At 46.7% G+C, this 42,900-nt stretch carries 28 protein-coding genes, 1 tRNA gene and 1 pseudogene; 13 read left to right on the top strand and 17 right to left on the bottom strand.

Annotated features, from left to right (window positions below):
* Nucleotides 1-23 precede the first annotated feature (23 nt).
* The 3 genes from LZG72_RS25925 to LZG72_RS25935 all read right to left on the bottom strand — a co-directional run bounded on the left by LZG72_RS25925 (nucleotide 24) and on the right by LZG72_RS25935 (nucleotide 3,159).
* Nucleotides 24-1,583 carry a phosphatase PAP2 family protein gene (locus LZG72_RS25925; protein WP_233878057.1) on the bottom strand — a complete coding sequence of 520 codons (1,560 nt, stop codon included), beginning with the start codon at nucleotides 1,581-1,583 and terminating at the stop codon, nucleotides 24-26.
* 17 nt (nucleotides 1,584-1,600) lie between these two features.
* The gene (locus LZG72_RS25930) at nucleotides 1,601-2,527 is read right to left on the bottom strand and encodes a hypothetical protein (protein ID WP_233878058.1); all 927 of its coding nucleotides are present in this window, start codon (nucleotides 2,525-2,527) and stop codon (nucleotides 1,601-1,603) included.
* An 83-nt stretch (nucleotides 2,528-2,610) separates the two neighbouring features.
* On the bottom strand, nucleotides 2,611-3,159 hold the full coding sequence (locus tag LZG72_RS25935) for a hypothetical protein (protein ID WP_233878059.1): 549 nt from the start codon (nucleotides 3,157-3,159) through the stop codon (nucleotides 2,611-2,613).
* Nucleotides 3,160-3,470: 311 nt separating this feature from the next.
* Here LZG72_RS25935 and LZG72_RS25940 point away from each other — a divergent pair, with 311 nt between their 5' ends.
* The gene (locus tag LZG72_RS25940; protein ID WP_233878060.1) at nucleotides 3,471-3,989 is read left to right on the top strand and encodes a DinB family protein; all 519 of its coding nucleotides are present in this window, start codon (nucleotides 3,471-3,473) and stop codon (nucleotides 3,987-3,989) included.
* Here the strand turns inward: LZG72_RS25940 and LZG72_RS25945 are convergent.
* The gene (locus LZG72_RS25945) at nucleotides 3,986-6,001 is read right to left on the bottom strand and encodes a thioredoxin domain-containing protein (RefSeq protein WP_233878061.1); all 2,016 of its coding nucleotides are present in this window, start codon (nucleotides 5,999-6,001) and stop codon (nucleotides 3,986-3,988) included. The genes LZG72_RS25940 and LZG72_RS25945 overlap by 4 nt on opposite strands.
* A 16-nt stretch (nucleotides 6,002-6,017) precedes the next feature.
* Nucleotides 6,018-7,649, bottom strand: coding sequence for a T9SS type A sorting domain-containing protein (locus LZG72_RS25950; protein WP_233878062.1), 1,632 nt, complete (start codon nucleotides 7,647-7,649; stop codon nucleotides 6,018-6,020).
* 125 nt (nucleotides 7,650-7,774) lie between these two features.
* Between LZG72_RS25950 and LZG72_RS25955 the strand changes: the two genes are divergently transcribed.
* The 3 genes from LZG72_RS25955 to LZG72_RS25965 all read left to right on the top strand — a co-directional run bounded on the left by LZG72_RS25955 (nucleotide 7,775) and on the right by LZG72_RS25965 (nucleotide 9,747).
* A complete protein-coding gene (locus LZG72_RS25955; protein ID WP_233878063.1) occupies nucleotides 7,775-8,233 on the top strand; it encodes a hypothetical protein in 459 nt (152 codons plus the stop codon).
* A gap of 81 nt (nucleotides 8,234-8,314) precedes the next feature.
* Entirely contained in the window at nucleotides 8,315-9,628 is a 1,314-nt protein-coding gene (locus LZG72_RS25960; RefSeq protein WP_233878064.1) for an MFS transporter, read from the top strand.
* 44 nt (nucleotides 9,629-9,672) lie between these two features.
* A tRNA-Val gene (locus tag LZG72_RS25965) sits at nucleotides 9,673-9,747 on the top strand.
* 205 nt (nucleotides 9,748-9,952) lie between these two features.
* Here the strand turns inward: LZG72_RS25965 and infB are convergent.
* From infB to rimP, 3 genes are all read right to left on the bottom strand, one after another.
* A complete protein-coding gene (gene infB, locus LZG72_RS25970; RefSeq protein ID WP_233878065.1) occupies nucleotides 9,953-13,012 on the bottom strand; it encodes a translation initiation factor IF-2 in 3,060 nt (1,019 codons plus the stop codon).
* Nucleotides 13,013-13,083: 71 nt separating this feature from the next.
* The gene (gene nusA, locus LZG72_RS25975) at nucleotides 13,084-14,325 is read right to left on the bottom strand and encodes a transcription termination factor NusA (protein ID WP_233878066.1); all 1,242 of its coding nucleotides are present in this window, start codon (nucleotides 14,323-14,325) and stop codon (nucleotides 13,084-13,086) included.
* Nucleotides 14,326-14,412: 87 nt separating this feature from the next.
* Nucleotides 14,413-14,895: a ribosome maturation factor RimP gene (gene rimP, locus LZG72_RS25980; protein WP_233878067.1), complete on the bottom strand. Its 483-nt coding sequence runs from the start codon at nucleotides 14,893-14,895 to the stop codon at nucleotides 14,413-14,415.
* 169 nt (nucleotides 14,896-15,064) lie between these two features.
* On the opposite strand from rimP, the gene LZG72_RS25985 reads away from it, so the two are divergent.
* Nucleotides 15,065-16,150 carry an endonuclease/exonuclease/phosphatase family protein gene (locus LZG72_RS25985; protein ID WP_233878068.1) on the top strand — a complete coding sequence of 362 codons (1,086 nt, stop codon included), beginning with the start codon at nucleotides 15,065-15,067 and terminating at the stop codon, nucleotides 16,148-16,150.
* On the opposite strand, the gene LZG72_RS25990 is transcribed toward LZG72_RS25985, so the two are convergent.
* On the bottom strand, nucleotides 16,147-16,488 hold the full coding sequence (locus tag LZG72_RS25990) for a DUF4907 domain-containing protein (protein ID WP_233878069.1): 342 nt from the start codon (nucleotides 16,486-16,488) through the stop codon (nucleotides 16,147-16,149). The two genes, LZG72_RS25985 and LZG72_RS25990, sit on opposite strands and share 4 nt — an antisense overlap.
* Nucleotides 16,485-17,528: a kelch repeat-containing protein gene (locus tag LZG72_RS25995; protein WP_233878070.1), complete on the bottom strand. Its 1,044-nt coding sequence runs from the start codon at nucleotides 17,526-17,528 to the stop codon at nucleotides 16,485-16,487. The genes LZG72_RS25990 and LZG72_RS25995 overlap by 4 nt, the downstream gene beginning before the upstream one ends.
* A gap of 488 nt (nucleotides 17,529-18,016) precedes the next feature.
* On the opposite strand from LZG72_RS25995, the gene LZG72_RS26000 reads away from it, so the two are divergent.
* Nucleotides 18,017-19,411, top strand: coding sequence for a DUF4270 family protein (locus tag LZG72_RS26000; RefSeq protein ID WP_233878071.1), 1,395 nt, complete (start codon nucleotides 18,017-18,019; stop codon nucleotides 19,409-19,411).
* 414 nt (nucleotides 19,412-19,825) lie between these two features.
* On the opposite strand, the gene LZG72_RS26005 is transcribed toward LZG72_RS26000, so the two are convergent.
* The 5 genes from LZG72_RS26005 to LZG72_RS26025 all read right to left on the bottom strand — a co-directional run bounded on the left by LZG72_RS26005 (nucleotide 19,826) and on the right by LZG72_RS26025 (nucleotide 27,797).
* A complete protein-coding gene (locus LZG72_RS26005; RefSeq protein WP_233878072.1) occupies nucleotides 19,826-22,993 on the bottom strand; it encodes an efflux RND transporter permease subunit in 3,168 nt (1,055 codons plus the stop codon).
* A 36-nt stretch (nucleotides 22,994-23,029) separates the two neighbouring features.
* Nucleotides 23,030-24,136 carry an efflux RND transporter periplasmic adaptor subunit gene (locus LZG72_RS26010; RefSeq protein ID WP_233878073.1) on the bottom strand — a complete coding sequence of 369 codons (1,107 nt, stop codon included), beginning with the start codon at nucleotides 24,134-24,136 and terminating at the stop codon, nucleotides 23,030-23,032.
* A 73-nt stretch (nucleotides 24,137-24,209) separates the two neighbouring features.
* Nucleotides 24,210-25,574, bottom strand: a complete 1,365-nt coding sequence (locus LZG72_RS26015) for a TolC family protein (protein WP_233878074.1) — start codon at nucleotides 25,572-25,574, stop codon at nucleotides 24,210-24,212.
* Between the two features lie 265 nt (nucleotides 25,575-25,839).
* Complete coding sequence (locus LZG72_RS26020; protein WP_233878075.1) at nucleotides 25,840-27,558, bottom strand: sodium:solute symporter; 1,719 nt, start codon at nucleotides 27,556-27,558, stop codon at nucleotides 25,840-25,842.
* Nucleotides 27,555-27,797 (bottom strand): hypothetical protein, encoded by a 243-nt coding sequence (locus tag LZG72_RS26025; RefSeq protein WP_233878076.1) that lies wholly within the window; start codon nucleotides 27,795-27,797, stop codon nucleotides 27,555-27,557. The genes LZG72_RS26020 and LZG72_RS26025 overlap by 4 nt, the downstream gene beginning before the upstream one ends.
* Nucleotides 27,798-27,905: 108 nt before the next feature.
* Between LZG72_RS26025 and LZG72_RS26030 the strand changes: the two genes are divergently transcribed.
* The 4 genes from LZG72_RS26030 to LZG72_RS26045 all read left to right on the top strand — a co-directional run bounded on the left by LZG72_RS26030 (nucleotide 27,906) and on the right by LZG72_RS26045 (nucleotide 34,089).
* Entirely contained in the window at nucleotides 27,906-29,663 is a 1,758-nt protein-coding gene (locus LZG72_RS26030; RefSeq protein WP_233878077.1) for an alpha-L-rhamnosidase C-terminal domain-containing protein, read from the top strand.
* Nucleotides 29,664-29,680: 17 nt separating this feature from the next.
* A complete protein-coding gene (locus tag LZG72_RS26035) occupies nucleotides 29,681-32,332 on the top strand; it encodes an alpha-L-rhamnosidase (RefSeq protein ID WP_233878078.1) in 2,652 nt (883 codons plus the stop codon).
* Between the two features lie 8 nt (nucleotides 32,333-32,340).
* The gene (locus LZG72_RS26040) at nucleotides 32,341-32,517 is read left to right on the top strand and encodes a hypothetical protein (protein ID WP_233878079.1); all 177 of its coding nucleotides are present in this window, start codon (nucleotides 32,341-32,343) and stop codon (nucleotides 32,515-32,517) included.
* 75 nt (nucleotides 32,518-32,592) lie between these two features.
* Entirely contained in the window at nucleotides 32,593-34,089 is a 1,497-nt protein-coding gene (locus LZG72_RS26045; RefSeq protein ID WP_233878080.1) for a capsule assembly Wzi family protein, read from the top strand.
* 11 nt (nucleotides 34,090-34,100) lie between these two features.
* On the opposite strand, the gene rfbD is transcribed toward LZG72_RS26045, so the two are convergent.
* Nucleotides 34,101-34,952, bottom strand: coding sequence for a dTDP-4-dehydrorhamnose reductase (gene rfbD / locus LZG72_RS26050; RefSeq protein ID WP_233878081.1), 852 nt, complete (start codon nucleotides 34,950-34,952; stop codon nucleotides 34,101-34,103).
* A 118-nt stretch (nucleotides 34,953-35,070) separates the two neighbouring features.
* Nucleotides 35,071-36,438 carry a sugar transferase gene (locus LZG72_RS26055; protein WP_233878082.1) on the bottom strand — a complete coding sequence of 456 codons (1,368 nt, stop codon included), beginning with the start codon at nucleotides 36,436-36,438 and terminating at the stop codon, nucleotides 35,071-35,073.
* Nucleotides 36,439-37,330: 892 nt separating this feature from the next.
* On the opposite strand from LZG72_RS26055, the gene LZG72_RS26060 reads away from it, so the two are divergent.
* From LZG72_RS26060 to LZG72_RS26070, 3 genes and pseudogenes are all read left to right on the top strand, one after another.
* Nucleotides 37,331-38,974 carry a DUF1800 family protein gene (locus tag LZG72_RS26060; RefSeq protein ID WP_233878083.1) on the top strand — a complete coding sequence of 548 codons (1,644 nt, stop codon included), beginning with the start codon at nucleotides 37,331-37,333 and terminating at the stop codon, nucleotides 38,972-38,974.
* 48 nt (nucleotides 38,975-39,022) lie between these two features.
* Nucleotides 39,023-40,516: a DUF1501 domain-containing protein gene (locus LZG72_RS26065; RefSeq protein ID WP_233878084.1), complete on the top strand. Its 1,494-nt coding sequence runs from the start codon at nucleotides 39,023-39,025 to the stop codon at nucleotides 40,514-40,516.
* A gap of 111 nt (nucleotides 40,517-40,627) precedes the next feature.
* A pseudogene (locus tag LZG72_RS26070) lies at nucleotides 40,628-42,900 on the top strand (T9SS C-terminal target domain-containing protein); the annotation flags it as partial.

Consider the following 42,900-nt stretch of genomic DNA (forward strand, 5'->3'; position numbering starts at 1 on the left):
TTTTCACATTTAATCGGTTTCAGTTATTGAGCGCCATCCGCTTTTGCTCTGGCAACGGCATACTCACCGACTTTATGACCGACCGCAAGGCCCACCTCGCAGTCGAAGCGGTAATGGATCAGACCATAGATACGTGATAATGATGCCTCAGCAGCCATAGCATCGAGTTTTTGCTTTTCAGCTGGGAATACATAGGCAAGAAGCTCGGCTGCCGCACCCGAGAAAGTGGAATGCCCGGAGGTATACGAGGGGAAGTTAGGCAGCCCGACCGACGTCTTTATTTTTTTACTCACCTGATTTGGACGCGGGAAATAGTAGTAATACTTGACGTCCCAGCAGGCAATTCCTGCATCCTGTAAAGTAGTGCCTAAAAGTGCGAGTGTGCGCGCGGTCCTTACCTCACTGAAATTGTTTTCGCGGCACAAGTTAGCGGCTCTTCTGTGCCAGTGACCGGGAGGGGTATAACTTCCCACGCCGTCAGACCAGAAGCTGGCAATTTTGGCCTGTTCTCTTGTTTGATTTTGAGCGATGTCAAGCAACTCGTCCATGTTCTTTTTAAATTCCGCGCTGCCCATTGCCGGGGGAGGGACCGGGCGCAATTTCACCAGCGTGGCTTTGTCGAAATTCCAGGTTTGTACGGATCCGTAGGTAGGCAGCATCGGCGGGCGAGGAGGGAATTCCTGGCTCACCCATGGCTCTGTGGTACCGATCGCTTTTGCATTAGCTATCATTTCGGCTGTCTTTGCCTGGTTGTTTGCCGCGCCCATGCCGTCGGCCTTGGCGCGGGCCATTACCTTTGCGGCAACGGCTTTACCCAGGTCAGATCCGGCCAGAATGTCGCTTTCCACGTTCATTCCCGCCAGCATCCGGCTATTTTTGTGCTCGGCCAGCTTGGCTTCCAGGTAAGGAACCTCGCCGGGAAACATCGCTTTCAAAATCACAACAGAAGCTTCTGCCACGACGGCATCTTCGGAGGGGTAGGATGGCAAATCGGTTACAGGCAGCAAAGCCTTAATGGACTGGTCATTTTTGGAAGGTGATTTGCGGTTGTATTTGAACTTATAATTCCATGCACTTACCAATGCATCATACTGGGCAACACTCAGGTAGGCCAGCGCGCGGGCCGTATAAGGCGGGTTGGCGAAAGGAAACTTGGGATCAGCCAGCGGATTGGCTGCATCCGGAAGTGGGTATTTGCCGTCCGGAGTTGAGGCTGGCGGCGTGTTGTAACGTGCTGCCAGCTCCCGCCCGATCTCATTCCAACGGAAAACCGCGCCCGCGGCCCAGTAGTTGACCTGCTCTTTCTGAATGGGGGTAATGGATTCCACTACGCCTTTAAGCTTGGTGATTTCGGTTTTATAATAATCAGAAGTAACGGCTTTGGGCGCTACCACCTCGATCTCACCGGCCGAGGAGAGTATATACGGTTTCCAGCTGCCGGCACCTTCGTCCATGCTCGATGGATTGCTGGCCCCCAGAGTAGGTTCGTCAACGGTTTTGTTACAGGAGCTCACAAATGCGGCCACTACAAGAAATGCGAACCGCAACAAGCTTTTATACTTTTTAAAATGGTTGGTTTTCATAGAAATTGATGTCTTTATTATTTTTTATCTGACTTAGCATAACGGAATTGATACAGCACTCCGGCCGAAAGATTCGTGCTTTGGCCCACATTGGTTCCTTGGAGCACGTAGGCGGCACGAGCGGTTACCCCGATGTTTTTAGGTTGAAATTTTGCATATGCGCCCACGACAGTGGACTTCATGTTGTTGGTAGGAAATGGCATATCGTTTCTGCGGATATTATCACCGCCGTCACAGGCCCCATATTCAAGGAATCCTTCGGCTTGCAAACCGTGTTTGAGATATCCCAGACGAGCTGCCGCATCATACGCATTGGGTACTGAAACCTGATTGGTATTGTATAATTTTCCATCTGACAAGTACGCATCACGGTCAATCGTAATTTTGCTTCTGAAAATGTAGCTGCCTGATGCAGTCAGGTAAATGCCGGTTTTGTGCCTGTAACTTGCCATCAGCCTGCCGGTGGCAGTTTTGCATTGTAAGCCGATCGACATGGGAAGAAAGTCGGGAATGTAATCTCCGACGGGAACAGAACCACCCGCAATGGCGTGTAGAGAAAGCCCGGATTTGTTTAAAAAACGGTATTTAATCCAGCCTGAGGCATCCTGAAAGCCTTTTTGCCACCGAAGGTTTCCCGCGCTGGTTTGCGTCCATATATATGGGATGGCTGCGATAATGTTGATATTTTTGGTGATACCAACTGCCAGCATCGGCATTACATTCTGAGTGGTATGTGTGCCGATGTTGAGGTTTTGACGTTTTAGCGAATTTTCCCAATACTGGTCCCAGGAGCTGTGGGTATAGGAAACGGCGATACATGCCGTATTTTTTGACATGTAAATCGCATCGTTAGGCATTTGGGCAAAACTGGAAGAAACAGAGGCCGATGCCGCTATAAGAAATGCAGCCAGACGTAGCCTGAAATGTTGTAAAGTATTCAGCATATGTGATATTTTAAAATGTATTTGCGTCCCTGCAACAACGGGAATACTCCTTTGCAAGAATCAGAACTTAAAAGAATGAATACCTAGCAGTATTCGGGGGGCGGAGTCGTTAAGGCTCCCTGGATGGAAGTGTAACTTATTGCGATGTCAAAATCGGTGATATTTGGCGTATAGCTCCCGGTTAACTGCCGCTGAAAGAGAAACGGAGCGCTGCCGGGGACGTAGTTTTTTGCAAGCCCATCTAGTAACTTAATGATCTTCCCATTCTTGCTTTGCGACGATCCTTGTTGATCGGTAAGTAATTGAGCGGCATGCGCCAATTCAAAAAAATGATCTCTGGCAGCCAGGTTGGATTTTAGCGTTACGTAAAGTGTATCGTTTTGGTGAGACAAACTTGTCGGGTTGTAAAAACGATCCTGAAAGCGAACCAGTGCCTGCATGTGTTGGGGGAATTCAACTTGCCCGGAGTAGGGTAGCGAGGGAAGATATATTTTCATGATTTTCCACTCATCATGCTCACCGGCCGGCGTAGCAGCCTGGTGCTCATTTTCAAATAAAAGGATAGCCAGACTGAGCCCAAACATATTGCAGAGCAGCAAAAGCAACAATCCTATCCGGGCTATTTTTTTCAATGTTGAAAAGAGGATTTCTGACCAAATGTAAACATATTAGGTCAAATTTTAAAGGGTTGTGAAAAATACCTTAATGCGCTGTTTAAGTGCTATTTATCCTAAAAGTTGCTCAAAAAGTAAGTTGCCGGCGGTTGCTTTTTTGGTACCGGCCCAAGATCAATTATAATAAAAAGCATGATTTTTCCCGGTGGAATCTTTTTGAGATTTTGTTTCAAAAAACCGTTTGTAAGCCTATATTGAGGGAAATATAAGGGACGGTGCACAATACAGGTACTGCCCGCCACTGGCCGGTAATTTTAAAACATAATGACATGAAACGATCAGATATTAACCCGATGCCGCCCTTTTTTGACCGCTATATCAATCTGATAGAAGATGTCGATATTATGGAGGGTTTTGAAAGGTATACTCCGGCAACCATTTACCATCAAAGCTCAAAGCTCATTGAACTGGCAGACAAAGTGTATGCGGAAGATAAATGGACGGTCCGTGATATTTTGCAGCATGTGGTGGATAATGAGCGGATTATGGCTTATCGGGCGCTGCGCTTTTCCAGAAACGACAAAACCGGTTTGCCGGGGTATGATGAGCAGCTGCTGGCAAAGCACACCACAGCCAGCCGGCGAACGGTACAGGACCTGATGGAGGAATTTTCGCAGGTACGGCTTTCGACGATTGCGTTATTTAAAAATATGGATGATGAAATGCTCACAAGTATAGGTAATGCAAATCAGACCGAAATTTCGCCGCTTGCGCTGGGTTTTGTGATTCTCGGGCACCCTATGCACCACATGCGAATCATCGAGCAGCGGTATTTCCCATTGCTTTAATGGCTGGCCAGTTGGGATAAGGCATCTTCCACATTGTTGACGGGCAGCTGGCATGTTTTGTCAAAACAAACATAGATCGCTGTTTTCCCATGTAGATCCGTCCGGTTTTTAAGCAGTGGCAGCTCGGAGGAAGTGGTTGTTCCCGTTACAATTTTATTGGGGATAAAAAACCGGTCAAAATCTTTCCGAATATCGTCTGCATTTTCGCCGACGATCGCAATTTCGGCGGTGGGTCTGGCCCGAAGGCAGTACAAAGCTGCCCAGTTGGTGACCCACTGGACGTCGCCTAGCATCAATTTTGACATTTTCGATAGCATCCGATCGGCGATTTTCCCAAAATTCTCCCGGTCGAGTAACAGGGCCAAAACGTACAGGTTTTCAGCCATTATCGAGTTGGAAGAAGGTACGACATTATCGAAAAGTTCTTTCTTTCGCGCCACTAAAATTTCCCCATGCTGATCGGTGAAATGGAAAAAACCTTCCGGCTCATCATAAAAATTAAGGATTGTGTAGTCGGCGAGTTGCAGGGCCTGGCTTAACCAATCTTCGTTGAATGTAATCTGGTAAAGGCTGATGTAACCCTGAATAGTGGCCGCGTAATCTTCAAGAAATCCGGTAATGGTGGCAACACCATTTTTATAACTATGTCGCAACTGACCGTCCAGGGTCATCCTTTTTTTTATAAATTCGCCCGTTCTGACTGCCATTTCACGGATTTCTTCATCTCCAAGGGCGCGGTAAGAATCCGATAGTCCCTTTACGAGCAATCCATTCCAGGATGAAAGGATTTTATCATCCAAACCCGGGCGGACTCTTGCTTGACGAGCTACTGCCAAGGCATTTAATGCCGCTTTGTATTTTTCTGAAAAGTTTTCTGTATCGATTCCTTTCGTCCGGGCTGTTTTTTCTGGGTAGTCGATCAGATGCAGATGGTTGTATCCGTGCTCCCAATTTCCCACTTTTGAAATATTATAAAGCTTTGAGAACCAGTCAAAATCTTCTTTTAGGATGCTTTTCAGCTCATCGGCTTCCCAGATGTAAAACTTACCTTCCATCCCCTGGCTATCTGCATCAAGCGCCGAGTAAAAGCCACTTTCCGGGCTCAGCATTTCACTTTTCAGCCAGGTAACGGTTTGGAGGATGCGGTCTTTATAGAGTGGATTTTTAGTGAGCGAGTAAGCCTCGGCATAGATGCTCAGAAGCTGCGCATTGTCATAGAGCATTTTTTCAAAATGTGGTATAAACCACTCGTCGTCAACGGAGTACCTGGCCCATCCGCCGCCAACGTGGTCATAAATACCACCGAGCGCGATCCGGTTGAGTGACAATTCCAGCTGAGCAAGTGCCTCCGGATTCTGACTGGCATCGAAGTAACGCAGCAAAAATTTGTAAATCGAGGGCATCGGGAATTTGGGCGCCCGGTCCATTCCGCCTTTTAATGTGTCGAAATTGCGCTGTAAATGCTCGAACATCAGGTCCAGATCACTTGGATTGTAGCTGCTGGCCGCATCAGTCAAGCCGTATTTGCTGCTTTCAGGCAGGATCATGTTTTGCACAAAACCTTCGGCGGAATTAACCAGCTCCGGGTAATGGTTTTGAAAAGCGTTATCAATGCTTTTAAGGAGCTGAACCCAGTTTTGGGCCGGGAGATAGGTAACTCCGTAAAATGGCTTGGAATCCGGCAAAAGAAAAACGTTCAGAGGCCAGCCGCCGCGGACTCCCATGGCTTGTACTGCATCCATGTAAACCGCATCCACGTCGGGCCGCTCTTCCCGATCTACCTTAATGCACACGAAATGGGCATTCATTATCTCAGCGATCGCTTCTTTTTCAAAACATTCCCGCTCCATTACATGGCACCAGTGGCAGGCGGAATACCCAATACTGACCAGGATTGGCTTGTTTTCCGTCTTTGCTTTTGTGAGTGCGTCCTTTCCCCACGGGTACCAGTCAACCGGATTGTGGGCGTGTTGTAATAAATATGGGCTGGTCTGCTGGCTGAGTCGGTTCATGATTTGGATGGCGTTGTTAGTGATGAACAACCACTTTTTTTACGATTGTTCTGGAAGTGCCCTCAAACCGGACAAAATAGATGCCAGAGGAAATGTTGGGCAACGCCACCACTTCTTTACTTTCGCCAGCGATGACTTTTAGCTTTTTGTTAAAAACGATTTGGCCTTTGACATTCAGCAAAGACAGATCAACCTGGCTTGCGCCGTTTTGTCCTGTAAGCACCACATTCATTTCATTGGAGACCACGTGCGGATATACGTAGGCATCCGAGAGAGTGGGGTGCACGGAATTAACGATATCATTGAGGTCAAACTGGCAAAGGAAAATTTCTTTTCCTTTTAAGCTGATGCTTCTCGACCATTTTTGAAACGAGACTGTTACGTCTGTTACCTGATTATCGGCTGCATACGGGTTTTGAGCTGTGATCAGAATGTCGTTTCCTTTCACTACACCTCTCCAGATCGGATTTTGCAGCTCCATCTGATCGCGCGCCGATTGCGGGATAACCAGCTGATAAGATCCTTCAAACATATTTTTAAAAGCTGACAACCGGTAAAGGCCCTGGATGAAATACTCATAAGCAGCGTAATTTTCCTGGCGGTTGCCCGGAAAAAACGGATTTTCCCAGAGCCATAATCCTTTGGCGCCCGAGAAAAAGGGGAAAATGGCAGTTGCCTCCGCCATGAATGGCGTGATCAGCGGTGTGTTTGGATCATAGCTATCGTGAATGCGCATCCATACAAACGGGATCACAGGCTTGTCGCCCCAGGCAGCATTGCTTTCAATGTTAAAGAGCAGGTATGACAAGTAATCCTTTCCAATCGGATGGTCGTAGCCGTAATAGTAGTAGGGGGAGGGCGATAAAAAGTCCAGCGCATTGTAAAAGCTTCCGCCGATCTTTCCTGCATTATCCTGCATGAGGTAATGTGTGCGGGCAAGGTTGGTGGTCCAGTCCTGCCAGCTGTTGGCGGTAATGTTGAGCCAGGTATTTCGGATCGGCACATCACTGTAACTGGTAATGAGCGCTTTCACACCTTTGGCCCGGAGACGATTAACGGCCTCGGTATACCACCAGCGAATGTCGCGTTTATAGGCAAACAGGAAATCGGCATTGGAAAGATTCCGGTAATTCTCAGGGATCTGTGCATTTGTTTTCAATGCGAGGATATCGCGGTCTTCCCGCTGCATCCGCTCGATGTCCAGGCAAACGATATCCGTATCAAAAACGGTGGCTGCATAATTGTCCCAATAACTTCGGTATGCTGCGGTATCATTTCCCCATGGACTTCTCAGTACATTATCGGCCCAGGGCTGATTTTCGCTCGAAGTGGCTACGCCATACCAGAGTGAGGCCCGGTTTTTCCCGGCCAGCGAGCCGGGTTCAGGTCCACTAAAAGCTGCAATGTGGCTAAAACCATGTTTTAACGGTAATGACTGCGTATCCCCAAACCTTGGGCCGCTGTAAATGATCTTAAATGGAAGAGAAAATTCAGGAAACTTGCCCCATTCAATGCTGTTGTTGGCTGTAACCGGTTTTAGCACATATCCGGGCGGACAATCCTGGCCCATAACGGGTAAAACGACACTAGCAGTCAGAAGCGCGATCCAGGAAAGAACCTTAAAGTAGATATTGGTCAAATGGATCATAAGAATTGATCAGACAAATTCGTTAATTTGCATGGTGTGTTAATTTAATTTTTCCGCGAAAGTATTTCCGCAGAGCTCATAACACAGAACATCAGAAAACGCCTTGAAATATAAAAACACAAAAAATGAGACGATTACTAGTACTTATCCCGCTTCTTTTCACACTTATTTTGGCGGGCTGTGACAAAGACAAAGATAAGAACGAAACTCCGCAGCCGACAGAAAAGGACAAAATACTCATCAATTATCCCTGGCGTATGTCCACCGTTACGGATTTAAATGGGAAGGATATTCCAGTTAATCAGCTGAATTTACAGACCCAGGCAATCAAAGAAGTGATGGACATTCAGTTCCTGCAAAACAATGTGACCAAAGCAATTGACCAAAATTCAAAGCAGGTTATCAATGGCGGGACCTGGTATCTGATTGATGATAATAAGACTTTGGATATCAAAATTTCTGGTTTTTCCGGTTTGTTTGGTGTGGAGGAGCTTTCAAACAGTAAATTGAGACTAAAAAGTAAAATGCCTGTGAGCGGCGTTGAACAGGAAACCATCATGGTTTTCCAGCCGGTCATTAAATAGAGGCGATAGATTGATATCTTTAAAAAATAGCGGCGGATAGAAAATCTGTCGCTATTTTTATTTTATGGTAAATTTGATTTAATGAAAAAAAACAACCCCTCTATCATTAACGCCTGGTGCATGTATGACTGGGCCAACTCGGTTCACGCCCTGGTTATTGTTTCCAGCATTTTCCCGGTTTATTTCAGTGCTACCGCGCTGAGCGCTTCGGGGACACCGAATGTTGATTTTCTTGGGGTTCAAATCAAAAGCACCGTGTTGTTTTCTTACACGGTTTCTGTATCATTTTTAATCACCGCGTTGCTCATCCCGTTGTGCACGGCCATCGCGGATGTTACCGGAAAAAAGAAAAGGTTTATGCAGTTCTTCTGTTATACGGGCGCAGTCAGTTGCATGCTTTTATATTTTTTTACAAAAGATACGCTGATTTCTTCCATCTTTTTGTTTGGATTAAGTCTGGTCGGATGGAGTGGTAGCATTGTCTTTTACGATTCTTATCTACCCGAAATAGCCACCGAGGATAAGTTTGACAGGTATAGCGCACGCGGTTTTTCGCTGGGGTACCTGGGAAGCGTCTTCTTGCTATTATTTAATTTAAGTATGGTGCTAGCGCCCCAGTTCTATGGGATTGTTCAAAAATCCCTTCCCGCCCGGATTTCGTTTTTCACTGTCGGCGTGTGGTGGGTACTATTTGCCCAGATCCCATTTCATTATCTGCCTTCTGGTAATGCTCAAACTAACAAGACGGGAAACTGGATTTTCAATGGCTTTAAAGAACTGACGAAAGTGTACGGCCGGCTGCGGGAGCAGCCTTATCTGGCCAAGTTTCTGAGCGCCTTTTTTATTTACACCATGGGACTTCGCACCGTGATGTATGTGGCGACTATTTTTGGAGCTAACGAATTGAAATTACCTCCCCAGAGTTTGATCATCACGGTGTTGCTTATTCAACTGGTGGGTATTGCCGGATCCTATACATTTGCCTGGTTATCGGGCCAGATTGGTAACATTTATGCGTTAATGATCGGGGTGGCAATCTGGGTCGGGATTTGCACGGGGGCTTATTATACGACAGAGGCTATGGAGTTTTACGTGATCGCCTGCACGGTGGGAATGGTAATGGGAGGCATTCAATCGCTTTCCAGGTCTACATACTCGAAACTTATTCCTGAAAATGTTACGGATACGGCTTCCTATTTTAGTTTTTACGATGTCACCGAAAAGATGGCGATCGTGATCGGAACCTTCATTTACGGGGCAGTAGAGCATTTGACGGGCAGTATGCGCAACAGCATCCTGGCGCTGCTTGTTATTTTCATTGTTGGCCTTGTGCTGCTTTACCGGATTCCCTCCCAGAAGGTGTACCGTTTTGAATTGGATGGCAATAAAAATTAATTTAATATCGCAGTTCAAAAGCTCGGGGGACTGATAGCGCAAATAGGATGTTAGCTCAGTTGGTTCAGAGCGCCGCCTTGACAGGGCGGAGGTCAGCGGTTCGAGCCCGCTACGTCCTACACTTTTTTTATGATCTGCTGTAAATTAAATTGTTACAGCAGATTTTTCTTTTTTACTTAAAACATTGCCAAAACATTTTCCATAAACCAGTTGTATCTCCCTTTGTGGAGCAGAGTATATTGGGTGAATTGGTTTGTATGTCGCTTTAAAAAAAGTAGCCCGTATTGTTTCCAATACAGGCTACTTACATGATACTAAACCGAATTACAGTGTTCTTTTCACTTCTCGTAATTCAAAGCTTTCGATGATATCCCCAACTTCGATATCGTTGTAGTTCTTAATGCTCAATCCGCATTCATATCCGTTTTTAACCTCCTGAACGTCATCTTTGTAACGTTTCAATGATTCGATTTCGCCTGTATAAAGTACGATACCGTCGCGGACAACCCGGATTTTATTATTTCTCTTCACATAGCCATCCGTAACATAACATCCAGCAATGGTACCAATCCGGCTGATTTTGAAGACCTCGCGAATTTCGATATTTCCGGTGATGATTTCCTCGATAGTCGGGGCAAGCATACCTGTCATCGCATCCTTGATTTCATCGATGGCCTGATAGATGACCGAATAATGGCGGATTTCGATTTGATCCTGTTCAGCCATTTTCTTGGCATTGGAAGAAGGACGAACCTGGAAGCCTACAATGATAGCATCCGAAGCAATGGCAAGGTTCACATCCGATTCGGAAATCTGACCAACCCCTTTGTGAATGATATTGACTTGTACTTCCGAGGTTGAAAGTTGCAGCAACGAATCTGAAAGTGCCTCGACTGATCCATCCACATCCCCTTTTATGATCAGGTTCAACTCGCGGAAGCTACCAATTGCCTTACGACGTCCAATCTCTTCGAGTGTAATGTGCTTACGCGTACGAATTGATTGCTCTCTTTGTATCTGTTCGCGTTTTGTTGCGATATCACGAGCGTCACGCTCATTCTCAAAAACGTTAAAACGATCACCCGCCTGCGGGGCGCCACTTAGCCCAAGGAGCTGGACGGGCATGGAAGGACCTGCGGTTTTAAGCTTTCTTCCCAGGTAATCAGTCATTGCTTTCACACGTCCAAAATGCGCTCCTGCCAACACCACGTCTCCCACTTTGAGTGTTCCGGTCTGAACAAGGATCGTTGTCACATATCCGCGGCCTTTATCCAAAGAAGCCTCTACAACAGTTCCCAGTGCCCTGCGATCCGGGTTAGCCCGAAGTTCAAGCAACTCGGCTTCAAGCAACACTTTTTCCAAAAGTTCATCGATACCTAAACCCGATTTTGATGAAATTTCCTGAGTCTGATATTTACCACCCCATTCTTCAACGAGCAGGTTCATATTTGCCAGTTCCTCGCGGATTTTTTCCGTATTAGCACCAGCCTTATCTACTTTACTAAATGCAAAGACAATAGGGGTACCGGCAACCTGTGCGTGATTTATCGCTTCACGGGTCTGAGGCATCACGCTATCGTCAGCAGCGATGACAATGATAACAACATCGGTCACTTTTGCTCCACGGGCACGCATCGCAGTAAATGCTTCGTGACCAGGCGTATCCAGGAATGTAACCTGTTTGCCGGTTTTAGTCTTAACACTGTATGCACCAATGTGCTGCGTGATCCCGCCTGCTTCACCACTGGCCACATTTTCCTGGCGTATGTAATCCAGAAGTGAAGTCTTACCATGGTCAACGTGACCCATAATGGTAACAATTGGCGCCCTTTCTTTCAGGCTTTCCTCATTATCAACCTCTTCCTGTACATCATTCTGAACTTCTTCTTCGGCAGAGATAAATGCCACTTCAAAACCAAACTCATCGGCAATAAAGGTAATTGCTTCTGCGTCAAGCCGCTGATTTATAGATACAAACATACCCATGCTCATGCAAACCGAAATCACCTCCTGGACAGTCACGTCCATCAGCGAGGCCAGATCATTGGCAGAAACAAATTCTGTCACGCGCAATACTTTTGTTTCTTCCTCACCAAAGCCGCTATCGTTTTGATCTGCCCGGTCGCGTCTGCGTGTTCCTTTTCCGCGTGATGTGTTTTTAGTATTACCACCTCCCATGCGGGCCATGGTCGCGCGGATGTTATCCGAAACTTCTTTGTCTGAAACTTCCTCCCGGCGGCCTCCCTTACGGTTACCTGTACTCCCGGTATTGCTTCGGTTATTAGGGCCGGTTTTGTTTGCGCCTTGTTGCGTACCGGTTGCTGGGGTAGGTGTGGTTCCTGCCGGCGTATTAGGGCGATTGCCAGTTCTGTTGCCAGGAGCCGCGTTGGCATCTCTTGGCGCCGCGGATGCGCCGGCTTCCGTACCGGCCGGTGTAGCCGGTCTGTTTTCGCCAGGCACTGCAACCCCGTCACGGATCCTTTTGCGTTTTCTACGACGTTTTTTATCTGCGGATGCATCACTGGATGCAACCGGGTCTTTTTTCTTAGCCTTATCAGATGGTAATTCAATTTTACCTACCACTCTCAATCCGCGAAGTTGCTCTCCGCGCGCCTCAATCAGCTCAGATTCTCCACCTTCTGCGGCCGCAGGCTCTTCTGTTACTTGCGCAACAACAGGCTCGGCGGCAGCTACCGGAGCTTCGATGATCTCTTTTGCTGCTGGAACAATCTCAGCGGCCGGCTCTTTAACAGGCTCTGGCGCCGGCTCGGATTTTTGCTCTACCGGTGCAGGTTTTTCAACCACCTCTATCTTTTCTTCCGCCTTTGGCTGGCTTGCAACGATCGGTTCAACCGGAGCAGGATCTGCTTTTGGTATCTCCTTTTCGACTACCGGGGCTGGAATTTCTATTTCTGGCTGAACTATTACCTCTTTTTGAGGCTCACTAGCGGCAGGGCTCACAGGTTGTGTCTGCGCAGGCCGTTTGTTTTCAAGGTCGATTTTACCAACTACCTTAATTCCGGGCAGGCGGTTTTCAAAAGCAGGTTGAGGCTCTGGCGCTTTTTCTTCTTCAACAGCAGGTTTGTCTTCCACTTTGGGTGAATTGCGGAAATATAGGATTCCATCGACATCACTCTTTACTTTTTCTTCTTTAACCTCAACCGGAGCTTCCACCGGGGCAGCAGGTTTTTGCGAAAGAAAAGATCTCAGATCATCTGATTTGAAGTCTTTCGCTAGAAATTCAATTTGATCGGCGTTAATTTTGTTATTCGGATTACTCTCCACCTTATACCCTTTGGCAGACAGATGATCCACGATCGTAGAAAGTCCTACGTTCAGGATCCGTGCCACTTGGCTCAGGCGCATCATTTTATCTTCTGCCATATTAGCAATTAGTAGAAAAAAGTTTTGCATTGCAGACAGGCCTAGCACTTTACCAAACCTGTCAATTGTTATTATTCAAATTCTTTTCGAAGGATTTCCATGATTTCTTCAACCGTGGCTTCTTCCAGATCTGTTCTTCTTACAAGTTCTTCTTTATTGAGGGCCAAAACACTTTTTGCAGTATCCAAACCTATTTTATGAAGCTCGCTGATAATCCATTCATCGATCTCATCAGAGAATTCTGTCAGATCAACATCCTCGTCATTTTGTTCTTCGATGTCTCTAAACACATCAATTTCCATTCCAACCAACTTCCCGGCCAGTTTTATATTCTGACCGCCTTTTCCGATGGCTAGTGAAACCTGATCGGGTTTGAGGAAAACAGAAACCCGTTTTGCTTCCCGATCAATTTGCATCGAACTTACTTTCGCAGGGCTCAATGCACGGCTGATCAACAATTCAAGATTATCTGTGTAGTTGATAACGTCGATGTTCTCGTTTCCAAGTTCCCTTACAATCGAGTGAATGCGGGACCCTTTCATACCTACGCAGGCGCCAACCGGATCGATTCTATCATCGTATGATTCAACGGCAACTTTTGCACGCTCGCCTGGTTCACGAACAACACGCCTCACTGAAATAATTCCATCATAGATCTCCGGGATCTCCACTTCAAAGAGTCTTTCAAGGAAAACAGGGGAAGTTCTCGATAAGGTGATCTTGGGTGAACCATTATTCATTTCCACTTTGTGGATCACCGATTTAACGGACTCACCTTTCCGGAAACGATCTTTGGAAATCTGTTCGGTACGAGGCAACGAAAGCTCATTTCCTTCGCTGTCCATGATAATTACCTCATGTCTCAGCGTCTGATAAACTTCGCCGGTAATCATTTCGCCTACCTGATCTTTGTATTTTTCGAACATGATTTCTTTTTCCATGTCCTTGATTTTCTGGATCAGCGTCTGACGTGCCGTTTGCACCAATCTGCGCCCAAAGTCGACTAATTTAACTTCTTCGGCTACTTCTTCACCCACTTCAAAATCGTTTTGGATCTTGCGCGCCTCGGCCAGAGGGATTTTATTATAGTCCCATATATCTTCGGAGTTATCATCAACGATTTCCCTTGTGCGCCACATCTCAAGATCGCCGCTTTCAGGGTTGATGATCACGTCAAAGTTGTCATCGGTGCCATATTTTTTCCGAATCATGGTACGAAATACCTCTTCCAAAACACTGATCATCGTCGGGCGATCGATGTTTTTGGAGCTTGCGAACTCCGCGAATGACTCAATTAATATTCCACTATCCATTGCTTGTGTAAAGAATATTTGCTGATACTAAGTTATACATATTATATAATCGATTACAAGCCGTATTGGAGATTCCAGCCCGTAAGTTTATTTAAAAGAAATCTCAATCATGGCCTTTGAAATATCTTCCAGAGAGATTCGCCGGAGAAGGGAGCTCTCCTGGACGGGCTCTTTGGATTTCTTCTTGGGCGGCGGCAATTGCAACACAATCTCGGACTGCGTCGCCTCCAAAAGACTACCTTGTAATACGTCCCCGCTTTTTAATGTGACCTTCAAATTTCTGCCGATGTTTTTTTGATACTGACGGGCTAAAACAAGAGGTTGGTCTAATCCGGGCGAAGATACTTCGAGTGTGTAGGCTTCTGTGAAGACTTCCAGTTCTTCCAGCTGCTTTGCAAGTCTACGACTGATAGATGTGCATTGCTGGATTGTAATCCCCTCATCACTGTCGAGAAGAATGGTTACTTTCTGACTTACTTTCGAAGGCTTAGTGATAATGTCAACCAGGAAACAGTTGCCATCTTCCAGGAGCGGGGTCACTAAAACTTCTAAATGTTCTTTTACGGTCATCTAAGGGTTACTGCAAATAAAAAAGGGGATTTAAGCCCCCTCAATCAATCGATCAAAATAGAATTGGATGCAAAGGTAAAACTATTTTATCATTTGTACAAGCCGGGAAAAGTCTTCTAAATTGACTTGCATCCGCTATTTTAGGGGAATAATCCGATTTTAAGACTAGATGAAGGGAATAAAGAACTTTTTGTGGTTTTTATATAAATGTTTTGCTTTCTGCACACTACTGATTTACATCCTGATATTTTGGATCCCTTTTGACGGCTGGCTGGCAGGCTTTGTGATGATGTCCTTTCCGGTCCTGATCCTTGTCCACCTCATATCTGTACCAATCTGGTTCCTTATTGATAGAAAAAGAGCTCTGCTGCCAGTTGTGGTACTGGCTTTTGGGTGCCTGTTTTTACCAAGGACCTACAAATTTGGCGATGATGTTGAACCAGATAGGGGTAACCCGGGAACGTTTTCGGTGATGGGCTACAATACCCATACATTCATGAGGAACCTGGACGTACGGGATGCGGCTGTAAAAAAGGAGATTGGTGACATGAAGTCTTGGCTTGCAGGCTCCGGAGCAGATATTTTATGTATGCCTGAATATTTTGAGGACCGTTCCAAACTGTTCAACCTGGCTGAAACCCTGGAAAAAGCGGGATACCTATATAGTAACCGGTTCAACTACCCTGATGGCGCTGCAAACAACTATTACTCGGGGCTGATCCTCTTTTCAAAACACCCCATTGTCCATGCCAGGGATACGATTTTTGAATCCCAGAACGGCATGGTTCAGGCCGACATCAAGATTGGTTCAGATACGGTCAGGGTGGTTGCTGTACACTTATATTCCATGACTTTGAACCTGAGCAAACTAGCGCATCAAAAGCAGATTGATGGTATTAAGCAGGAGAGCAAGATCACCTTCCGGCGAATGAAGGATGGATTCAAGCAGCGTTCGAAAGAAATTAAAATCCTAAAAACCTGGACCAAAGATTCACCGTATCCTGTGATCGTTTGTGGCGACTTCAATGAGGTGCCTTACGGATATGTGTACGGGGAGCTTGGCCGGGACATGAAGAACAGTTTTGAGGAAAAAGGGGATGGTTTTGGATTTACTTTTAATCATTTACCCTACTTTATCCGCATTGACCACCAGTTTTACAGCTCGGATAAACTCGACCTTCTGGATTTCAAAACGCGCAGCGATATCAAATTCTCAGATCACTACCCAATCATGGGAACCTACCAGTTCCGCTAGTATTTCACTCCAAGGCTATCGAGCTCGCGGGCGGTAACTGTTGGCGGGAAAATGCCCTGATCCAGCTTGCTTTGAACCAGCGTGCCTGTCTTCAGGGCGAGCTCCTCTGACTCAAAACCCGTTGTACCCGAAATGCCCGGAATAAATTGCTGCTCGATGACAGGCAATGTATCCTGATATATACGATATCCCCAGCCCGTTTCTTTCTTAAAGGCCTCGACCCGAAAAGCAGACTGGCCTTTGCCAGCCGAGCCTACGTTCCGGAAAACCAGAAAGTAAACTGCAACTGCAAAGGCCAGTATGCAAATCAGCAGCGCCGATTTATATTTTTTTATCACAAGTTGTCGTCGTCATTGACCGGCGCAGTAGGATCGAATGCCCAGAAGTCGTCCAATCCTCCTGAACCGCTTGAACTACCTGTGCCGAAATAGGCTACGTTGGCAATTGAGAAACTAGCCGCAAAACCTCTGGATCCGTCTGCGAATGGAGCCATTTCCGTCCATTGATTCGTGCCTGGTACATATTCCCAAACGTCAGATTTTCCTTCACCTCCAATGATATAAGCCTTTTCATTGACAACCACAGCCGTCGCGTAACCTCTTGTGGGAAAGTCAGCTTCGTCGGTATTGCTATCTGAGTAAACCACCCGGGTCCAGGCACCTGTACCGTTGTTACCGGCCGGATCAAAGCTGTAAAGATCTCTGGTGTATGCAGTCGAGTTGCTTTTTCCAAATCCAACATAGGTTTTTCCACCCACTGTAAAGGAAAGGGCGCCCGCTCTTTTACCACCAATGAAAGTAGCGATCTCCGTCCATTTATCCGTGGCTGGATTGTACTCATAAAAATCCTGGTAGTAATTGCTGCCATTAAAACCTAGGCCGACATAAGCTCTGTTGTTTGAGACAAAGGAAGTGGCATACTGGCGGGTTCCAGGAAAATCAGCTACTGCCTTCCACTTGTTTCCAGTCGGATCATATTGATAAAAGTCTTTTTTGTAACCGTTATCGGTGGCAAACACCGCATCATAACCTGTTCCCACATACGCTTTGCCATCCAGTACAAATGCCGTAGCTCCATTCCGGCCGGAACCGATGAAGGGGGCAGCCTGCGTCCATATTTTAGATTTTGCATTGTAAGCCCAAAGGTCTTTGACTCTTGGCACCGTTTCGTTTGTATAGCCGGTACCAATATAACCCACATCGCCAATAACAAAACTTACTGCGCCGGTCCGTGCAGATCCGCCGAAGCTGGGAAGGCCCTGACGATACCAGTTACCGGTTTTTTCCGCCTCCGGGTCATCATTTTTACAGCTAAATTGAACTAAGGTGGTAGAAGCAATCAGGAGGACTAACGAAGCTTTTTTTAAGGTATTAAACATGAAAATTATAGTTTGACTAATTGTTACAGATGAATCCCGATAAATTATTTTTCAATTATTGCCTGTTATCAGCCAGTGTTGTCAAAAATGTATTTGGATGAAAATTTTTGCAAACATAACATCTTGAACCTGCTAAGTAAAATTATACTGAATTTTTTGTCCAAAACTTTAACCGCTCAGTTACTTGTAACGCAAAATGAAAAGCATTGTTGCCTGTTTTTGGCAGCTTACCTCTCCCGGCATTTTTAACCATGCGACTTTAAATAACCTTCCGGTTTTGACGTTTCAAACATGGCCTGCCACTTTTTAAAGCCTTGCCGCGTACGGTCTAGTAAGGCTTCTGATAAAGGTTACGTGGCGTTTTTAAGATTTGTTGCAAACAGCCGCCCGATTTCTATTTTGTCTAATTGTTTGGATCCATGTTGTATTTAAGTATACATGTGATAATTTTGCACTTTTTACTGTTCTTGCACTAAATGAAATTTTTCTTGCTTTTCTCTAAAGGAACTTCAACGGCCTATAAACTTCTGTTCATCATCGGTTTCTCCGTTTCGCTAGCCGGCTGCAATTGGGGCGATGAGATTGAATCGCTGGTGCAGCCAAACCCAGACGATTTCGCAGTGTTGTTCTCCGATACATCGACCGTTGAGCTTTCGACGGTTTTATCAGATTCAGTGATGACAGGGGCGCCGGCCAGGCTGCTGGTAGGCCGCTACGTGGATCCTTATTTTGGCAAGATCCAGACCGCTGCTTTCTTTCAGCCTACGACCCAGTCCGGGGTGACCATTCCCGATAAGGCGGAATACGACTCGCTGGTTTTGTCTTTAAATTATGATCTCTACACCTATGGGGATACGACCAAACCCCTGAACATTACCGTTCACAAACTGCTGGCTGATATTCTTTCCAAGGATTCGTATTACAATGGCAACTCCACTGCTTTTGATGCAAACCCACTTGGGAAGGTAAAAATTTCCCCGATGCCCCGAAGGTCGAAACGGTTGGTGATCAGGCTTTCGGATGGGTTAGGAGCTGAGATTTTTGAGAAAGGAAAGACCAATTTGCTTACCTCTAATCAAGAGTGGATCAATCTGGTAAATGGGATCTTGGTGAAAGCAGGTGCTTCCGATAATGGGGCCGTTGTAGGCTTTCAGGCCAATGCCGCTTACGTTCAGGTGCATTTTCACGTGCCCGATGTAGACGCGGTCCGCAAAGATTCGGTTGTTTTCCAGTCCACTGCATTCTATAATCAAATCATCAGCGACAGGAGCGGGACGGCTACCGCTAAGCTGTCTTCAAACCAGCGCGTTTCTACTCCTTCCTCCCAGACAGGCAATATGGCATTTGTTCAGGCGGGGCTAAGTATTATGACCCGCATTGATCTGCCGACGGTAAGACAATTAAGCCTTACCAAGTACACGGTAGCCAACCGGGCATTTTTAAGAATTACACCCGATAGATCCTCGGTGACCAATCAGTTGAATGCTCCGCCGGCCCTTCATGTGTTCCGTGTTAATAAGAACAATGAATTTTATCTCAATTCGCAGGGCTTTCCCCTGCCTTTATATAATTTGACGACAGGTCAATTAAAACCGATCGTAGGACAGTACGTACAAGATTATGTCAATAATAAGCAGTTTTATCTCCTAGATGTTTCCTCATACGTGACCGAGGTGATGAACAGCGAGACGGGCGACGTGGGAGGTCTTGTGCTGGTAACCTCTGAAACCAATGAGAATGATCAGTTTAGGCCTTCAAGAACCTACCCGTTTGCCGATAGAGACTTTACAAAAAGCCTGGACAGACTCGTCATTGGCGATCAACACAGTAACAATCCCGGTGTGAAACTGGAATTGTATTACACGACGGTGAAAGTCAAATAAAATCCATCCTTATATTCTGGGTTTGGCTAACCAAGCCAGTTAAAAAACAGTAAGAGGGTGGCCCACGTAAAACGGGCCACCCTCTTACATTTGTTTTAAAATCAACCTGTTATTCCGGATTTTGTTTTATCTAGCCGGTCCTCACTGGTTTTGTTTTGCGGTAGTAGCTAAAAAATTCAGTTTCAGGCTGCCTTTTTCCCTATATTTTGTGCAATTGCAATTATTTACTGCAAGGTCTCAACCTTTTGGAGCTAGCTCGGGGCATAAACCTTGCGGAAGGCCGCGGGCAATCCGGGTTTGACGCTAGGGCTTGATGTTGCCGAAAGCAGGCCCGGCCTGGAAAGCACCGCTTAAAAAGCAGAGCGGTTGCCTTTTTTTAAAGACAACCGCTCTGCTACTAAATCCCACCAGAATTTAAGCTGTCAGTGGCTTATTGCCATCAGGACTCGTTTCCTTTGGAAGCTTCTTTCCGGTCGCTAACTTTTCAATGGCTACAAAAAGCACGGGGACAACAAAGATCGCCAGCGAGGTGGCAGCAAGCATGCCCCCGAACACCGTCCAGCCAATGGTCTTTCTGGATTCAGCGGCTGCCCCGCTGGCAAAGGCAAGTGGGAGAACGCCGAGAATAAAGGCAAGGGAAGTCATGATGATAGGCCGCAGACGGAGCTGAACGGCTTCCAGGGTCGCCTTTACAAGCTCCATGCCTCCATCCACGCGCTCTTTGGCAAATTCGACGATCAGGATTGCATTTTTGGCAGCAAGACCAATCAAGGTGATCAAACCGATCTGCGCGTAAATGTTATTGGATAAACTCGGCAGAAAAGTCAAGGTAAGGATCGAGCCAAATGCGCCGATGGGCACGGCAAACAACACCGAGAACGGGATCGACCAGCTCTCATAAAGGGCTGCCAAGAACAGGAATACGAAAACAATCGAGATGGCAAAGATCGTCGTGGTGCTATCGCCCGCCTTGATCTCTTCACTACTCATCCCTGAGAATTCGTAGCTGTATCCGGCCGGAAGTTTCTGGGCCACTTCGCGCAAGGCTTGAATGGCCTGCCCGCTACTGTAACCCGGTTTAGGGGTACCGTTGATCTCTACTGACCTGTAAATATTGTAGTGGGAAATCAAGGCCGGGTTCTCTACTACCTTGGTCGTCACCAGAGAGCCCAGGGGGATCATATTTCCTTCTCGGTTACGGACATAGAACTGCTGAATTTTATCCAGCGAAGACCGGAAACTGCTGTCGGCCTGGATCATTACCCGGAAATTACGTCCGTACAAATTGAAATCGTTCACATAGCTACTTCCCAAAAGCGTCGAAAGCGAGCTGAACACATCATTGACCTGAACACCCAGCTTTTTGGTTTTGTCCCGGTCCACATCAATCTGGTAACTTGGCGTTCTTGCATTAAAGAAAGTAAAGGCCATCGCAATCTCGGGTCGCTTGTTGACTTCTCCCAGGAAATTCCGCATGACGCCTTCAAACTGCTGGATATTGTCTGTGCTGGTAGACTGCTGTAGCTGGAAGGTAAAGCCTGAGGTGGCACCCAGACCCGGAATCGCCGGAGGCGCGATCGCTAAAACCCTTGCTTCCTTGATATCGGCGGTGCGGCCCTGGATTTGCTTGATGACCGCCTGCACGTGATGCTCGGCGCCTTTACGGTTAGCCCACGGCTGCAAGCTCAAAAATAAGGTACCTACATTGGATTTATTCGAAAAGCTCAGCACGTTAAGTCCCGCCAGACCACCTGCCACGCGGACTTCTGGAATCGCAGAAATCCGCTTCATGATTTCTTTGAGCATGGCAATGTTACGCGTCGTCGAGGTTGCTTCCTGCATCTCATAAGTTACAAAAAGACGGCCTTCATCTTCCACGGGAATAAAGCCGGAAGGTTTGTTTTTGAAAAGGAAAAATAATCCTACAAAAAGGCAGACCATCATCACAAGCACAAGCGGAGTGGCTTTAATCCAGGAGGCAACACCACGCGTATATCCCCGGGAAACCCTATCAAACCAGTGATTGAAACGATCAAAGAATTTTTCCAGCCAGTTTTTGCTTTCACTCTCCGTCTTGGAAGGTTTGAGCATGATCGAGCACAATGCAGGCGTTAGCGAGAGTGCTACGAAGGCCGAAAGCAAAACAGAAACGGCAATGGTAATGGCAAACTGCTGATAGAGCCGTCCTACAATTCCGGGCACAAAGCTTACCGGCACAAAAACGGCCGCCAAAATCAAGGCAATCGCAATTACAGGACCTGAAATGTCTTTCATGGCCTGAACGGTGGCATCCTTGGGCGACATTTTCTTTTCATCAATGTAGTGCTGCACGGCTTCAACGACCACAATGGCATCATCGACGACTATACCAATGGCAAGTACGAAAGCAAAGAGCGTCAGTGTATTGATGGTAAAACCAAAGGGGATAAAAAAGATCAGCGTACCAATCAGCGAGACGGGAATGGCAAGGATTGGGATAAGTGTCGCCCGCCAGTTTTGCAAAAACAAGAACACGACAATTACAACCAGGATCATTGCTTCCGCAAATGTTTTTAACACTTCCTCGATTGAAACTTTAACCACAGTCGCCGTTTCGTTAGGAATCACGTAGTCGATGTCCTTGGGGAACGTTTTTTTCATCTCCGCCAGCTTTTTCATCACACCATCATAGGTGGCAAGCGCATTAGCCCCCGGTGCCTGATAGATCAGCACGAATGCGGCCGGCTTTCCTTCTACAAATGCATTGGCGCCGTAGTCAAATTTTCCCAGCTCCACCCGGGCTACATCGCGCAGATATACCACGCTTCCATCCTGGGGCGAGCTTCGGACGATAATGTCTTCAAACTGCGCCTTGGTATTAAGCCGGCTGTTGGTCAGCACGTTGTATTCAAACGTTTGCGTGTTCGGCTGCGGGTTTCCACCAATGGTTCCAGCTGCCACTTGCAGGTTTTGCTCCGCCAATGCGGCCGAAACGTCAGAAGGGGTCATGCGCAGGTTGGCCAGCTTTTCCGGGTTAAGCCAGATCCGCATCCCAAAGTCATCTGCCCGGGAAATGATATCGCCCACGCCTTTCACGCGCTGCAAGGCATCCTTTAAATAAATGTTGGCGTAATTGCCGATAAACTGGGCGTCATGGGTCCCATTGGGTGAATAAAGGGCCAAAACGATCATGATGCTGGGCTGGCGTTTTCTAACGGTCAGCCCTAGTCTTTTTACCGCATCGGGCAAGGTAGGCTCTGCGACACTGACCCTGTTTTGCACGTCCAGGGCTGCAATGTCTACATTGGTTCCTACATCAAAAACCACGTTGATGCTGCTCTGCCCGCTGCTGGTCGAGTTACTGGACATGTAGGTCATGCCGGGCGTACCATTAATCTGGGTTTCAATGGGCGTTGTTGTTGTCTGCTCGACCGTCTGGGCGTCAGCGCCCGTAAAGTTACCGCTCACCGTGACAGTCGGCGGGGTTACATCCGGATACTGCGCAACAGGTAGGGTTGTTAATGCAATCAGACCCACCAGCACCAGCACGACGGAAGTGACGATGGCCGTAATGGGTCTTTTTATAAAAATATCTGCAATCATTTTACTGGATTATTTTAAATGGTAATAGGCCGGGGATCACTTGCCATCTTTGATAACTGCGCCTTCCCTCAGGCTCTGAACCCCTTCCACAGCGATTTTTTCTCCTTCTTTAAGTCCTTCCTTAATGATGACATTGGTCCCCAGAGAGGTTCCCAGCACTACACGGCGCTGACTTACTTTGCTGCTGTCGCCTGCCACATAGACAAAAAATTCACCCAGCTGCTCGGTGACTGCTTTGTAGGGGATCACAACCGACTTGGCGGCTGCATTGTTGAGCACCCGAACGGTCCCGCTCATGCCCGAGCGCAGCCTGTTGTCTTTGTTTGGAAATACGAGCCTGGTTTTAATGGTTGCCGTCTGCGGGTCCACGGCCCGGTCAATGAGGGCGATTTTACCGGAGGCGGGAAAAATCTCGTTTCCGAATTTTAATGTAAATGTAGAATCAGCAGCCTTCGCGTTTTTCATCAGCGTCGAAAACCGGTAAATTTCTTTCTGATCTACATTAAAGTCCACGGCCAGCTGGCTATCGGTGGAAACGGTGTTTAAAATCGTTTGCCCGGCAGAAACGGCCGCGCCCACTTTTACAAGAGAAATGCCGATGACCCCCTCAAACGGAGCGGTCACTTTGGTGTAATTCACGCTGGTTTGAACCGCCTTGATATTGGCCTTGGCAGCGTCTGCCTGCCGCTTGGCGACTTCCAATGCCGCGTCGGCATTATCGACGAGCTGCCGAGCGATCGCATCGTTTTTTTCCAGCTCATGATACCGGTCGGCGTCTTTTTGGGCGCGTGCTAAATTGGCTTCCTGCACATTCAGGTTGGCCACCGCCTGCTCGTAGTTGGCATTGTAGAGCTGGGCGTCAATGGAGTAGAGCAGCTGCCCTTTACGAACCCGCGCCCCGTCGGTAAAATGGATGCCGGTTACAAATCCGGTCACCTGCGGGCGAAGCTCAATTTCATTTAATGGCACGACCGTTCCGGGGTATTCATCGTAGTAACTAGCCTCTGAGGTGGTTACCTCCGTGAGCGTGACGGGCACGGCCTGCGGCTGGGTAGGCTGCTGTTGCTGGTCTTTTTTGCTACATGCCTGCAAGGTAAGCGCCAGCAATGCAGCCGAGTAATATTTCATTTTATTAAAGAACATATCATCAAGGTATTTTTCGATTAATAGCAATTTTTCGGGGAAGAAACTTTCGGGCGTTCCCTAATGGAAACAGTTACAAATAATTGAGCTGTCCGAGCGCTTTTTGAACGTCGATCTTACTGGCCAGGGTCTGGTAAAGGGCGTTGTAGTAATTGATGCGGGCAAGTCTCAGATCCGTTTCCGAGGTGACCACTTCCAGATAGGTTTTAATGCCGGATTTATATTGAAGCTGGATCACCTCATATACCTCGCGGGCCAGATCGACATTTTCTTTCTGGGCCAGTAAATTAGTCAGGTTGCCTTTGTAGTTGGCCAGTGCCGAGGAGTATTCGGAGTTGACATTGTTTTGTAACCCTTTGATATCCCAGTCAAGCCTTTTAACGGCCCATTCGGCAGCTTTCGTATTTGCTTTTCGTTTGCCGCCCTGATACAGGGGCAGGGAAAGTGTCAGTAAGCCAAAAGAGTTGGGATAGTTTTTACTATAAAGGTCAGTGAACTGGTTATTTTGGAAATTCAGGTTATAAGCCCCGTTCAGGGAAATGTTGGGCAGGTAGCTCCATTTGTTGTATTGGAGAGTGGCCTCGGCCAACTTTTTCTGCGTGGCAAGGATCTGGTATTCGACCCTTGCGGTAAAATCCACATTTTGCAAGGTATCCAGGGTAATCTCACGCTCCATCTGCAAGGTATCGTAGCTGATTGTCAATGCCTTCTGGCTGGGATATCCCATGAGCGATTTTAAGTATTCCAGTTTTGCTTTGAGGACCTCCTCGTTACTTTTTTTATTGGCCCGGGTGTTGTTTAGCGAAATGGTAGCCCGCTTGTAATCAATCTTGTCGGCAATGCCGGACTTATACTGATTTTCGGCGTCTTTCAGGCTTCGCTCTAATCTAACGATGTCTTCCTGGGCGACATCGATCTGCTGGGTGGTGGCCAGCACGTCGTAAAATGCTTTGGAGACGTTGACAGTCAGATCGGTTTTGTTGCTGGCAGTGTACTGGCTGGCAGAAAGCAAAACGTCTTTTCTGGTCTGATTGGCAAGCAGCACATCGCGGTTAAAAATCTGCTGAGACAAGGTGAACTGCGCCGCAGAAATGTTGCTTACCCCTAGTTTCACCGGATTTCCCGCGATAATGCTGGTTTGGACAATGAAGTTGTGCTGGAGGTTGTAATTAAAGTTGATTTGCGGATACCAGTCTGCAAGACGGCTTCGGATTTGATTTTCTGTGATCCGCTCATCGATGAGAGACTGCTGGATCACGGGCTGGTTTTTAATGGCGTACGTAACTACATCAGACAAGGTAGCCTGCTCCAAAACAGGAGCTTCATTTTTAGCCTCTTGAATTGCCTGGGAAAGAACAGGAAAACAAGAGAGCAGAAACAGGAATGCCGAGCCAAGTGCCAAACGCGTGATTTTTTGCGGCTTTGACCAATACTTCATGCAAAAATATTTTTTAGATAGGGAAATGGTGTTAATCCTGCCAGCGGGCAGGTGCGGCTTTGAATGCATTATTTTTGTAACAATCGGTGACAAATGAATTATAAAACACACTGTCCGGTTGCCCAATTGTATGTACTAAGGATGAAAAGGCGGCAATAGGTTCAATTTGCTCCCTAAAAAAGTAGCAAAATGATGCATAATCCTAAAAATATCTAAATTTTAAATGGAAAAGTGCTGACGCGCGGTTTTATTGTAAAACACAGTTTCAGGGCACCGACTCTGTATAGGCAGGGATCGTTGTTGGGGCTTGCGGCCACAACTTTTGAATGATCCAGGCAAAGACAATGACCAGCACGCAACCGATCAGGTTGAGCCATAGAAAGGCAGTCAGCTCTAAGTTAAAGCTGATGATCACAAAGATTTCGCCGGTGATGCTGGCCCAGAACACGGCCCGGCTTCCGATGTTTTTAAAATAAAACGCCACCAGGAAAATCCCGAGGATGACCCCGTAAAAAAGCGAGCCGAGAATGTTCACGGCCTCGATCATACTTCCCAGCCGGGAGGCGTATTGGGCTACGGCGATGCAGAAGATACCCCAAAAAAAAGTAGCCCAGCGGGAGGCTTTCAGGTAATCGTGATCTGAATTGTCCTTTCGAAGTATCCGCTTGTAAACATCGATCACCGAGCAGGAAGCAAGCGAGTTATAGGCACTGGCCACCGAGCCCATCGAAGCCAGCAGGATCACGGCAATCAAAAGCCCGACCATGCCTTTGGGCAGGTAGTCGATCACAAAGCGCAGAAATATGTAGTTGACATCGTTGGTATCCCCGCCATTCGCTTTGGAGAGCAGTTTTTGCGAATCCGAACGCAGGTCGCTGATTTTAGCCTCCATTTTTGATAAGACCCCTCGCGAGGCGTCAATGGCCGCCTGGTCGTTTCTTTTCAGGGCATCGGTGAGTGCAAGGACCTGCGGCCGTTTTTGGGCCTGGACCTTTTCATGTTGCTTTTCGAGCGCATGGTACTGGCTGGCATACGGGGTGGTTTTGATCTTATCAACAACCGTTTGATTAAAGAACAGGGGAGGAGTTGTAAACTGATAAAAAGCAAAAACCAGCACTCCCACCAGCAGGATCAGAAACTGCATCGGGATTTTTAGCAGCCCGTTCATGGCCAGCCCCAGCTTGCTTTGGCCCTGGGAGCTGCCGGTCAGAAAACGCCCGACCTGAGATTGGTCGGTACCAAAATAGGAGAGTTGCAGGAAAAACCCGCCGATGAGCCCGGACCAGACATTATAGCGGTTATTTAAATCAAATGTAAAATCAATCAGATTTACCTTTCCCATCTTGCCAGCTACATGCAGGGCGTCGGTGAAGGAAACCTGTTCGGGCAGGAATTTGACGACCATCACTCCGGCCACCACCATACCCACGGTGATGATGCCCATTTGCTGTAAATGCGTGTGGGACACGGCCTGCGAGCCGCCCCGGATGGTGTAAAGCATGACAATTCCTCCGGAAATGATGTTTGTCCAGGTGATGTCCCATCCTAAGATCGCCGAAAGGATCAGCGAGGGAGCATAAATGGAAAGCCCCGTTGAAAGCCCGCGTTGCAATAAAAACAGGAAAGAGGTGAGCGCGCGCGTGCGCAAGTCAAAGCGCCCTTCTAAAAATTCGTAGGCGGTAAATACCTTTAAGCGGCCAAACTTAGGCACAAACGTGACGCACAAAACCACCATCGCCAGCGGCAAGCCGAAATAGAACTGAACAAAACGCATTCCGTCCGTATAAGCCTGCCCGGGCGCGGATAAAAACGTGATGGCGCTTGCCTGGGTGGCCATGAGCGATAAGGTAACGTGATACCACGGCATGGACTGGCCGGCTAGTAAAAAGGAGTCCATCGTATGCTTTTCCCGGCTACGGTAAATCCCGTAAAAAACAACAAAGAGCAGGGTAAGAGAAAGTACAATCCAGTCCAGAGAGCTCATTGAAAATGGGTCATAAAGAAATAGAAGAGGACAATGAGAAGAGCCAGCGCTGCGATCATTACGATGTAAAGCTGTTTCCAGCTGCGCACAAATGGGGGCAAACCGTCACGGGGGAAACCCGGGTCCTGCGTACTGTTTTCTTTGGTGGTCATCAAAGGGTAGCGTTTGGCTGTCAGCCCAAAATTAGACGCTAATGCGTGGCTGGCAAAATTAGAACGGTATTTCTCTTGATTTCGCATATTGGAAGCTTCGCGCTGCGTTTGCTAAACAGGATACAACAGGCTAGTTAGCTAGTTAATAATTACTTATTTTCCCCAAATATTACAATGAAATTTAACTTTCCCGTCGTGAAAAAATACGTTGCGCTTTGTGTCGGAGCTTTGCTGGCGATGCATCAATTTGCTGCCGGCCAGCAGCTTCCACCCATTTTTGATAAAAGCTACCAGACTCAGAGGGATTCGCGCGTAAGGGACTACCTCACGGCCAGACGCATTGTGTGGACCTCCGATAAGACCGGAACCAGCGTGGTTAACGCGCAGAACCTGCTTAAAAAAGGCACCGGGCAAGCCGATCTGGTGCATAAGAATTTCTGTACGCTCATAAGTGACGACCAGGCAAGGCCGGGGATCGTTTTTGATTTTGGCAAGGAAATACAAGGCGGCATTCAGATCATTACCGATCAGCCTGCAAACCAAAAGCCGGTCCGGATCCGGGTACGTTTTGGAGAATCCGTCAGCGAGGCCATGTCGGAGATTGATACCATTCAGGGCGCCACCAACGATCATGCGATGCGCGACTTCACCATCGAAGTACCCTGGCTGGGTGCGATGCAGGTAGGCAATTCGGGTTTTCGATTCGTGCGCATTGATCTCATTGATGCTAACCGCGAGCTGCAATTAAAGGAAGTGAGAGCCATTTTCGAGTACCGCGACATTGCGTATCTGGGTTCTTTTAAAAGCAGTGATGAGCGGCTCAACCAGATCTGGAACACAGGTGCCTATACGGTGCATTTGAATATGCAGGAATACCTTTGGGATGGCATTAAACGTGACCGCCTGGTGTGGGTGGGGGATATGCACCCGGAGGTGATGACCATTAACACGGTTTTTGGAAAAAATGAGGTCGTGGCAAAAAGCCTGGACCAGGCCCGGGATATTACCCCGCTGCCGGGCTGGATGAATGGGATCAGTGCTTATTCGATGTGGTGGGTTCTCATTCACAGGGATTTATACAAAAATCAGGGAGATTTAGAGTACCTGCGCAAACAGCAAAAATACCTGGTGGCATTGCTTGATCTTTTAATGGAAAAAACCAAAGACAACAAAGAAAACCTGGACGGTACCCGCTTTCTGGACTGGCCATCGAGTGAAAACCCAAAAGGCATCCACGCGGGCCTGCATGCGATGATGGTCATGACCCTTCAGGCCGGTGCCGAGTTGTGCACCATTCTTGACGAGCCGGCCCAGGCTGCAAAATGCAAAAACGCCGCCGCGCAAATGAGCCTGTACGTGCCCGACATGAACGGCTCCAAGCAGGCAGCCGCACTGATGGCGCTGGCCGGACTGATCCCGGCCGAAAAAGCTAATGCAGAGGTGATCGCGATCGGGGACTGCGAGAACTTCTCGACCTTTTACGGCTATTATATGCTGGAGGCCAAAGCCAAAGCAAAAGATTATACCGGCGCATTAAACTGCATTCGCAGCTATTGGGGTGGCATGCTGGATATGGGGGCAACCACATTCTGGGAGGATTTTGATTTGAAGTGGACAAAAAATGCAGCTCCGATCGATGAACTGGTGCCTGCTGGAAAAGATGATATTCACGGGGATTTTGGTGCTTATTGTTATAAAAACCTTCGGCACAGCCTGTGCCACGGCTGGGCGTCGGGTCCTACTTCCTGGCTCACCGAGCATGTGCTCGGGGTGAGCGTGGTGGAAGCCGGCTGCAAAACCATCCGCGTGCAGGCCAACCTGGGCGATCTTGCCTGGGTGGAAGGGACCTATCCCACGCCGCTGGGCGTTGTTAAAATCCGTCATGAAAAACAGACTGACGGGACCGTTAAATCGATGATCGATGCTCCGAAAGGAGTGAAAGTATTGCGTTAAAAGTATTTTACTGAGCTATGCAAATCCCGTTACTGCTTTTGACTTTCCTTGCCAGTATGTCCAGCTCGATTGCCCAGGGTTTAAGCCCGTCCTACCTGCGCTGCGAGTATCATGAGAACCCGGTCACCGACGCGGCCTCTCCACGCCTGAGCTGGGAGCTGAACTCGCCGCAGACCAATCAGGTGCAAACCGCCTACCAGATCCTGGTAGCGCTCTCAGAGCAGGATCTAACCGAATCCAAAGCAGATTTGTGGAATTCAGGCAAGGTAAATCACCGGGCAACTTATCAGATAGCTTACGCGGGAAAACCATTAAAGTCCCGCCAGAGCTGTTACTGGAAAGTCAGAAGCTGGGATAAAAACGGGGTAGTGGGACCGTGGAGCAAGGCTAGCAGCTGGCAAATGGGCCTTCTTGCCAAATCAGAGTGGAAGGCCAGCTGGATTGGCCTTGACTTAGATCATCTTGGAAAAGGAAAAGTATACCATTTGCCGCCGGCACCGTACCTGAGAAAACAAATTCACGTTAAAGCTACCTTTAAAAAAGCGACACTGTATGTCACGGCGCTGGGCCTCTATGAATTTTCCATTAATGGTAACAAAATCGGTGACGCGTTTTTAACGCCCGGCTGGACCGATTACGACAAACGCGTTTACTACCAGAGCTATGATGTTACCTCCCAGCTCAGGGCCGGCGCGAATGCATTGGCCTCGCAGGTCTCTTACGGCTGGTACGCAGGGTATCTGGGCTATTCACTACTGGTTCAAAATCCGGTAGTACGGGCGTTTTATGGGAAAGTGCCTGTCCTAAAAGCCCAGTTGGAAGTCACCTATCAGGACGGATCCATGGAGACTTTTTTAACCGACCAAACCTGGAAGGCCAGTCAGGGCGCGCTGTTGGAATCCGACCTGCTAAACGGAGAAACGTATGACGCCCGGCTGGAACAAAACGGCTGGAATAAGGCCGACTTCGATGATAAAAGCTGGAAGCAAGCGCAGGTTTTTGAGGACCGGCCAGAAAGGAAAATACAGGTCTATCCCGGCCCTCCGGTGAGAGTGACTCAGACACTTCCAGTCCAATCGACTACAAAGCGGCCGGATGGCAGCTACATCATGGACATGGGGCAAAATTTTGCAGGGATCATCAGGCTCCATGTCAAAGGCGAGGCAGGGGACACGGTCCGGCTGCGGTTTGGGGAGAAGCTTTATCCCGACGGGAGGCTGATGACTGAGAACCTGAGAATGGCGCGCGCCACCGATACCTATATCGTAAAGGGAGATCCTCAGGGAGAAACCTGGGAGCCGAAGTTCACTTTTCATGGATTTCAGTTTGTGGAAATAAAAGGATTAAGATATAGGCCCGACAGCCAGACGCTGCTGGGTTTGGTCATCGGATCGGACACGCCCAAAACCGGCTCATTTGAAACCGACAATGCGATGGTCAATCAGCTTTACAGCAACATCGACTGGACCCAGCGGGCCAACTACATTGATATTCCAACCGATTGCCCCCAGCGCGATGAGCGCATTGGCTGGACGGGAGACGCGCAGGTGTACGCGAAATCAGCCACCTTCAACCGCGATGTCGCTTCCTTTTTTACCAAATGGGTCGTTGACCTCAACGATGGCCAGCGGGCCAATGGGGCTTATCCCCTGTACGCGCCCGCACCCGACCTTCGAAAAACCGATACTTTCTCGCCCGGATGGATGGAGGCAGGCATCATTTGCCCCTACCAGATTTACCGCGCGTACGCTGACACGAGAATGATCAGCGAAGGCTGGACGCACATGGTCCGGTTCATGGACTTTTTAGAAAAGAGAAGCAAAGGTGATTTCGTCTTTAAAGAAAACGCCTTTGCCGATCTCGACCCAAAAGGCGGTTATGGTGACTGGCTCTCTTTTGGTAAAAAAACGCCGCCAGACCTTCTGGCATCCTTTTACTATGCCTACTGCGCGGATTTGATGGCAGAAATGGCCCAAGCGATCGGAAACAAAAAAGATCAGCAGCGGTTTGCCCTGACATCGGCCAAAGCCCGCAAGGCAATCCTTGAACATTACACCGATTCCCAGGGCAGGTTTACATGCAACCAGAAAGCGTATGGAAATGGGGCCGGTTATGTAGACGGCGCGCTTGGTTTTACAGGAAACACGCAAACCGCTTACGCCAATGCGATTTACATGAATATCGTCGAGGAGAAAGCGATTAAAAAATCAGGAGCGTTTCTCTCTGAGCTCATCAAAGAAAACGGCAATAAACTAGCTACCGGCTTTCTTGGCGCAAAGCCCCTTCTTCCGGCATTATCGGTAAGCGGCCACCCGGATCTGGCTTACAAATTATTTTTAAGCAAAGAATTTCCCTCCTGGGGATTTGAAGTGGAGAACGGCTCGACGACCATCTGGGAGCGCTGGGACAGCTATACCAAGGAAGATGGCTTTAAGTATAATGCAGCCATGAACTCGTTTAGTCATTATGCGTTTGGCGCAGTTTGTGAATGGATGTTTGGGCACGCGGCCGGTATTAAAGCGACAAAACCGGGCTATGCCGAGTTTGATATCAGGCCTGAAATCGCCCCGAAAGGTATGGGCAAGGACGGGATAAACCACTTAAAGGCAAGTCTTAAAACGATCAACGGCTTAATCACCTCCGAGTGGGAAAGAAAAGAGGACCACTAGAAGTAAGAGTGACCGTTCCCACAAACACCGTCGCCAGAATCCACGTCCCTGCATCGCAGGCGGCTCAAATTCTAACCGGGGGCGAGCCTTTAAGCAAGACAAAGAAAGTCAAGGTGATTGGTAGTAAAGACGGGTACCAGGTTGTAGAGGTGGGCTCGGGTTTCTATGAGTTTGTTGTCAGATAGTTAATAAAGTCTCGATAAAATTTTTAACTTTTGGGCTTCAAAGCACGTAACTCAACGTTTAATTCGACCTTGTTAATGACATCTGCCAAAACCAGAATTTTAAATCCATTGACTTTTTTTTGCGCGACATTACTTCTTTTGGCCTTTGAAATCCCTGGCGTGCTCGCCCGGCCGGGTTTTCAGCAGGATACCACTTCCAAAACTACGCAGGGGAAAGCCTGGGTTGAACTGGCCGCTTACGGCTCGACAGCGTCAAGGACGCCTTTCTGGTTGCATGCCAATCAATGGGGGATCGTTCCGACCTCCGGTCAGCTGGGAAGCCTGAGATTGGGCGTTGAGGGGCGGGAAATCCTTAGCAAAGATACTTCTGCAAGTCTTAAATGGAGCCTTCCATACGGAGTCGAGCTTGTGGGAAACGCCAGCGAGCACAGCAAACTTTTAATTCCCCAGGCCTATGCAGGAATTGCTTTGGGCAGTTTTCAGCTGACCGTAGGCAGAAGAAAAAAGTATGTTGGCTTTAACGACCATGAGCTGGGAACGGGTTCGTATATGTGGTCGGGAAATGCACTTCCCGTGCCTCGAATCGAGCTTGCATTTGAGAATTATGTCCCTGTGATCCGTAATTTTTTGTATTTCAAAGGTTTTTATTCCGATGGCTGGCTGGGCAACAAGCGGCCTGTTACCAGTGAGTTAAAGCTTCATAACAAAGGATTATTTGTAAGGTTAGGAAGGCCAAACGGCAAAGTGAAATTACACGGAGGCTTCAATCACGCGGTGCAATGGGGCGGGAAGAGCCCGTATTTTACCGAGAACGGACAAATGCCCAGGGGATTAGATAAATACTGGTATGTGGTATCGGGGTTTAAGCCCTTGAAACTAAAAGACATTTCTGATTTTGATCGGACCAACCGGATCGGAAATCATGTCGCAAGTCTTGACGCGGCACTGGAACTTGATTTTGAATCGGTAAATGTGATGCTCTATCGGCAAAATTTGGTCGAAGACGGTTCATTATTTTACCTCAATAACGTGAAGGACGGGCTTAATGGAGTGAGCTTTACAATGAAAAACGGGGAAGGCAAGGTATTTTCACTGGATAAGCTGACACTGGAATTGCTTTACACAAAAAGCCAGGGAGGCAGTGTGGTTGACAGTACGCACATCCGCGGCAAAGACGACTATTTCAATAACGCGCAGGTAAGGGACGGCTGGTCCTATTTTGGCCGTGGACTCGGCACGCCATTCATTACAGCCGGCACGGAAAACAACTGGCCGGGATATGCGGATTTTTTTACAAATAACAACCGCGTGTGGGTAATACACACAGGCATGATAGGAAGGCTAAATGATGCCACCTGGACGACGAAGTTATCGCTTTCAAGTAATCAGGGGACTTACGATCAGCCGCTTCCGGGAAAGATATACCAGTTTTCAGGGATTGTTGAACTATCAAAACCCGTCAGATGGTTTAGTGGCTCCACACTTAAGGGAGCCATTTCCCTCGATCAGGGTAAGCTATTTGATAACGCATTTGGAGCGATGTTGTCCATCCGTAAAAACATCGCTTTTTAAGCCATGAAACGCTAAACAAGGCGGTTAATACAAATTCCAAGGCTATCTCTCCAATAAGGGATGGAAATTCCGAAAGCTGACTTGATTTTGGTTTTATCCATCACAGAGTAGGCGGGGCGAACAGCCTTCGTTATATACTCGGAAGTTTTCACGGGAACAAGCGTTACCGGGGTTTCGCTAATGTCGAATACCGCTTTTGCGAAATCGTACCAGGAAGTCACGCCCTCGTTGCTGTAATGGTAGATTCCATATGCTCTACTTCCGGATTCAATGATATCCAAAATCGCTCCTGCTAAATCAATTGCGTAAGTAGGAGAACCTACCTGATCGACAATCACGCCGAGCTGATCCCTTTCTCTGCCCAATCGCAACATCGTTTTAACAAAGTTGTTGCCATACTCCGAATATAGCCAACTAGTACGCAAGATAAAATGCTCTGGCAGCATTTCGGCAATGGCTATTTCCCCCTCCAATTTCGTCAGACCATAGATATTTTCAGGTTCTGTGCTATCGGCCTCTGATAGCAAGCCTGTCACGTTCCCTTTAAAAACGAAATCCGTACTAATGTGAACAAGTGCAGCGCCATGTTTTTTGCAAGCCGCTGCTACGTTGGCAGCGCCATCCCGATTTACTTTTCGGCAAATATCCTGATCATCCTCTGCTTTGTCAACTGCTGTATAGGCAGCGCAGTTAATGACGTATTCCGGTTTTTCATGGGCAAGCAGGGTCTCCAAAGCTTCAATATCAAGGATATTGCCCGCTTCTTCTGTTGGAAAGGAAATGTCTGTAATATTTCTTTCTGTGGATACTTTTTTGAGGCAACTTCCTAATTGGCCGGACCCTCCGAGAACTACGATTTTCATTGAGTTTTAAGCTTAATTAATAATGAATGTCAAAGATAGACGAACGAGGTCTAACCTATTAAAAAAGCCTGGACAAAATGCCAGGCTGTAAAGCTTTAGGGATAAGTAAGAGACAGGATTATTGACCTCTGCCAAGGACCATTACCTGAAGCGTCCGGAAAATAAGTCTTACGTCATCAAATACACTATAGGATTTAAGGTATTGCAGATCGTACTTTAAGCGCTCGACATTTTTTGCCATTGTATCTGCGTAGCCGACCGTAATTTGCCCGATGGAAGTAATACCTGGCTTTACAGTCAAAAGTCTCTGGAACTCGTGAGGCTCGGCCTCCATAAGCATATCCACATCGTATTTGAATAGCGGACGCGGTCCAACTACGGACATTTCTCCTTTTAGCACATTGATGAATTGTGGCAATTCGTCCAGTCTAGATTTCCTAAGAATGCGGCCAATCGGCGTTATCCGGGGATCATCGTCTCCCTGAGAATGCTTGAGACCCATTTTGTCTGCATCCACATACATGCTCCGAAACTTATATATGTCAAACATTTCTCCCCATCGGCCAGAACGCTTCTGTTTAAAGAAAACGGGTCCGGGCGATGTTATCTTAATAGCCAGAAAAACAAGCAGGAAGACCGGAGCTCCCAAAACCATAACAACAATTGAAAAAACTAAATCAAAAGCCCTCTTCGCGGTCTGCTCGTTAAAGCTTGAAAACGGTTTCGTGTTAACCTGAATAATGGGATACATATCGTGATACTCGATTGTGGCCATATTGGTCATAAAACCGCGAAAGTCGGGAACAAGCCGGATCTGAGTTCGTTGTCGCTCGCCCATTTTGATGATCTCGCGAACCTGATCGTCACTTAGTTCATTTAAGCAGCAGTATACATAGTCGAGTTGTTTGGCTCTCACAAAAGCTTCCAGCGCAAAAACTGGGTTATCCTGCTGTTCTAATTGAAACATGCCGTAATAACGATATCCAAGCTCTTTTCTTTCTCCATAAAATTCACGGATCAGTGACGCAAGATCTCCTTTACCAACGATTGCAAAACGGTTGTAATTATAACCTGCTTGCCTGTAAAGTTTTAAGAAAAGTATCGCTGCTGCTCTTGACATTGTGGACATCATCATGAATAGTCCGTAGGTCAAAAGAAATTGGTAACGGCTGTAGTCCTCACCTTGTTTACTGAGATACAAAAAGGCCATAATCACAGCAGCATGAATTATCACTGCCTTGAAAAATTTCGCAAGTTGAGTGTTGAAATGGTAGGAGAGCCGGGAAAACTGGTAGGTTTTGAGAATGTGTATCGTAAGTATCCAAACTAAATTGGCGACCAGTAGCAAATTCACGTACTGGTTCTTGAATAAGTCAGAAAACCCATCAAATCGAAGAAGATATGCTGAAATAAAGGAAATATTAAGCAGAATAATGTCGACCCATAAATGAGCCTTAGGTAGAAGTCCGGGGTAGTGATTTTTCATTTTCGACGTTGAGTTGTAGTAAGTATGTCGAGTATATTAGCTTGTCGTCAATACCAACTTTACACTTTACAAGTATAGCGTAAATGTTTAAATAATTTAGCTATGATAAGTAATAAATTGACGTCAAGTTTATAAATAAAGCACAAGTGGCCCTTTCGGATGGTTATGGAAGCATTTTATATAATAACAGGTTATAGCTAACATTGGAAAAATCCTAAAATTTTGTTGACTTTTTGATTTATTTTCTTCATTTGGCAAATATGGGTTGGATAGCCGATGGACCTTTCATATTTGACTTAAGGTTGATGGACTAGGACAACAAATATTACTTGGTGACTTGTTACCCCTCTACAAATTTATGTCTACAGCACGCTTTTTTTCTTTTGATTGAGAGAACAGCCTTAAACTTCGACGAATTTTGAAGTACACTTCCATACCGAGTAACGATTGTCACAAATGTTCGAAGTCTATAATCTTAAGTGTTGTAATTGCCCGCTTTTAAAAGACTAATCATACTCCTTTTGTGCAAAAGGAATTGACTGCAGTGCTCATTGATTCTAAGGAGCAAGAACGAACCTCATGACGACGGAACAGTCAATTTACCTCCTACTTTGTCACCGCTTTCTTTGGCAATAGAGCTGCTAACTCAGAATGCATCAGCCATTGAATGCCTCTAACGCTACGACAACCAATTCCAATTAAACAATTTTTGTAGAATTAATTTGTATATATGAAGTCATATTTCTATATATTTGCAAATGAATATAGTATTATTTTATTTGATATAACGATTTTAATTAAACTTAATTCTATGTTTCGAGTAGAATGCTCGTGTCGCGGAGTTGAGTGAACTGCAACGATTGATAATACTGTAATTAGAACTAGCCTCGTTATGGCATTTTTAGACACGTATAATACCCCATTAAATGCCTCGGCTGCGGCGCACCTGCTTAGAAGGGCGACGTTTGGCCCTACTCGTGCAGAAATTGAAAGTTTCACTGGTAAGACTGCTATACAGGCAGTTGATATTTTGATTAGCAATGTTTCTTACCGTGCCAGTCCGCCGCCACCAGTAGAGATGAACGCTAGCAGAAGTGATGCCGGGTTACCTTTTCTCAACAATCCGCTGACAGCGAATCCAGTCCTTAATTATGATTATTCCAATTATATCAAATTTTGGTGGATAGGATTAATGGCAGAGCAAAATGGACGTCCTTCGGTATTGGAAAAGCTAACAGCGTTCTGGCAGAATCATTTTGTAGTAATTTACTCTGCAGTCCAGGATTATCGCTTCATAGACAGATATTTGAGACTTTTACGGTCTAACGCACTCGGAAACTTCCGAGAATTGGCTACAGCTGTTAGCAAGGATCCTGCAATGCTCATATTTCAAAATGGAAATGAGAGTACCAAGGAGCATCCCAACGAGAACTATGCAAGAGAACTCCAGGAGATTTTTACGGTTGGACAAAAGGACTTTTATGGTAATCACAATTACACCGAGCAGGATGTCAAAGCTGCTGCACAAGTATTAACTGGTTGGCAGGCTAAGAATCTAAGGAAGGCTGGTACAACTCAGATAGAAACGGTTTTTACTCCTGATAGACATGATTCCTCTGATAAAACATTTTCTTCCAAATATAGTAATGCCGTAGTCACTGGAAGGTCCGGTTCTATGGCAGGCGATGAAGAACTTGCAGATTTAATTGCGATGTTATTGGGACACCCGGAATGTCCGAAATTCATTTGTAGGAAATTGTACCGTTGGTACGTAAATCCCAATGTGACACAGGAAATAGAGGATGGAGTGATTGTTCCGCTTGCTTCATTTTTCGCGAGCGCCTCCAATAACTTTGAAATAGGACCGGTAATTAAAAAGCTTTTGAGCAGTAATGTATTTTTTGATACGAGTAATGTAGGAGCCATTATTAAGTCACCTGCAGAACTAATGATTGGTACGGTTCGATTTTTTGATGTGCCGGTTCCGGACTTAACTACTCAGTACGTGTACTTTGAAAAGCTGACTCGCTTTTTAAATGATAGTATGAAGTTGCTTCAGCTCGAATTGCTTGATCAACCGACTGTGTTTGGCTCACCGGCTTACTTTCAGACAGGTTATTCAAAAAACTGGATAAATGAAACAACGATCGGAATACGCGGTAAACGTACCGACACGCTTGTTGCATCAAATGTTGAAGTGAAAGCTGGTGAGCTGATGGGGGTTGACATTTTTGGACGACTCAAAAAAATACAGCCTAATTTTTCAGATGTAGCAGGAACCCCTGCGATTACTTGTGAACAAGTATTGGACGAATTTTTAAGAAATCTCTTTGCAGTTGACATTTCTCAATCGCAGAAAGACTTTTTGATTGACTCCATTATGATGATGAATAGTAGTCCCAGAAGTACGTGGATGAAGGAATGGGACTATTATAGGTCTGCCCCTAATGACACTTCCAAACAAGCCGCCATCATATGGAGGTGCCGCGCGTTGCTGAGGTTTATGTTGAGGATGGCCGAGTATCAAATATTTTAATGTCAGATATTAATGAAAAGACGAGATTTTATATCTGCAGCATCTTCAATGATGGTTCCTTTGATGCTGGATGGTTTTGGTATCAAATCCTTTGCAAAAGGATCAACATTGGTTCAGTCCTTAAGACAGACTGCGGCACTCAACAGCGACCGTGTACTTGTCATGATTTATCTGGCTGGGGGCAATGACGGCTTAAATACGGTCATTCCACTCGAGCATTACTCAAAATACTATGACCTTAGAAGTAATATAGCTATCCCCGAGACAAGTGTCCTAAAACTTGCAGGTGCCCCTGAAACTGGTTTTCATCCAGTAATGACGGGAATGCGGTCGTTGTATGACGAAGGGAAATTGGCTGTAATTAACTCCGTTTCCTATCCTAATCCAGATCAATCGCATTACAGATCTACTGATATCTGGATGACCGGAGTAGATTCGAATCAATATGCTACGTCCGGCTGGGCCGGACGATATTTGAATGATCGCTATGCGGGTTATCCTGTAAATTATCCGAATAGTGAAATGGAAGATCCGTTAGCTATCCAGATAGGCCAGATCAGTACAACAGCGTTGCTAGGAAACAGCCAAGGAATGGGCGTCACCATCCAGGATCCTAATGCATTTTATCAACTAATTGGTGAAGGTACTGCCAGGGTAGATACGTCTTTGCCATGTTGTGATGCGGGAGACCTGCTAGCGTATATTAGAGAGAAGCAAGTACTTGCAGTTGGATACGCCGCTGAGATAAAGGCAGCAGCCGATGCGGGCACGAACTTAGCGGCCTATCCAGATGCATCGATGAATAACGAGCTTGCTGACAGGTTGAAAATTGTAGCGCGATTGATCCATGGTGGGCTGAAATCGAAGATATATTATGTGGAGCTCGGCGGATTCGATACCCACTCGGGCCAAGTCGGCTCTACAAGTGTGGAGGGAACACATGCTGAGCTTTTAAAAAAATTATCCGATGGGATTGCAGCTTTTCAGAATGATCTGAAACTTCAGGGTATAGAAGATAAAGTACTGGGAATGACATTTTCTGACTTTGGGAGGAGAGCAACTTCTAACGCCTCCAAAGGAACAGATCATGGCATCGGTGCACCAATGTTCGTGTTTGGGACCGGGATAAAAAGGCAGATGATTGGAACTAACCCCGATTTGGTAAATGGACTTTTGCCCGAACTTCCAACAGTTGGCGTTAGCAACCGCGACATTAAAATGCAAATTGATTTTCGCAGGGTTTATGGAGACGTACTCAATGATTGGTTTGGAACAGCCAATTCGAAAACGGACCAGATCTTGTTTAAAGATTTCAAGACTACATCTCTATTTTCCGATGTCGTACAAAGCATTTCTTCGGGTTCCTGGGCAAATCCCGAGATCTGGTCGAACGGACGCGTTCCCACTGCTTTGACACAGATTAAGATCAATTCCGGGCATATCGTGGAAGTAGGGCAGAATATAACAGCCAAGGAACTTAAAATTGATGCGGGAGGCAAGCTTAAGTTTTTAGGAGACTATGGCGTCAAGATTGCAGGATAACTGTGAGAGATTATTGCTAGAAGCATTTTAGAAATGAGAGTTGAGATAGCTCTACTTATCGTTTCGCGTATATATGTAAGAGTTCGGTGAATTTGTTTTTATAAAAGCTAGATGAAGAAGTATTACAGAATAGCTATCGCGGCTTGTATCTTTCTTTCGGTTGCTATTACAAGCTTTGCGCAAGGCATTGTATATGGCGTAAGGTCCGGTTCAAAAGGTATTGTAAGTTTTTCCGCATCCTCAAAACTAACGGGAATCGGAAACGCCAAGCATGTGGACGGTTATGTTGAAAAAAACGGTAGTGGATCATTTGTCTTCCCGGTGGGTCATAAAGGAATGTACCGGCCTTTTGCAGCAGAATCGGACGGTATCCTCGGAGCTTATTTTCGAGAAAATCCGACAACAGCCTCGTTGCCTAGTGGGGGGCCATTTACAACAACAAACAAAGAAGGGACGCTAAAAAAGGTCGGTACGACCGAGTTCTGGGATATTGACGGAACAAATGCTTCTAGAATTACTCTAACATGGAATGCCAATAGTAATGTTGGAATTCTTACCGGTAATTCGCTGTCTTTTTTGACGATTGTAGGTTGGAATAAAAGTGCCTCAAGGTGGGAGAAAATTGTTTCCGTAGTTGATGAACTTTCTCTACTGGGAGGTAACAGCACAACGAGCTCTGGTTCGATAACAACTACTCAGAATATTGTTCCGAATACTTACAGCATTTATACCCTGGCCGCATCAACAGCGGCTTCAGCGCCTGTGGATTATCAAGGAGCTCTGGAAGCTGTGTCATGCACGGAAATAAGGGGCTGGGTTTGGGACAAAAACTACCCGGACGCAACACTGACAGTTGAATTAGTGGAAGGAAATACGGTACACGCGACCGCCACAGGGAAAGAATTTAGACAAGATCTCAAAATCAACGGAATCGGTACCGGTAACTATGGTTTTGTTATATCAACACCTGCAAGTCTAATGGATGGTAAAATCCACCAGCTGAGCATTCGTGTAAAAGGTAGTTCGGTTATTTTGTCAGGGTCACCCCAAAGCTTGAATTGCTCTTATGGAGGTGATTTTGAAGGTGCCGATTGTTATACGCTTAAGGGTTGGGTTTGGGACAAGAACAGTCCGAACACTCCGCTCACCGTCGAACTAAGGGAAGGTAATATTATTCACGCTATCACAGTTGCAAATGTTTACAGGGCTGACCTGAAAGACAGTGGTATCGGCACGGGAAAATATGGCTTCAATATTCCTGCGCCTGCGACACTTAAGGATGGAAAATCACATCAACTGACAATTAAAACAAAAGATGTAAACTACCGTGTGGAGCCTTCCCGCACCGTAAATTGTCCCTTGAACGACTATTTTGGTCGTTTCGCGCTAGACTGCGACTATGTTCAAGGCTGGGCTTGGGACAAGAATTATCCCAATAATGCAGTTACTGTCGAGGTTTATGAAGGCAATATCGTCCATGCAACATTCGTGGCGAACGCGTACTTGGAAGATCTGAAAAACAACGGGACCGGCACTGGTAACTATGGTTTTAAAATTCCTACTCCATTGAGTCTTAAAGACGGAAAATCCCATCAATTGAATATCCGTGTTAAGGGAAATAACACAGCTTTGTCAGCTCCTCAGACTGTAACTTGTGCGGTCAATCAGTATGCTGGCCGTTTTGGAGGAGTAGACTGCAACTATATCCAGGGATGGGCTTGGGATAAAAACGCGCCCGATGCCGCAATGACTGTGGAGGTTTTTGAGGGAAGTACTGTTTACGCGACTGCCGTGGCGGATATTTACCGGGAAGATGTGAAGAATAGTGGCATTGGTACCGGTAATTATGGTTTTAAAATTGCCACACCTTTAAGTCTTAAGGATGGCAAGGCCCATCATCTGAATGTGCGGATCAAAGGAACTAGCACAATTTTACTGGATTCCCCCAAAAGCGTAACCTGCGTTGCCAACCAGTACGCCGGCCGCTTCAATGGGGCGGATTGCAGCTTTATTCTGGGCTGGGCGTGGGATAAAAACTTCCCTGACACCGCAGTTACTGTGGAGGTTTATGAAGGTAATATGGTATACGCGACAGCGGTAGCAAATATTTATCGAGAAGATGTAAAGGTCAGTGGTATTGGTACCGGTAATTATGGCTTTAAAATAGCTACTCCTGCAAGTCTTCGGGATGGCAAAGCCCATTCATTGAGTGTGCGGGTTAAAGGAAGTACGACCGTACTTTTAGACTCTCCAAAGATTATAACTTGCGCTGCCAACGAGTATGCTGGCCGTCTCAAAGGAGCGGACTGCGACTATATCCAAGGTTGGGCTTGGGATAAAAATGCTCCTGATGGTGCAGTTACGGTGGAGGTTTATGAAGGCAG

It is taken from the genome of Dyadobacter sp. CY323 (genome assembly GCF_021390245.1).
Classification (GTDB): Bacteria; Bacteroidota; Bacteroidia; order Cytophagales; family Spirosomataceae; genus Dyadobacter.

Excerpts from the sequence above, each read along its gene's own strand:
- LZG72_RS25960 (WP_233878064.1), top strand. The coding sequence starts at position 8,315 with ATGAAAAAAAACAACCCCTCTATCATTAACGCCTGGTGCATGTATGAC.
- LZG72_RS25995 (WP_233878070.1), bottom strand. The coding sequence starts at position 17,528 with ATGTTTAATACCTTAAAAAAAGCTTCGTTAGTCCTCCTGATTGCTTCT.
- LZG72_RS26045 (WP_233878080.1), top strand. The coding sequence starts at position 32,593 with ATGACATCTGCCAAAACCAGAATTTTAAATCCATTGACTTTTTTTTGC.
- LZG72_RS25940 (WP_233878060.1), top strand. The coding sequence starts at position 3,471 with ATGAAACGATCAGATATTAACCCGATGCCGCCCTTTTTTGACCGCTAT.
- rimP (WP_233878067.1), bottom strand. The coding sequence starts at position 14,895 with ATGACCGTAAAAGAACATTTAGAAGTTTTAGTGACCCCGCTCCTGGAA.
- nusA (WP_233878066.1), bottom strand. The coding sequence starts at position 14,325 with ATGGATAGTGGAATATTAATTGAGTCATTCGCGGAGTTCGCAAGCTCC.
- LZG72_RS25955 (WP_233878063.1), top strand. The coding sequence starts at position 7,775 with ATGAGACGATTACTAGTACTTATCCCGCTTCTTTTCACACTTATTTTG.
- LZG72_RS26055 (WP_233878082.1), bottom strand. The coding sequence starts at position 36,438 with ATGAAAAATCACTACCCCGGACTTCTACCTAAGGCTCATTTATGGGTC.
- LZG72_RS25925 (WP_233878057.1), bottom strand. The coding sequence starts at position 1,583 with ATGAAAACCAACCATTTTAAAAAGTATAAAAGCTTGTTGCGGTTCGCA.
- LZG72_RS25930 (WP_233878058.1), bottom strand. The coding sequence starts at position 2,527 with ATGCTGAATACTTTACAACATTTCAGGCTACGTCTGGCTGCATTTCTT.
- LZG72_RS26025 (WP_233878076.1), bottom strand. The coding sequence starts at position 27,797 with ATGCGAAATCAAGAGAAATACCGTTCTAATTTTGCCAGCCACGCATTA.
- LZG72_RS26065 (WP_233878084.1), top strand. The coding sequence starts at position 39,023 with ATGATGGTTCCTTTGATGCTGGATGGTTTTGGTATCAAATCCTTTGCA.
- LZG72_RS26020 (WP_233878075.1), bottom strand. The coding sequence starts at position 27,558 with ATGAGCTCTCTGGACTGGATTGTACTTTCTCTTACCCTGCTCTTTGTT.
- LZG72_RS26015 (WP_233878074.1), bottom strand. The coding sequence starts at position 25,574 with ATGAAGTATTGGTCAAAGCCGCAAAAAATCACGCGTTTGGCACTTGGC.
- LZG72_RS25945 (WP_233878061.1), bottom strand. The coding sequence starts at position 6,001 with ATGAACCGACTCAGCCAGCAGACCAGCCCATATTTATTACAACACGCC.
- rfbD (WP_233878081.1), bottom strand. The coding sequence starts at position 34,952 with ATGAAAATCGTAGTTCTCGGAGGGTCCGGCCAATTAGGAAGTTGCCTC.
- infB (WP_233878065.1), bottom strand. The coding sequence starts at position 13,012 with ATGGCAGAAGATAAAATGATGCGCCTGAGCCAAGTGGCACGGATCCTG.
- LZG72_RS26035 (WP_233878078.1), top strand. The coding sequence starts at position 29,681 with ATGCAAATCCCGTTACTGCTTTTGACTTTCCTTGCCAGTATGTCCAGC.
- LZG72_RS26010 (WP_233878073.1), bottom strand. The coding sequence starts at position 24,136 with ATGTTCTTTAATAAAATGAAATATTACTCGGCTGCATTGCTGGCGCTT.
- LZG72_RS26005 (WP_233878072.1), bottom strand. The coding sequence starts at position 22,993 with ATGATTGCAGATATTTTTATAAAAAGACCCATTACGGCCATCGTCACT.
- LZG72_RS25985 (WP_233878068.1), top strand. The coding sequence starts at position 15,065 with ATGAAGGGAATAAAGAACTTTTTGTGGTTTTTATATAAATGTTTTGCT.
- LZG72_RS26060 (WP_233878083.1), top strand. The coding sequence starts at position 37,331 with ATGGCATTTTTAGACACGTATAATACCCCATTAAATGCCTCGGCTGCG.
- LZG72_RS25950 (WP_233878062.1), bottom strand. The coding sequence starts at position 7,649 with ATGATCCATTTGACCAATATCTACTTTAAGGTTCTTTCCTGGATCGCG.